The organism is Arthrobacter sp. 10N44_2, assembly GCF_056394385.1.
Map to the genome: position 1 here is coordinate 1 of NZ_JBFTHT010000024.1, position 56,151 is coordinate 56,151.

The 56,151-nt window shown below is 65.7% G+C and carries 54 protein-coding genes, 1 tRNA gene and 1 pseudogene (1 of these 56 only partly in view); 23 read left to right on the forward strand and 33 right to left on the reverse strand.

Going from position 1 to position 56,151, the window contains the following annotated elements; genetic code table 11:
- Nucleotides 1-379: 379 nt before the first annotated feature.
- Genes AC1DBX_RS19050 through AC1DBX_RS19060 form a run of 3 tightly spaced genes read right to left on the reverse strand, consistent with a single transcriptional unit; the run spans nt 380 to nt 7,981 of the window.
- Nucleotides 380-4,105, reverse strand: a complete 3,726-nt coding sequence (locus tag AC1DBX_RS19050) for a 1,4-alpha-glucan branching enzyme (protein ID WP_476932464.1) — start codon at nt 4,103-4,105, stop codon at nt 380-382.
- 1 nt (nt 4,106) lies between these two features.
- The gene (treS, locus tag AC1DBX_RS19055) at nt 4,107-5,903 is read right to left on the reverse strand and encodes a maltose alpha-D-glucosyltransferase (protein ID WP_018774200.1); all 1,797 of its coding nucleotides are present in this window, start codon (nt 5,901-5,903) and stop codon (nt 4,107-4,109) included.
- A 5-nt stretch (nt 5,904-5,908) separates the two neighbouring features.
- On the reverse strand, nt 5,909-7,981 hold the full coding sequence (locus tag AC1DBX_RS19060) for an alpha-1,4-glucan--maltose-1-phosphate maltosyltransferase (RefSeq protein ID WP_476932465.1): 2,073 nt from the start codon (nt 7,979-7,981) through the stop codon (nt 5,909-5,911).
- Nucleotides 7,982-8,132: 151 nt separating this feature from the next.
- On the opposite strand from AC1DBX_RS19060, the gene glgP reads away from it, so the two are divergent.
- A complete protein-coding gene (glgP, locus tag AC1DBX_RS19065; protein WP_476850584.1) occupies nt 8,133-10,751 on the forward strand; it encodes an alpha-glucan family phosphorylase in 2,619 nt (872 codons plus the stop codon).
- A gap of 45 nt (nt 10,752-10,796) precedes the next feature.
- On the opposite strand, the gene AC1DBX_RS19070 is transcribed toward glgP, so the two are convergent.
- Together AC1DBX_RS19070 and glgX are read right to left on the reverse strand one after the other, a co-directional pair.
- On the reverse strand, nt 10,797-11,153 hold the full coding sequence (locus AC1DBX_RS19070; protein WP_476932466.1) for a barstar family protein: 357 nt from the start codon (nt 11,151-11,153) through the stop codon (nt 10,797-10,799).
- 22 nt (nt 11,154-11,175) lie between these two features.
- Nucleotides 11,176-13,290 carry a glycogen debranching protein GlgX gene (gene glgX, locus AC1DBX_RS19075; protein ID WP_476858130.1) on the reverse strand — a complete coding sequence of 705 codons (2,115 nt, stop codon included), beginning with the start codon at nt 13,288-13,290 and terminating at the stop codon, nt 11,176-11,178.
- A gap of 115 nt (nt 13,291-13,405) precedes the next feature.
- On the opposite strand from glgX, the gene AC1DBX_RS19080 reads away from it, so the two are divergent.
- Nucleotides 13,406-14,209: a carbon-nitrogen hydrolase family protein gene (locus AC1DBX_RS19080; RefSeq protein WP_476932467.1), complete on the forward strand. Its 804-nt coding sequence runs from the start codon at nt 13,406-13,408 to the stop codon at nt 14,207-14,209.
- A 589-nt stretch (nt 14,210-14,798) separates the two neighbouring features.
- On the opposite strand, the gene rlmB is transcribed toward AC1DBX_RS19080, so the two are convergent.
- From rlmB to AC1DBX_RS19110, 6 genes are all read right to left on the reverse strand, one after another.
- Nucleotides 14,799-15,800 (reverse strand): 23S rRNA (guanosine(2251)-2'-O)-methyltransferase RlmB, encoded by a 1,002-nt coding sequence (gene rlmB / locus AC1DBX_RS19085; RefSeq protein ID WP_230010241.1) that lies wholly within the window; start codon nt 15,798-15,800, stop codon nt 14,799-14,801.
- A 134-nt stretch (nt 15,801-15,934) separates the two neighbouring features.
- Entirely contained in the window at nt 15,935-17,383 is a 1,449-nt protein-coding gene (cysS, locus tag AC1DBX_RS19090) for a cysteine--tRNA ligase (RefSeq protein WP_476932468.1), read from the reverse strand.
- 92 nt (nt 17,384-17,475) lie between these two features.
- The gene (locus AC1DBX_RS19095) at nt 17,476-17,835 is read right to left on the reverse strand and encodes a hypothetical protein (RefSeq protein WP_476874219.1); all 360 of its coding nucleotides are present in this window, start codon (nt 17,833-17,835) and stop codon (nt 17,476-17,478) included.
- A gap of 106 nt (nt 17,836-17,941) precedes the next feature.
- Nucleotides 17,942-18,460 carry a 2-C-methyl-D-erythritol 2,4-cyclodiphosphate synthase gene (gene ispF, locus AC1DBX_RS19100; protein ID WP_476932469.1) on the reverse strand — a complete coding sequence of 173 codons (519 nt, stop codon included), beginning with the start codon at nt 18,458-18,460 and terminating at the stop codon, nt 17,942-17,944.
- Nucleotides 18,457-19,302, reverse strand: a complete 846-nt coding sequence (ispD, locus tag AC1DBX_RS19105) for a 2-C-methyl-D-erythritol 4-phosphate cytidylyltransferase (protein ID WP_476858135.1) — start codon at nt 19,300-19,302, stop codon at nt 18,457-18,459. The genes ispF and ispD overlap by 4 nt, the downstream gene beginning before the upstream one ends.
- Before the next feature lie 168 nt (nt 19,303-19,470).
- Nucleotides 19,471-19,953: a CarD family transcriptional regulator gene (locus AC1DBX_RS19110; protein WP_026266570.1), complete on the reverse strand. Its 483-nt coding sequence runs from the start codon at nt 19,951-19,953 to the stop codon at nt 19,471-19,473.
- Between the two features lie 326 nt (nt 19,954-20,279).
- On the opposite strand from AC1DBX_RS19110, the gene AC1DBX_RS19115 reads away from it, so the two are divergent.
- Nucleotides 20,280-20,849 carry a hypothetical protein gene (locus tag AC1DBX_RS19115; protein ID WP_223915304.1) on the forward strand — a complete coding sequence of 190 codons (570 nt, stop codon included), beginning with the start codon at nt 20,280-20,282 and terminating at the stop codon, nt 20,847-20,849.
- Between the two features lie 142 nt (nt 20,850-20,991).
- On the opposite strand, the gene AC1DBX_RS19120 is transcribed toward AC1DBX_RS19115, so the two are convergent.
- Nucleotides 20,992-21,672 (reverse strand): response regulator transcription factor, encoded by a 681-nt coding sequence (locus AC1DBX_RS19120; protein WP_018774213.1) that lies wholly within the window; start codon nt 21,670-21,672, stop codon nt 20,992-20,994.
- The gene (locus AC1DBX_RS19125; protein WP_223915308.1) at nt 21,669-22,901 is read right to left on the reverse strand and encodes a sensor histidine kinase; all 1,233 of its coding nucleotides are present in this window, start codon (nt 22,899-22,901) and stop codon (nt 21,669-21,671) included. Before AC1DBX_RS19125 ends, AC1DBX_RS19120 begins: the two co-directional genes overlap by 4 nt.
- Nucleotides 22,902-23,108: 207 nt before the next feature.
- Between AC1DBX_RS19125 and phoU the strand changes: the two genes are divergently transcribed.
- Nucleotides 23,109-23,771, forward strand: coding sequence for a phosphate signaling complex protein PhoU (phoU, locus tag AC1DBX_RS19130; protein WP_079552056.1), 663 nt, complete (start codon nt 23,109-23,111; stop codon nt 23,769-23,771).
- 173 nt (nt 23,772-23,944) lie between these two features.
- Here the strand turns inward: phoU and AC1DBX_RS19135 are convergent, their stop codons facing one another.
- Nucleotides 23,945-24,691, reverse strand: coding sequence for a phosphoglyceromutase (locus tag AC1DBX_RS19135; protein WP_230009468.1), 747 nt, complete (start codon nt 24,689-24,691; stop codon nt 23,945-23,947).
- 178 nt (nt 24,692-24,869) lie between these two features.
- Here AC1DBX_RS19135 and AC1DBX_RS19140 point away from each other — a divergent pair, with 178 nt between their 5' ends.
- Complete coding sequence (locus tag AC1DBX_RS19140) at nt 24,870-25,718, forward strand: class I SAM-dependent methyltransferase (RefSeq protein WP_476887992.1); 849 nt, start codon at nt 24,870-24,872, stop codon at nt 25,716-25,718.
- A gap of 182 nt (nt 25,719-25,900) precedes the next feature.
- On the opposite strand, the gene AC1DBX_RS19145 is transcribed toward AC1DBX_RS19140, so the two are convergent.
- Both AC1DBX_RS19145 and AC1DBX_RS19150 read right to left on the reverse strand, forming a co-directional pair.
- Complete coding sequence (locus AC1DBX_RS19145; protein ID WP_028276353.1) at nt 25,901-26,260, reverse strand: DUF2516 family protein; 360 nt, start codon at nt 26,258-26,260, stop codon at nt 25,901-25,903.
- Between the two features lie 9 nt (nt 26,261-26,269).
- Entirely contained in the window at nt 26,270-27,466 is a 1,197-nt protein-coding gene (locus AC1DBX_RS19150) for a trans-sulfuration enzyme family protein (RefSeq protein ID WP_476932470.1), read from the reverse strand.
- 134 nt (nt 27,467-27,600) lie between these two features.
- Here AC1DBX_RS19150 and tmk point away from each other — a divergent pair, with 134 nt between their 5' ends.
- The 8 genes from tmk to AC1DBX_RS19190 all read left to right on the forward strand — a co-directional run bounded on the left by tmk (nt 27,601) and on the right by AC1DBX_RS19190 (nt 34,022).
- Nucleotides 27,601-28,257 carry a dTMP kinase gene (tmk, locus tag AC1DBX_RS19155; RefSeq protein WP_476932506.1) on the forward strand — a complete coding sequence of 219 codons (657 nt, stop codon included), beginning with the start codon at nt 27,601-27,603 and terminating at the stop codon, nt 28,255-28,257.
- A complete protein-coding gene (locus tag AC1DBX_RS19160; RefSeq protein ID WP_476932471.1) occupies nt 28,254-29,396 on the forward strand; it encodes a DNA polymerase III subunit delta' in 1,143 nt (380 codons plus the stop codon). Before tmk ends, AC1DBX_RS19160 begins: the two co-directional genes overlap by 4 nt.
- A 60-nt stretch (nt 29,397-29,456) precedes the next feature.
- The gene (locus AC1DBX_RS19165; protein WP_476932472.1) at nt 29,457-31,040 is read left to right on the forward strand and encodes an alpha/beta hydrolase; all 1,584 of its coding nucleotides are present in this window, start codon (nt 29,457-29,459) and stop codon (nt 31,038-31,040) included.
- A 114-nt stretch (nt 31,041-31,154) separates the two neighbouring features.
- Nucleotides 31,155-31,227, forward strand: a tRNA-Thr gene (locus tag AC1DBX_RS19170).
- A gap of 813 nt (nt 31,228-32,040) precedes the next feature.
- Nucleotides 32,041-32,181: a hypothetical protein gene (locus tag AC1DBX_RS19175; RefSeq protein ID WP_476932473.1), complete on the forward strand. Its 141-nt coding sequence runs from the start codon at nt 32,041-32,043 to the stop codon at nt 32,179-32,181.
- A gap of 222 nt (nt 32,182-32,403) precedes the next feature.
- A complete protein-coding gene (locus tag AC1DBX_RS19180; protein WP_476932474.1) occupies nt 32,404-32,724 on the forward strand; it encodes a hypothetical protein in 321 nt (106 codons plus the stop codon).
- Nucleotides 32,725-32,916: 192 nt separating this feature from the next.
- A complete protein-coding gene (locus tag AC1DBX_RS19185; RefSeq protein ID WP_476932475.1) occupies nt 32,917-33,375 on the forward strand; it encodes a hypothetical protein in 459 nt (152 codons plus the stop codon).
- A 347-nt stretch (nt 33,376-33,722) separates the two neighbouring features.
- Nucleotides 33,723-34,022, forward strand: coding sequence for a hypothetical protein (locus tag AC1DBX_RS19190; RefSeq protein WP_476932476.1), 300 nt, complete (start codon nt 33,723-33,725; stop codon nt 34,020-34,022).
- Nucleotides 34,023-34,342: 320 nt separating this feature from the next.
- Here AC1DBX_RS19190 and AC1DBX_RS19195 read toward each other — a convergent pair whose 3' ends face one another.
- The 3 genes from AC1DBX_RS19195 to AC1DBX_RS19205 all read right to left on the reverse strand — a co-directional run bounded on the left by AC1DBX_RS19195 (nt 34,343) and on the right by AC1DBX_RS19205 (nt 35,866).
- Nucleotides 34,343-34,888 carry a hypothetical protein gene (locus tag AC1DBX_RS19195; protein ID WP_476932477.1) on the reverse strand — a complete coding sequence of 182 codons (546 nt, stop codon included), beginning with the start codon at nt 34,886-34,888 and terminating at the stop codon, nt 34,343-34,345.
- Nucleotides 34,889-34,911: 23 nt separating this feature from the next.
- A complete protein-coding gene (locus AC1DBX_RS19200) occupies nt 34,912-35,391 on the reverse strand; it encodes a DUF6884 domain-containing protein (protein WP_476932478.1) in 480 nt (159 codons plus the stop codon).
- A 76-nt stretch (nt 35,392-35,467) separates the two neighbouring features.
- The gene (locus tag AC1DBX_RS19205; RefSeq protein WP_476932479.1) at nt 35,468-35,866 is read right to left on the reverse strand and encodes an excalibur calcium-binding domain-containing protein; all 399 of its coding nucleotides are present in this window, start codon (nt 35,864-35,866) and stop codon (nt 35,468-35,470) included.
- An 89-nt stretch (nt 35,867-35,955) separates the two neighbouring features.
- Between AC1DBX_RS19205 and AC1DBX_RS19210 the strand changes: the two genes are divergently transcribed.
- Complete coding sequence (locus AC1DBX_RS19210; protein ID WP_476932480.1) at nt 35,956-36,207, forward strand: hypothetical protein; 252 nt, start codon at nt 35,956-35,958, stop codon at nt 36,205-36,207.
- Nucleotides 36,208-36,300: 93 nt separating this feature from the next.
- Here the strand turns inward: AC1DBX_RS19210 and AC1DBX_RS19215 are convergent, their stop codons facing one another.
- Nucleotides 36,301-36,891: a hypothetical protein gene (locus AC1DBX_RS19215; RefSeq protein WP_476932481.1), complete on the reverse strand. Its 591-nt coding sequence runs from the start codon at nt 36,889-36,891 to the stop codon at nt 36,301-36,303.
- 158 nt (nt 36,892-37,049) lie between these two features.
- Between AC1DBX_RS19215 and AC1DBX_RS19220 the strand changes: the two genes are divergently transcribed.
- Nucleotides 37,050-38,153, forward strand: coding sequence for a hypothetical protein (locus tag AC1DBX_RS19220; RefSeq protein WP_476932482.1), 1,104 nt, complete (start codon nt 37,050-37,052; stop codon nt 38,151-38,153).
- Nucleotides 38,154-38,225: 72 nt separating this feature from the next.
- Here AC1DBX_RS19220 and AC1DBX_RS19225 read toward each other — a convergent pair whose 3' ends face one another.
- Nucleotides 38,226-38,414 carry a hypothetical protein gene (locus tag AC1DBX_RS19225; protein ID WP_476932483.1) on the reverse strand — a complete coding sequence of 63 codons (189 nt, stop codon included), beginning with the start codon at nt 38,412-38,414 and terminating at the stop codon, nt 38,226-38,228.
- 457 nt (nt 38,415-38,871) lie between these two features.
- On the opposite strand from AC1DBX_RS19225, the gene AC1DBX_RS19230 reads away from it, so the two are divergent.
- Together AC1DBX_RS19230 and AC1DBX_RS19235 are read left to right on the forward strand one after the other, a co-directional pair.
- A complete protein-coding gene (locus tag AC1DBX_RS19230; RefSeq protein WP_476932484.1) occupies nt 38,872-39,171 on the forward strand; it encodes a hypothetical protein in 300 nt (99 codons plus the stop codon).
- Between the two features lie 56 nt (nt 39,172-39,227).
- The gene (locus AC1DBX_RS19235) at nt 39,228-40,238 is read left to right on the forward strand and encodes an ATP-dependent DNA ligase (protein WP_476932485.1); all 1,011 of its coding nucleotides are present in this window, start codon (nt 39,228-39,230) and stop codon (nt 40,236-40,238) included.
- On the opposite strand, the gene AC1DBX_RS19240 is transcribed toward AC1DBX_RS19235, so the two are convergent.
- Together AC1DBX_RS19240 and AC1DBX_RS19245 are read right to left on the reverse strand one after the other, a co-directional pair.
- A complete protein-coding gene (locus AC1DBX_RS19240; protein ID WP_476932486.1) occupies nt 40,235-40,606 on the reverse strand; it encodes a hypothetical protein in 372 nt (123 codons plus the stop codon). The two genes, AC1DBX_RS19235 and AC1DBX_RS19240, sit on opposite strands and share 4 nt — an antisense overlap.
- Nucleotides 40,599-41,299: pseudogene (locus AC1DBX_RS19245) on the reverse strand (SOS response-associated peptidase). Before AC1DBX_RS19245 ends, AC1DBX_RS19240 begins: the two are co-directional and overlap by 8 nt.
- Before the next feature lie 282 nt (nt 41,300-41,581).
- Here AC1DBX_RS19245 and AC1DBX_RS19250 point away from each other — a divergent pair.
- Complete coding sequence (locus AC1DBX_RS19250) at nt 41,582-41,785, forward strand: cold-shock protein (RefSeq protein WP_091256599.1); 204 nt, start codon at nt 41,582-41,584, stop codon at nt 41,783-41,785.
- Nucleotides 41,786-41,982: 197 nt separating this feature from the next.
- On the forward strand, nt 41,983-42,363 hold the full coding sequence (locus tag AC1DBX_RS19255) for a hypothetical protein (RefSeq protein WP_476932487.1): 381 nt from the start codon (nt 41,983-41,985) through the stop codon (nt 42,361-42,363).
- Here AC1DBX_RS19255 and AC1DBX_RS19260 read toward each other — a convergent pair.
- The 3 genes from AC1DBX_RS19260 to AC1DBX_RS19270 form a co-directional block, all read right to left on the reverse strand.
- A complete protein-coding gene (locus AC1DBX_RS19260; protein ID WP_476932488.1) occupies nt 42,360-42,782 on the reverse strand; it encodes a hypothetical protein in 423 nt (140 codons plus the stop codon). The two genes, AC1DBX_RS19255 and AC1DBX_RS19260, sit on opposite strands and share 4 nt — an antisense overlap.
- Before the next feature lie 294 nt (nt 42,783-43,076).
- Complete coding sequence (locus AC1DBX_RS19265; protein ID WP_476932489.1) at nt 43,077-43,661, reverse strand: hypothetical protein; 585 nt, start codon at nt 43,659-43,661, stop codon at nt 43,077-43,079.
- A complete protein-coding gene (locus AC1DBX_RS19270; RefSeq protein WP_476932490.1) occupies nt 43,658-44,386 on the reverse strand; it encodes a hypothetical protein in 729 nt (242 codons plus the stop codon). Before AC1DBX_RS19270 ends, AC1DBX_RS19265 begins: the two co-directional genes overlap by 4 nt.
- A gap of 213 nt (nt 44,387-44,599) precedes the next feature.
- Here AC1DBX_RS19270 and AC1DBX_RS19275 point away from each other — a divergent pair, with 213 nt between their 5' ends.
- A complete protein-coding gene (locus AC1DBX_RS19275) occupies nt 44,600-45,886 on the forward strand; it encodes a CAP domain-containing protein (RefSeq protein ID WP_476932491.1) in 1,287 nt (428 codons plus the stop codon).
- Nucleotides 45,887-45,933: 47 nt separating this feature from the next.
- Nucleotides 45,934-46,203: a hypothetical protein gene (locus AC1DBX_RS19280; protein ID WP_476932492.1), complete on the forward strand. Its 270-nt coding sequence runs from the start codon at nt 45,934-45,936 to the stop codon at nt 46,201-46,203.
- Nucleotides 46,204-46,254: 51 nt separating this feature from the next.
- On the opposite strand, the gene AC1DBX_RS19285 is transcribed toward AC1DBX_RS19280, so the two are convergent.
- The 3 genes from AC1DBX_RS19285 to AC1DBX_RS19295 form a co-directional block, all read right to left on the reverse strand.
- Nucleotides 46,255-47,157 carry a hypothetical protein gene (locus AC1DBX_RS19285; RefSeq protein WP_476932493.1) on the reverse strand — a complete coding sequence of 301 codons (903 nt, stop codon included), beginning with the start codon at nt 47,155-47,157 and terminating at the stop codon, nt 46,255-46,257.
- Nucleotides 47,158-47,425: 268 nt separating this feature from the next.
- The gene (locus AC1DBX_RS19290; RefSeq protein ID WP_476932494.1) at nt 47,426-49,657 is read right to left on the reverse strand and encodes a hypothetical protein; all 2,232 of its coding nucleotides are present in this window, start codon (nt 49,655-49,657) and stop codon (nt 47,426-47,428) included.
- A gap of 772 nt (nt 49,658-50,429) precedes the next feature.
- Nucleotides 50,430-50,780, reverse strand: coding sequence for a hypothetical protein (locus AC1DBX_RS19295; protein ID WP_476932495.1), 351 nt, complete (start codon nt 50,778-50,780; stop codon nt 50,430-50,432).
- A gap of 287 nt (nt 50,781-51,067) precedes the next feature.
- Between AC1DBX_RS19295 and AC1DBX_RS19300 the strand changes: the two genes are divergently transcribed.
- Nucleotides 51,068-51,394: a hypothetical protein gene (locus AC1DBX_RS19300; RefSeq protein ID WP_476932496.1), complete on the forward strand. Its 327-nt coding sequence runs from the start codon at nt 51,068-51,070 to the stop codon at nt 51,392-51,394.
- Nucleotides 51,395-51,421: 27 nt separating this feature from the next.
- Here AC1DBX_RS19300 and AC1DBX_RS19305 read toward each other — a convergent pair whose 3' ends face one another.
- Complete coding sequence (locus AC1DBX_RS19305) at nt 51,422-52,306, reverse strand: ABC transporter permease (RefSeq protein WP_476932497.1); 885 nt, start codon at nt 52,304-52,306, stop codon at nt 51,422-51,424.
- Nucleotides 52,303-53,232, reverse strand: a complete 930-nt coding sequence (locus AC1DBX_RS19310; protein ID WP_476932498.1) for an ABC transporter ATP-binding protein — start codon at nt 53,230-53,232, stop codon at nt 52,303-52,305. The genes AC1DBX_RS19305 and AC1DBX_RS19310 overlap by 4 nt, the downstream gene beginning before the upstream one ends.
- Nucleotides 53,233-55,560: 2,328 nt before the next feature.
- On the opposite strand from AC1DBX_RS19310, the gene AC1DBX_RS19315 reads away from it, so the two are divergent.
- Nucleotides 55,561-55,893, forward strand: coding sequence for a hypothetical protein (locus AC1DBX_RS19315; protein ID WP_476932499.1), 333 nt, complete (start codon nt 55,561-55,563; stop codon nt 55,891-55,893).
- Here the strand turns inward: AC1DBX_RS19315 and AC1DBX_RS19320 are convergent.
- Entirely contained in the window at nt 55,858-56,052 is a 195-nt protein-coding gene (locus AC1DBX_RS19320; RefSeq protein WP_476932500.1) for a hypothetical protein, read from the reverse strand. The two genes, AC1DBX_RS19315 and AC1DBX_RS19320, sit on opposite strands and share 36 nt — an antisense overlap.
- Nucleotides 56,049-56,151 carry the 3' end of a DUF6998 domain-containing protein gene (locus AC1DBX_RS19325; protein WP_476932501.1) on the reverse strand. Its footprint extends 176 nt past the window's final position, so only the last 103 of its 279 coding nucleotides appear in the window; the start codon falls outside the window, past its right edge — the gene reads right to left on this strand; it ends in the stop codon at nt 56,049-56,051. The genes AC1DBX_RS19320 and AC1DBX_RS19325 overlap by 4 nt, the downstream gene beginning before the upstream one ends.

Below are 56,151 nucleotides of genomic sequence, written 5' to 3' on the forward strand. Positions count from 1 at the left end.
GCCCGGCAAATTCAACCAATTCAATACAATAAATTGGTATCAACAAACTTGGCACACTATTGAGTTCTCAAACAACAGACACACCCGGCACCACCACAACCAACAAACAGTCAAGGATCGCTCCGGAGCAACTTTTCAAACTTACCCGACCGCTTCACCCTAGTCAAATCGGCGATCCAGACTCATTCTTGCCATAGGCTTCTGGGTCTTGGTGGCCGTTCAACTCCGGGGAGCAGCGCGGAAATAAACTCTACCACCACTTGGGCCGGCTGACAAAGCGGCACCGAAGACGGTGCAGAAAAGCCCGGAATCACGGGGATTCCGGGCCTCTCGCAAACACTTCCCTACGCCCGCCAGGTCTGCTGTCCGGGCGCTGCGCCTAGCCCAGCGGCTTGAAGTACGCGGCCCCTAGCGGAGGCAGGCTGACGGTGAGCATGGCCGGCTGTCCGTCCAGGCCGTCCTTCGTCGCGGTCAGGGTTCCGGTGTTCTCCACCCCGGAACCGCCATAGCTGGCGGCGTCGGTGTTGAGCACTTCCTGCCACTCGCCGGCGGCCGGGACGCCGAGGAGGTAGTCCGTGTGCGGCCCGCCGGAGAAGTTCACGGCGCAGACCAGCGGGTTGCCGTCGGCGTCACGGCGGATGAACGTCAGCACATTGCGGTCCGAGTCTCCCCCATTGATCCACTGGAACCCTTCGGGCTGGTTGTCCCGCTCGTACAGTGCCGGCGTGGAACGGTAGAGCTCGTTGAGGTCCTTGGTCAGGAGCTGCATGCCGTTGTGTGCCGGGATGTCCGCGAGCCACCAGTCCAGGCCGTACTGCTCCGACCACTCCGCTTCCTGGCCGAATTCGGTGCCCATGAAGATCAGCTGCTTGCCCGGGTGGGCCCACTGATATCCCAGGAATGCGCGCAGGTTTGCCAACTGCTGCCACCGGTCACCGGGCATTTTGCGCAGCATGGAGCCCTTGCCGTGCACAACTTCATCGTGGCTGATGGGCAGCAGGAAGTTTTCCGTGAAGGCGTAGACCATCGAGAACGTGATGGTGCCGTGGTGCCACCGGCGGTTGTACGGGTCCTCGGCCATGTATTTGAGCGAGTCGTGCATCCAGCCCATGTTCCATTTGAGGCCGAAGCCCAGGCCGCCGCCGCTCGTGGGCGCCGTGACGCCCGGGAATGCGGTGGATTCTTCGGCAATCATGACCGCGCCGGGGTGGGTTTTGTAGACCGTGGCGTTGACCTCCTGGAGGAAGGAGATCGCTTCCAGGTTTTCGCGGCCGCCAAAACGGTTTGGCTGCCACTGACCCTCTTCGCGGGAGTAGTCGAGGTAGAGCATGGAGGCGACGGCGTCCACGCGGAGCCCGTCGATGTGGAACTCATCGAGCCAGTACAGGGCGTTGGCCACCAGGAAGTTACGCACCTCCCTGCGGCCGAAGTCGAAGATCAGCGTTCCCCAGTCCGGGTGTTCGCCCAGGTTCGGATCGGCGTGCTCGTACAGTGCTTCGCCATCGAACCGGGCCAGGGCCCACTCGTCCTTGGGAAAGTGCGCCGGGACCCAGTCGAGGAGGACGCCGATGCCGGCTTGGTGGAGTTCGTCAACGAGGTGGCGGAATTCGTCCGGGTGCCCGAAGCGCGAGGTCGGCGCGAAGTACGAGGTGACCTGGTAGCCCCACGAGCCGCCGAAAGGGTGCTCGGCCACAGGCATGAACTCCACGTGGGTGAAGCCGAGCCATTTGACGTATTCCACGAGTTCCTTGGCCAGTTCGCGGTAGCCCAGCCCCACCTTCCAGGAACCGAGGTGGACCTCGTAAACACTCATGGCCGAGTTGTGCGGATCGCGGGCGGCGCGGGCCTGCATCCACTCGGCATCCTTGAAGACGTAAGAGGGCTCCACCACCCGGGATGCCGTCAGCGGCGGGACTTCGGTGCCGAAGGCCAGCGGGTCCGCTTTTTCCACCCAGTATCCGTGCCGGGTCCTGAGTTCAAATTTGTAGCACGCCCCTGCTACAACCCCGGGAATGAAGACTTCCCACACACCGGTGGAACCGAGGGAGCGCATGGAGTGTTCGCGGCCGTCCCAGCCGTTGAAGTCGCCCTTGACGCGCACTGCCTGGGCGTTCGGGGCCCAGACGGCGAAGGACACGCCGTCGACGTCGCCAAGCGAGGACTTGTAGTGCTGCACGTGCGCGCCGAGGACATCCCACAGACGCTCGTGCCGGCCCTCACCGATCAGGTGCAGGTCTACTTCGCCGACGGTTGGCAGGTAACGGTAGGGGTCGTCCATGACCTGGGGCTCGTGGTCCTTGTAGGTCACCTCGAGCCGGTAATCCGGCACATGGCCGCGCTCGAGTGGCTCCATCACGGCCACCCATACGCCGCTCGATTCGTGCGTCATGGGCGTCGAACCTGCCGACGTCACGACCGAGACCGCTTCCGCCAGGTGCTTGACCGTCCGGATGGTGACATGGCCATGGTCATCGAGATGGGCGCCGAGGACCGAGTGGGGCGCGTGGTGTTCGCCGCTGGAGACCCTTGCAAGGGTCTCGCCATCCACGGGCAGTGGTGTGCCGGGCCGATCGATACGTGCTGATCCTGTCATTTTTATACCTTCCGCTGCGGCTTCGGCGGCGACGCCGGAACCTGTACTGCCGAGGAGACGACGCGATGCGTTCACCGGGATGGAGAGCCAGTCCGGCCTGTTCCTTAGTTCGTAGATGACTTCGTAGAGGGCTTTGTCGAGCCACAGCGCCACAAAGAGCGGCGAGTCGCGGTCGATGCTGCCGGGAATGACGTCGGCGTAGCCGGCCAGGAAGGCCTCAGCGCAGTCATCCACCCAGGTCCCGGGCACCACGGCTCCGGGGTTTTCGCGGACGGCGGCTCCGGCGGCGTAGTCGAAGGACCGCAGCATGCCGACAACGTCGCGAAGGGCGACGTCCGGGAAGTTGCGCTCGGAGATGGGGCGCAGGGGCTCGCCCTCGAAGTCGAGGATGGCCCAGCGCGGGGGGCCCCCCGGCTCGCCCGGGACCATGCTGCCGGGCACCTGCAGGATCTGCCCGAGGTGGAGGTCGCCATGGATCCGCTGGAGCGGGCCTGCGCTGGTGCCCTCGAGCCGGCCGAGGAGACCGTTCAGCGCTTCTTCGTAAGGCCCGACGGCCTGGCCGGCCTGGGCCCAGGACTGACGGACGCGCTCGGCTACTCCCGGCGCGATGTCCTGCCCCGGCGCAGATTCGGCGGCTGTGCCCAGAGCCTCGGCGAGCCGGCGGTGCACGGTGGCCGTGGCCGCGCCCAGCGCGTGGGCTTCTGCAGCGAACCCGATCCCCCGGCTGGCCGCGTCCACGGCGAGCCGCCACGCATCGAGTCCGCCGGCGAGGAATTCGTGCGCCACAGCCAGCTCACCGGAGGCGGGACGGACAGTGGCAGGACGGCGGGCATCTGATGGCTCCGGCCCTGCTGCGGCCGCCGGCACCTCCCACTCGCCAGCCACCCAGCCAAGGGTTGCCGGGACCTCCGCGGTGTGTCCCGCAGTCAGCGCCGCACCGATTTCAACCTCGGGATTCTGGCCTTCGGACAGCACCCGGAAGAACTTCACGATGGCGACTGTGCCGCCGTCCTCGTCGTCGACGATCACCGAGCTGTTCGATTGCTCGCCCGAGAGGACCTTGACCTTGCCTGTTGCGAACGGCAGGCGGTAGCCGGACTCCACCAGGTGGCCGGTGGCGTTGCCCGACGGCGTCGTTGCGCCGTGCCGCATGAGCTCCAGCCAGGCGGCGACGAAGGAGGCGTCGTGGACGCCGTCGTACACCCACTGGTGGGCGGCATCAGCGCGGGTGCCGGGAAGTTCGCCGATCAGCGCGCGTTCTGCCCCCGGCAGGGGTTCTGGCCGGAAACTGAGCGGCACCTGGACGACGTCGGTGCGGCTGCCGCCGGGCGTGGGGTAGGACACCGCGACCAGCAACACCTCGAACGTGGCCCCGCCGGCGGCGGTCTCAAGGCGCAGGCCGCCCGCCGGTTCGAAGGTGAACTCGGCGGTCTTGACAGGGAACCATCGCTGGCGCGGGAGCCAGGCGCCAAGCAGTCCGCTCAAGGCCGGGGCAAGGGCTGGTCGCGTCATCTCAACCCTCGATGGACAGGACGGGCATCGCCTGTGTGAACGGGGATGCCGGGTTGGAGGCGGCGGAACGGATCCGCAACCAGAAGAAATCGTGGCTGCCCAGGGTCAGCGTCAGCGTTCCGTCATCGCCGATGGCCGGGAAGGCCTGGCCGCCGAAGACGTCCCGGAGGCCGCGGCCGGCGAAGTTCGGCACCCGCAACGTGGCAGCCACGGGGTGCTGTGAGAGGTTGAAGGCGCACAGGATGGTCTCGGCGTCCTCGCCGGCGGCGTTGCCTTCCGGGAGCTCACGCAGGTAAGCGAGGACGACGTCGTGGTCAGCCTCCACATGCTTGAATCCGCCGAGCCCGAAGGCGGGGTGGTTCTTGCGGACGCTCAGGATCTGGCGGGTCCAGCGCAGCAGGGACCCCGAATGTGCGGCCTCGGCCTCCACGTTCGCCATGCTGTAGTTGTAGACCAGCGACTGGATCACCGGCAGGTACAGCTTGCCCGGGTCGGCGCTGGAGAACCCGGCGTTCCGGTCCGGGTTCCACTGCATCGGGGTGCGGACCGCGTCGCGGTCCTCGAGCCAGATGTTGTCCCCCATGCCGATCTCGTCCCCGTAGTACAGGAACGGGCTGCCCGGCAGGGACAGCAGCAGGGCGTTGATCAGCTCGATCTCGGAGCGGGAGTTATCCAGCAGCGGGGCCAGCCGGCGCCGGATGCCGATGTTGGCGCGCATGCGCGGATCCGGCGCGTACCAGCCGAGCATCGCGGCGCGTTCGTCGGAGGTGACCATTTCCAGCGTCAGTTCGTCGTGGTTGCGCAGGAACGTGCCCCACTGGGCGCCTTCGGGAATGTCCGGCGTGTCCTTCATCGTCTCGATGATGGGGGACGCCTTCTGGTCCCGCAGCGCGTAGTACAGCCGCGGCATGATCGGGAAGTGGAACGCCATGTGGCATTCCGGTTCCTCTTCGGTGCCGAAATACTCCACCACTTCGGCGGGCGGCTGGTTGGCCTCGGCAATGATCACGCGGCCCGGGTAGCTTTCATCGACCATCCGGCGCAGCTGGCGGAGGAATTCGTGGGTCTGCGGCAGGTTCTCGCAGTTGGTGCCCTCCTCCTCGAACAGGTACGGGATGGCGTCCGCCCGGAAGCCGTCGATGCCCTGGTCCAGCCAGAACCGCACGACGTCGAAGAGCGCGTCAATGACCTTGGGGTTCTCGAAGTTCAGGTCGGGCTGGTGGCTGAAGAACCGGTGCCAGAAGAACTGCCTGCGGATGGGGTCGAAGGTCCAGTTGGATTCCTCCGTGTCCACGAAGATGATGCGGGCGTCTTCGTACTTCTCGTCCGTGTCGCTCCACACGTAGAAGTCGCCGAAGGGACCATCCGGGTCCTTGCGTGACTCCTGGAACCACGGATGCTGGTCGGAGGTGTGGTTCAGCGGAAGGTCGATGATCACCCGGACGCCGCGGGCATGGGCCTCGGCCACGAGCCGTTTGAAGTCGCTGATGGTGCCGAACTCGTCCAGCACGGAGTTGTAGTCCGAGATGTCGTAGCCGCCGTCGCGCAGCGGTGACTGGAAGAAGGGCGGGAGCCACAGGCAGTCCACCCCCAGCCACTGCAGGTAGTCCAGTTTCTCGATCAGGCCGTGGAAGTCACCCGAGCCGTCTCCGTTGCCGTCGGCGAAGCCCCGGACGAGCACCTCGTAGAAGACCGCCTTGCGGTACCAGAGGGGATCGTGCTGGAGGCCCGGGGCATTCAATTCAAAGCTCCCCCTCGGGCTGAAGTGCTGGCTCGGGTTCTGCGGGCTAAAACTCACTGGCACTACCTCCGGATGCTAAGAATGTGAACGGGCTCGACGTGCGGGTCCAGGCGGACGTAGTTGTACTCCCCCCATTCCCAACTCTCGCCGGTCAGCAGGTCATCAACCATGAAACGGCCGTTGTGTGTGAAGTTCTCCGGGTCCAGTTCCAGCGCCGGCAGGTCCAGGGACACCGTGCCCTCCCGGGTGCCGTGCGGGTCCACGTTGACGACGATGATCAAGGTGTCCTTGGTCCCGTCCGCGAGGGTCTTGTGCTTGGAGAACACCACGGTGGAGCTGTCCGAGCTCTGGTGCACCGTCAGGTTCTGCAGATCCCCCAGGGCCGGGTGCGCGCGCCGGATCCCGTTGAGCCGGGTCAGGTACGGGGCCAGGGTGCGCCCCGATTCTGCCGCCGCGTCCCAGTCGCGGGCCTTGTACTCAAACTTCTCGTTGTCGATGTACTCCTCGGCGCCCGGGCGCGCCACGTGTTCGTAGAGCTCAAAGCCGGCGTACACGCCCCAGATGGGGCTTGCCGTCGCGGCCAGGGCGGCACGGATCTTGAAGGCCGCCGGGCCGCCGAACTGCAGGTATTCGGTGAGGATGTCCGGGGTGTTGACGAAGAAGTTCGGCCGGAAGTAGGCCGCCGACTCGTGGCTGACCTCCTGGAAGTACGTCTCCAGTTCTTCCTTGGTGTTCCGCCAGGTGAAGTAGGTGTAGGACTGCTGGAAGCCTGCCCGGCCAAGAGCGTGCATCATGGCCGGGCGGGTGAACGCCTCGGCGAGGAAGACGACGTCGGGGTGCTTCTTATTGACCTTGCCGATCAGCCATTCCCAGAACCAGACGGGTTTGGTGTGCGGATTGTCCACCCGGAACACTTTGACGCCGTGGCTGACCCAGAGCATCACAATCCTTAGAATTTCGTTGGACAGCCCCGCGGGGTCGTTGTCGAAATTCAGCGGGAAAATGTCCTGGTATTTCTTTGGCGGATTCTCCGCGTAGGCAATAGTGCCGTCGACGCGCGTGGTGAACCATTCCGGGTGGCTTTGCACCCACGGGTGGTCGGGCGCGGCCTGCAGGGCCAGGTCCAGGGCCACCTCGAGTCCCAGCTCACCGGCCCGTGCCACGAAGGCGTCGAAGTCCTCGAAGGTGCCCAGATCCGGGTGGATGGCGTCGTGGCCGCCCTCGTGGGATCCGATGGCCCACGGCGAACCGGGATCGTGCGGTCCGGCGATCAGGGTGTTGTTCGGCCCCTTGCGGTGCTGGCCGCCGATCGGGTGGATCGGCGGCATGTAGATGATGTCAAAGCCCATGGCGGCGACGGCGTCGAGGCGCTGCGCGGCGGTGCGGAAGTTGCCGGAGGTCCATTCCCCCGTGTCGTGGTTGCGCACGGCACCTTCGGAGCGGGGGAAGAATTCGTACCAGGCGCCGGCTCCGGCAAGCGTTCGCTCCACCAGCAGCGGGTAGGGCTCGGAAACCGTCACAAGTTCGCGGATGGGCTGGCGTTCGACGACGGCGGCGACGTCGGCACCGAAGCCGGCGGCGAGGCGTTCCTCGGGTGTCCGGGACGTATCTGAGAGGACGACGACGGCCATCCGCAGCGTTCTGCGGTCACCAGAGGGGCGGGAGGCGTCTTCGGAGGCTTCAGCCAGCAGGGCGGCACCTTCGGACAGCATGAGCTCGACGTCGATGCCGGCCTCCACCTTGACCTCGGCGTTGTGGTGCCAGGTGCCGTAGCGGTCGTGCCAGGCCTCGATGACGAAGGACCAGTTGCCAGTGGCGGGCGGGGTCAGGAGGCCTTCCCAGCGGTCCGTGCCCATTCCCCGGGGTCCGCTCGGCGGGGCGAGGCGGACCCGCTGCCGCTCTTTGCCGCGTGGGTCGAGCAGGACGGCGCTGACCCCGAGCTGGTCGTGTCCCTCCCGGAACGCGGTGGCTCCCACGACAATGGTTTGGCCCTCGACCGCTTTGGCGGGAAACTTTCCGCCCTCCACCGAAGGCTGCACGGCGGTGATCGGAAAGCGGCCAAATCGAAGGCCATCCGTGATCAGGGCCTTGGGCTTTTGCTTGGACACGGCGCTGGTTCGCGAGTTATTCGTCACAGCCTCGACGTTATCTACAAAACGGCCAGAATGCTAAGGCCTCGAACGTTTTCCGGAGGTTTCTGGTTCTGGTCGGAGTGATATCCGTCATTTACGGGAAAGAATCTTAAAGCAGTTCCGGGGCAACGACTTGTCCGTTAGTGTTTCGCTGGTGAAGGCAATCCGCAGATTTACCGTCCGAACCGTACTCCCGGAGTCGATCCGGCCGCTGGCCCGGCTCGCCACCAATCTCCGGTGGTCCTGGCATCCGCCCACCCGGGAGCTTTTCGAGGGGCTCAACCCCGGGGTCTGGGCGGAGAGCGCCCACGACCCCGTGACTTTCCTGGGCCTGGTCAGCCGGGAAGAGCTGCAGCGCCTCGCCGCGGACCAGGACGTGGTGCGGCGCGTCCACGCCGCGGCCGATGACCTCGACCAGTACCTGGAACAGCCGCGCTGGTACCAGAGCCTGGGCGACGGCGCGCCGGCATGCATCGCCTATTTCTCGCCGGAGTTCGGCATCACCGAGGTCCTGCCCCAGTACTCGGGCGGCCTTGGCATCCTGGCCGGGGACCACCTGAAGGCGGCCTCGGACCTTGGCGTGCCGCTGATCGGCGTCGGACTCCTGTACCAGGCCGGCTACTTTAAGCAGTCGCTCTCCCGGGACGCCTGGCAGCAGGAAACGTACCCGGTCCTCGACCCCGACGGGCTGCCCCTGACGCTCCTGCGCGAGGCCTCCCCGGACGGCAACGGCAAACCGGTCCAGATCTCCCTGCCGCTTCCCCAGGGCCGGCGCCTGCTGGCGCACGTGTGGCGGGCCGACGTCGGACGTGTGCCGCTGCTGCTGCTGGATTCCAACGTTCCGGGCAACGACGAGGCTGCCCGCGGCATCACCGACCGCCTGTACGGCGGCGGCGGAGACCACCGGCTGCAGCAGGAGCTCCTGCTGGGCATGGGCGGGGTCAAGGCGCTGCGGGAGTTCCAGCGGCTCACGGGTGTCCCCGCGCCGGAAGTCTTCCACACCAACGAGGGCCACGCCGGATTCCTCGGCGTCGAGCGGATCCAGGAATTGATGTCCGGCACGGCGCCGCTGAGCTGGGAGGAGGCCCTGGCCGCCGGGCGGGCGTCCACGGTGTTCACCACCCACACGCCGGTGCCGGCGGGGATCGACCGCTTCGAAATCTCCCAGATTCAGCACTTCTTCGAAGCCGGCCTCGCCCCGGACGTCCCGGTGGCCAAGATCCTGGACCTGGGCCGCGAGGACTTCGCCGACGGCAACCCGTTCGTGTTCAACATGGCCGTGATGGGGCTGCGGCTGGCCCAGCGGGCCAACGGTGTGGCCAAACTGCACGGCGTGGTCTCGCGCGGGATGTTCTCCGCCCTCTGGCCGGGCTTCGACCACTCCGAAATCCCCATCACCTCCGTCACCAACGGCGTGCACGTCCCCACTTGGGTGGACCCCCGCATCGCCGCGCTGGCGCGGGACCACTTCGGTGCCGAGGCGGAGGCGCAGGGCCGGTGGGACCTGGCCTACAACGTCACCGACGAGGACCTCTGGGCGTTGCGGCGCGAGATGCGGGTGTCCCTGGTCGAGGATGTCCGGCGCCGGCTCCGGGCCGCGTGGAAGAAGCGCGGCGCGGCCGACGCCGAGCTGGCGTGGACGGACTCCGTCCTGGACCCGGACGTCCTGACCATCGGCTTTGCCCGCCGCGTGCCGACCTACAAGCGGCTGACCCTGATGCTGCGCGACCCGGAACGGCTCAAGGCGCTGCTGCTGCACAAGACGCACCCCATTCAGCTGGTCATCGCAGGGAAGTCCCACCCGGCGGACGATGCCGGCAAGAAGATGATCCAGGACCTCGTCCGGTTCACCGACGACCCCGCCGTGCGGCACCGGATCGCGTTCCTGCCCAACTACGACATCGCCATGGCCCGGACCCTGTTCCCCGGCTGTGATGTGTGGCTGAACAACCCGCTGCGCCCCCTGGAGGCCTGCGGTACCTCCGGCATGAAGGCTGCCCTGAACGGTTCGCTGAACCTCTCGGTCATGGACGGCTGGTGGGATGAGATGTACGACGGCGAGAACGGCTGGGCGATCCCGACCGCCAACAACGACGCCTCCCCGGAGGAACGCGACGACATCGAGGCGGCGGCTCTGTACGAGCTGCTCGAAACGCAGGTGGCGCCGCGGTTCTACGGGCTGACCGTATCCGACGCCGCGGGCGCTGCCGGACCGTCCCAGCCCGGCCCGCAGGCCGTGCCTACGCACTGGGTTTCGATGATCAAGCACACCATGTCCCACCTGGGCCCGGCGGTTTCCGCGGAACGGATGCTCCGGGACTACGTCAACGTCCTGTACCGGCCCGCCGCGATCGCAGGACGCCACGCTGTGGCGGACAACTACGCCCAAGCCAAGGCCCTGGCGGCATGGAGCTCACGGGTCCGGGCCGCATGGCCGCACATCCAGGTCGAACACGTCGACTCGGTGGGGGTCTCCGAGGACCCGCAGATCGGCGATCTGCTGCAGGTAAATGCGTACGTGGCGCTGCGTGAGCTCTCACCGGACGACGTCTATGTTGAGGTGGCCTACGGCCGGGCCGAGGACACCGACGAGCTGACGGACATCACGGTCGCGGAGCTCAAGGCCGCCGAAGACCTCGGCAAGGGCCGGCACCTCTTCAGCGGCACGCTGGTGATCGACCGTTCGGGGTCCTTCGGCTACACCGTGCGTGTGCTCCCCAAGAACGATGCCCTGGCCTCAAAAGCGGAGCTGGGCCTGATCGTCAACGCCTGACCGTCACCGCGGCCTGACCGTCACCGCGTGGCGTGCTAGCTCTCTTTAGAGGCAGACGGCGATGACGTCCAGGCTCTTGCCGGCGTAGCCTTCGGCGTCCTGCAGCGTTTCGCAGATGACGCCGAAGGAGCGGTCCGCGCGGAGCGCGGCGGGCACCTGCCAGATGAACGTGACAGGGGCCTCGCCGTCGTCTGTCACGGCATCCGCGACGTCGTGCAGCGAATCGTGCAGGGCATCCAGGTCCGTGCCGTAGTCCTCGGGGACGTCCAGGAGCTCGCCGAACGTGTCCAGGACCGCCTGCTTGGTGTCGGCGGCGGGGACCACCATGGCGCGCCGGCCGGCGTCGCCGATTTGCGCCGTGAGTTCTTCGATGGTCCAGGTCTCTGCCGAGTAAATCTTCATGGGGTCCTTAATCTCGAATTGTTTAGGTGCGGTAGATATTGATCGTGTTGGCCTGGACGAGGTCGCGCTCACCGGAGGCGACGCGGGCGCCCTGACGCCGGTCATGGAGTTCGGACGTCGTCACGCGGAGTTCGAAGAGCCGGTGCCCGGTGCCGTCCTCGTTGCTCAGCCGCGGCAGGGTGACCTTGACGTCGTCGGCGCCGCCGTTGACCACCACGAGGCCGTCGACGTGCCCGTCGTCGGACCCGAGCAGGAGCTGGATCACCCGGTGGCCGGGGTCATGCCACGTGTCGGCGGACATGGGCTGGCCGTCCACATCGAACCAGTGGAAGTAGGACTGGTTGTCACGCGCCGGGTAATCATGCGGCTGGCTGGCCAGAAACTCCTTGCGCAGCCGGATGACGCGCTTGGTGGTGCGCAGCATCGCATGGGATTCCGTGGTGCTGGTCCAGTCGATCCAGGTCAGTGCATTGTCCTGGCAGTAGGCGTTGTTGTTCCCCTGCTGGGTCCGGCAGATCTCGTCCCCGGCGGTGATCATGGGTACGCCCTGGGAAATCATCAGGCAGGCCATCAGGTTCCGCCTGCTTTGGGCGCGCCGGGCGAGGATCTCGCCGTCTTCAGTGGGGCCCTCGAAACCGTGGTTGTAGCTGCGGTTATCGCCGTGGCCGTCCCGGTTCTGCTCGCCGTTGGCCTCGTTGTGCTTGCGGTCGTAGGCCGTCAGGTCGGCCAGGGTGAAGCCATCGTGGGCCGTGATCAGGTTCAGCGAGGCGAGCCGGGACCGGCCCGAGGACTCGAACAGCCGGGCGGAACCAGAGAGGGCGTCCGCGAGGCGGGCCACCGGGCCGCCGCTGCCGCCGCCGTCGATCGCTGCGCGGTCGGCGAGCCAGAAGCTGCGGACGGCGTCGCGGAAATGATCGTTCCAGTCCACCCACCCGGCGGGAAACCGGCCGGTCTGCCAGCCGCCGTAGCCCACGTCCCAGGGTTCGGAAATCAGCTTGACGCCGGACAGGACCGGATCGGCTCCGACGGCGACGAGGAAGGGGTGCCGCGGATCGAATTCGTTGGCGCTGTTACGGCACAGCGTGACGGCGAGGTCGAAGCGGAACCCGTCGATGTGGAACTCGCTCACCCAGTAGCGCAGGGAATCCAGCACCAGCTGTACGACGCGGGGTTCGCCGAAGTTCAGGCTGTTGCCGCAGCCCGTGGTGTCCACGTACCTGCCGTGGCCGTCGTTGCGGTAGTACTGCATCTCGCCCAGGCCGCGGAAGCTCAGGGTGGGACCGTCCGTGCCGCCCTCGGCGGTGTGGTTGTACACGACGTCGAGGATGACCTCGAGCCCGGCGGCATGCAGCAGCTTGACCATGCCCTTAAACTCGTCCTGGACCGCGTGGGCGCCGGCGGCCTGGGCGGCCTCGGTGGCGTAGCCCGGATGCGGGGCGAAGAATGCGGCCGTGTTGTAGCCCCAGTAGTTCGTTAGCCCGAGCTGCTGCAGGTGCGGCTCGTCCACGTGGAAATGCACGGGCAGGAGCTGGACCGCCGTGACGCCCAGCGAGATCAGGTGCTCGATCATGGCCGGGTGGGCCATCCCGGCGTACGTCCCCTGCAGGTCCTCCGGAATGTCCGGGTGCAGCTTCGTCTGGCCCCGGACGTGGGCCTCGTAGACGATCGTGTTGCGCCACGGGACCCGCGGGCTGCGGTCCAGACCCCAGTCAAAATCGTTGCCGACCCGGACGCTGGTGATCAGCCCCTCGCGTTCGTCGACGGCCCGGCCATAGGGGTCCATCAGCAACGGCTGCTCGCCGACGGCATCGAAATTCGTGGCGGGCATGGACAGCGGGAGGGCCTCGTGTTCCGGGGAGGACCGGAAGCCATAGCGCGAGCCGGCGGGAATGCCCTCAACAATTCCGTGGTGGACGCCGTCGGTGACGTTGGGCAGGGTCTTCACCTGCCAGGTTCCCCCGGGCGCCTGATATTCGATCTCCAGCGTGGTTACGCCGGGCGCGTAGACGGCCACGTTGGCGAACGCGCCCCGGGGATCGTCCACTGCCGGCGACCCGGTATGTGGAACGCTGATCCCCAGCGGAAACGCCCGCGAAGCGTCTACGGTGGAAGCGGTATCTATGTAAGACATAACCATTGCTTAAAGCTTAGCCGGGCCAGACAAATGGCCCCCGTTTTCGTTTTCATGACGTTTTGCAGTGTACGGACCGCCGCACTGCATACTGTAATGGAGCGCCGAGTTGGAGGTAATTGTGCGCGTTGCACTAGCCCAAATCATTACCGGCCGTGACGTGGCCGCAAACCTGGACCTCGTGGACGCCTATGCGCGCCAGGCCAAGGCCGGCGGCGCGGACCTGGTGGTGTTCCCGGAAGCCACCATGCGGGCCTTCGGCAATTCGCTCCTCGATATCGCCGAGCCGCTGGACGGCCCGTGGGCATCCCGCGTCCGCGCCCTCGCCGCGGAGCTCGGCATCGTGGTCGTCGCCGGCATGTTCACTCCCGGCACCGCCCGCAACGGCGCCAAGGTGCGCAACACCCTGCTGGTCACCGGCCGCGGCCTCGAGGCCAGCTACGACAAGATCCACCTGTTCGATGCTTTCGGTTTCGCCGAGTCGGACACGGTCGACGCCGGCACCTCCCCCGTCACCTTCGAGCTCGACGGCGTGACGTTTGGCCTCGCCACGTGCTACGACGTCCGCTTCCCGGACCTGTTCACGGAAAACGCGGACCGCGGCGCCGACGTCAACATTGTGTGCGCCTCCTGGGGCTCCGGCCCCGGCAAGGCCGAGCAGTGGAAGCTACTGGCCCGAGCCCGCGCCCTGGACTCCACCACCCTGGTCCTCGCCTGCGGCCAGGGCGACCCCGCCAGCGTGGGTCACCCGGTCAAGGGCTCCGCCCCCACCGGCGTCGGGCACTCCGTGGTGGTCTCCCCCATGGGCGACGTCCTCGAAGAACTCGACGGCGCCCCCGGCCTGCTATTCGCGGACTTGGACACCGCCGCAGTTAAGGACGCCCGAGCTAAACTCCCGGTCCTAGCCAACCGGCACAGGTTCTAAGACACCGCAGCCGTTCGCCCTAGTCACCTCCGTGGATACTGACGGTTTGTTGCTTCCGTTTGTGGTCACCACCCGCGGACACCGGCGCCCTGCCGTCGCTTAGACACCTCCCGCCGCCTACTTCGGCCGCTGGGCGGCCTCATCCGGCTCTGGTCGGCGATGCGCTCCTTTGCAGGACCCCGGCGCCCGCTCGAATTAAGCCCCGCCGTGGGACTACTTCAGCAAAAGAACGCTCCCTCACGTTTCGCACGCTAAAGGCACACGCTCCCTCACGTCTCACGTGCTAAAGGCAAACGCTCCCTGCGGAATCGCGCGTAGGTGACAGAGGCCTCTTCTGTTCGCGCCTTAAATGCAAAGGCTCCCCCACAAGATGTGAGGGAGCGTTTGCCATCCACCCGACAAAGGTGAGGGAGCGTCACAGACGGAAGCGGAGTTTTGCTAAGGAGCGCATCGCCGACCAGAGCGTAGTGAGGCCGCTCGCGGCCGAGCGGAGCGTCGGGAGGTGTCTAAGCGACGGCAAAACTGCGGTTCCGGCGGAACCCAACCCCGACTCAGGTGACTGGGAACTGAACCGCCACCGGAGCACGGACTACTTAGCGGCGCGCTGGCGGGAGATTTCGTAGAGGGAGATGCCGACGGCCATGGAGGCGTTGAGGGATTCCATGGCGGAGTCGATCGGGATGGAGACGATCTGGTCGCAGTTTTCGCGGACCAGGCGGCTCAGGCCCTTGCCCTCGGAACCGACGACGATGCACACCGGTTCGGTGGCCAGGGTGAGCTCGGGCAGCGAGACGTCGCCGTCGCCGTCGAGCCCCAGGACGTAGATCCCCATGTTCTTGAACGCCTTGAGCGTGTTGTTCAGGTTGGCCGCGCGGGCGACCGGGACGCGGACGGCTGCACCGGCGCTGGTCTTCCAGGCCGAGGCGGTGACGCCCACGGAGCGGCGCTCCGGGACGACGACGCCGTGGCCGCTGAAAGCCGAGACGGAGCGGATGATCGCGCCGAGGTTTCGGGGATCGGTGATGCCGTCGAGCGCGACGAAGAGCGGGGCGTTGGCTACGTGGCCCTTCTTCCAGGCCGCGAGGGTTTCTTCGGCGAGCTCGTACGCGTCCTGGTATTCGTACGGCGGGATCTGCAGCACGAGGCCCTGGTGGATGGCGTCGTCGGTCATCCGGTCGAGCTCGGGCTTGCCGGTTTCCATCAGCGGGATGCCGCGTTCGGCGGCCAGCTTCAGGGATTCCTTGACGCGGTCGTCCATTTCGATGCGGACGGCGACGTGCAGGGCCTTGGCCGGGATGCCGGCGCGCAGGGCTTCGACCACCGAGTTGCGACCGGTGACGACCTCTTCGGTGGCGCGCCCCTTGGGACCGGAGCGGCCGGTGCGGGCGGCGGCGCTGGTAGTGCGGCTTCCGCTGGCGCGCTTGGCCTCGGAGCGTTCGGCGAGCTGCTTGTTTTTGAACGCCTTGTGGTAGGGGCGGTCCTCCGCCTTCGGCGTGGGGCCCTTGCCCTCCAGAGCCTTGCGGCCGTGACCGCCGGTTCCGACGGAGGGGCCCTTCTTCAATTTGACCGAGCGGCGACCGTTGTTGGCCATGAGTTTCACCCTTTAAATACGCGATTCGTTGACAAGTCTGACCTCCAGTCTACTGACTCGAGTAAAATCCACGATTTCGGGGTGGCCCGGAACGGACGACGGCGGCCCACTTCACCGGCCGCCGGCAACGGGCTTCAGCCGCGCTTGATGCTCCAGCTCGCCCCGTCCGGGCCGTCCTCGACGACGACGCCGGCTGCGGCCAGTGTGTCCCGGATGGCGTCGGACGCTGCCCAGTCCTTGGCGGCCCGGGCGTGGGCGCGCGCCTCCAGCTGAGCCTCGACCAGGACGCCAAGGGCGGTGTTGGCTTGTTCGTCGGCCGCCGGCGTTGCGGTGGCGTTGAGGCCGAGGACGTCCAGCATGGCGGTGACGCTGGCCAGCGCCTGGCCCGCGGCGTCAAGGTCGCCGTCGGTGAGAGCCGTGTTGCCGGCGCGGACGGTGTCGTGCAGGACAGCGAGGGCCTGCGGGACGTTGAGGTCATCGTCCATGGCCACCCCAAAAGCTTCCGGGACAGAACCAGCGGATGCCTCCGGTCCCGGGTCGGGCAGGACCCGGCTCGCGCGGCTGAGGAAGCCGTCGATCCGCTCGACGGCGGCGGCCGCTTCCTGCAGGGACGTCGGCTGGTAGTCCAGAACCGAGCGGTACTGCGCCTGCCCGAGGTAGTACCGGACAACGCGCGGCGGGGCGATCTCAAGCATTTCCGTCGGGCTCACGGTGTTGCCGATGGACTTGGACATTTTCTCGCCGGCGTAGGTGACCATCCCGTTGTGCATCCAGAAGTTGGCGAAGCCGTGGCCTGCCGCCTGTGACTGCGCCATTTCGTTTTCGTGGTGCGGGAAGCGCAGGTCCAGGCCGCCGCCGTGGATGTCGAACTCGGTGCCGAGGTACTTGGTGACCATCGCGGAGCATTCGAGGTGCCAGCCCGGGCGGCCGGCGCCCCACGGCGAAGACCAGCTCGCCGTCGTCGGCTCCCCGTCCTTGTAGCCCTTCCACAGCGCGAAGTCGCGGGGGTCCTTCTTGCCGCGGGGGTCCGCGTCAGGGGCGCCCTGCATGTCGTCGAGCTTCTGCCGCGTCAGCGAGCCGTACTTGGACCACGAACGTACATCGAAGTAGACGTCGCCGGAGTCGTCCAGGGCCGGGTAGGCGTGGCCGCGGTCGATCAGCTGCTGGATGAGGGTGTGCATTTCCGGGATGTGGCCGGTGGCGCGGGGCTCATAGGTGGGGCGGGAGACACCCAGGGTGTCATAGGCCTTGAGGAATTCCTGCTCGTAGCGGTAGGCCAAGGCCCACCATTCCTCGTTGCGGAGGGCTCCGGGCTCGTCTTCAAAGTCTGCGCCGAACGAGGCGGCTGACTTGGCAAGGATCTTGTCGTCGATGTCGGTGACGTTGCGGACTGCCGTCACGCGGAAGCCGCGGTACTGCAACCAGCGGGTCAGCTGGTCGAACGCGATGGCCGAGCGGATGTGGCCGACGTGTGGCATGCCCTGGACGGTGGCTCCGCAGTAGTACAGGCTCACCTTGCCAGGTACCAGGGGGACGAAGTCGCGGACTTCGGCGGATGCAGTGTCGTAAAAGCGCAGGGTCACCGCTCCAGATTAGCCGATGGCGCTCCGGGGCCTGACCCGCGGCTTTGCCGGCACGGCGCAGGCCGGCAGGCAGGGACGGCCGGTGCGGCGACCTACTTGCAGTATTGGCCGATCTTGTTGATCTGCTCCGTGAGCTGGGCCGTCTGTTGGTCGGTCTTGGTTCCCGTAGGGCTCGCCGCAACCTGCTTCATGATCTCGGCCATCTGCTGGATCGGGGCGCCCACCTGCGGCGCTACCTTGTCCGCAACCTCCTGGTAGTGCTGGCCAATCTGCCCTGCCTGCTCCTTAGCGCTCCCGGAGGGCACGAAGGTGTCGGTGTTGAGGAACTTACAGCTTTCCTCGACGCTGAGCTTCGGAGTGGCGCTAGGCGTTTGGGGCGCTGTCGTGGAGGCGGCACAGCCGCTCAGCATGGTCCCTGCCACGAGTACGACGGCGGTCAGCAGCTTCTTCACGGCAGGTCTCCTGGCAGTTCGGAACGGGTGTCTCACTTGGGTCTTCCCTCAAGCGTAGGGGACCGGGGCCGGCGGTGCTTAACCGGCGGCGCCCAACCTGCGGTGCTTAGCCTGCCGGATACACGAGCGCTGTTGCCACGGCCGAGATCCCCTCGCCGCGGCCGGTGAACCCGAGCCCGTCGCTCGTGGTGGCTGTGACGCTCACCGGCGCCGCGGCAGCGGCGCTGAGGACCTGCTGGGATTCCTCCCGCCGCGGGCCGAACTTTGGCCGGTTCGCCACGAACTGGACGGCGATGTTGCCGATTTCGAATCCGTGGGCGCGAACAATCCGGGCGGCCTCGGCCAGCAGGGTCACGCCGGATGCTCCGGCATATTCGGGCCGGTCCGTACCGAAGTGCGTGCCCAGATCCCCGATCCCGCAGGCCGAGAAGAGCGCGTCGGCGGCGGCGTGGGCCACGGGGTCGCCGTCTGAGTGGCCGGACAGACCCCGCTCCCCCTCCCAGAAGAGGCCGCCGAGCCACAGCGGCTGCGACTCGTCCTCGGCGGCGAAGGCATGGACATCGACGCCGATCCCGGTCCGGGGAATGACCGGGGAAACGACTGGCGGGTTGGTGGACATGCTCATCCCTCCACCCAGCGCAAGCCCAGGGGCCCTTCGAGAAGGCCTTCGGCCAGGATCAGGTCCAGGGGCGTGGTGATCTTCAGGGACTGGCTGGCGCCGCGTACCGCGTGGACCGGGACCCCGATGAGCTCCACGAGCATCGCGTCGTCCGTGACGAGGGCGGCCTGGCCGGCGTCGAACCCGGAGGCAGCTTCGTGGGCGCGCTTGAGGGTACTCAGGGCGAATCCCTGCGGTGTCTGCACGGCGCGGAGCGATTCCCGGGGCGCTGTCCCGGTGACCAGTTCGGGGGCCACCGCGGCGCCGTCGCCGGTGGTCGGTTCGACGGTCTTGACGGTGTCGACGACCGGTATCACCGGAATGACGGCCGAGGCACCGGCGCCGAGCGCCGCTGCCACGCGGTGAAAGACGGCTTCCGGCGTCAGCGCCCGGGCGGCGTCGTGGACCAGCACCGATTCGATATTGGGCAGGAGGGCCGCCATCGCTGCGCGGACTGAATCGGCGCGGTCCGCACCGCCGTCGACGACCGTCACCACGGGAGCCCGGACGCCGGAGCCCGACGCCGCGCCGGAGTGTCCGGCCGCAAGCTCCTGTGTGAAGGCCTGGCACAGCGCCCGCAACTCGGTGTCGCCCGGGGGGAGCGCAATGCAGATCTGCTGTGCGATCCCGGCAGCCGCCACACCGCGGAGGGCGTGGGTGAGGATGGTGTCCCCGCCGAGAGGGACTTTTGCTTTCGGCATGCCGTAGCCCAGGCGTTGGCCGGAGCCGGCGGCTACAACTATGACCGCTGTGGCGGGACCGGGCTGTGACGTATTCGCCTGTGACGTATTCGTCGGTGCAGTATCCATGGGCACAAGACTACGTCCCCGCGCCTCGGACCGGGGCGCTCAAAGGGACCACAACCGATAGCCCAACGGAGGGGGCGGCCGCTGAAAAAGGGCAAAAAGAAGCCCCGGCGGCTGACGCCACCGGGGTTCGATTCTTATCTGCGCCGGCCCTGCTGGGCCGGCCCTGTGCTAGGAAGCCAGGACCTCGTCGAGAACGCTTGCAGCCTTCTCTTCATCAGTCTTCTCAGCCAGTGCCAGTTCCGAAATCAGGATCTGACGGGCCTTGGCCAGCATGCGCTTCTCTCCCGCGGAGAGACCCCGGTCGTGATCACGGCGCCAGAGGTCGCGGACGACCTCGGCTACCTTGATGACGTCACCGGAAGCAAGCTTTTCCAGGTTTGCCTTGTAGCGACGCGACCAGTTGGTGGGTTCTTCAGTGAACTCGGCCCGCAGCACGTCGAACACGTGCTCCAAGCCTTCCTTGCCCACTACGTCCCGAACCCCTACCAGGTCAACGTTTTCTGCTGGAACTTCAATGGTCAGATCACCCTGAGCCACCTTGAGCTTGAGATACATCTTCTCTTCGCCCTTGACAGTGCGCATCTTGATTTCTTCAATTTTGGCTGCACCGTGGTGAGGGTAAACTACTGTCTCGCCGACCTCAAAAACCATGTGGACATTCCCCTTTCCCGCAGACCAGTTTATCACGATTAAGGCATACAACTGGCATCAAAAGGTGCCGGGAACCGCATGAATCCGGGGAAAATGGCCGTAATCCGCCCCCTCAAACCCCTTGACGAATGCGGATAATAGTGCCTGCGGCCCTAACTGCCAAGAGGTTTCCGTCCCCCGCCGAGCCGGGTCCCGCCGCCGGTGACGCACGCTTGGCCGCGCTTGTGTGTAGTCGCCGAATCCTTGTTTGCGGCCGTTTGCGGCTAGGCTATGGCTGAATAATGTTTCAAGACTCTCAAGGAGTGCGTGACGTGCGTTTCACTGCGATGAACCGGGGCCAGCGCGGCAAGCTGGCAATGGCAACGGCTGCACTTGGCATCGGCCTGTTGTCCCTGACCGGCTGCGGCTACATCAACGCCCAGCAGACCACGGAGCAGTACGCGGCCTCGGACGGAACCCGGACTGATCTCGGTGCGCTGCAGCTGCGCAACTTCATCATCGTCTCCGATGGCGAGGACAAGCCGGGCCGCGTGATCGGCGCCGTGTACAACACCTCCTCCAATGACGTGGTGCTGACCATCAAGGGTGCGGAGGGATCGCAGACCCAGGTTCCGGTCAAGAAGAACTCCTACACCATGCTCAACGACTCCACCGACGCCGCGATCCTGAACCCGGCCGGCGCCAAGCCGGGCGCCGTCCTCGATGTCACCATCTCCGAGAACGGCACCAACAAGGAAGCCAAGTTCACGGTTCCGGTTATGGACGGCACAATCGTCGACTACAAGTCGTACCTGCCGACGCCGGCGCCCACCGAGTCCGGCACGGCCACCTCGACGGAGACGGCTACGCCGACCGAGACGGCCACGCCGACGCCGAGCAGCACGGCCGGCCACTAGCTTCAACGGCTGGACCTATTGCAAAAGGAGGGGCACCTGCAGGTGCCCCTCCTTTTGTGTGTCCCCTGATGTTCAACTGCGCCGGACGTCCAGCAGTCCGGCGGCCCGGCAGCAGCGGCCGCCGGGCTGCCTCTTCCGATCTTTAGGGCTCGAACTTGTAACCCAGCCCCCGGACGGTGATCAGGTACCGCGGCGCGGACGCATCCGGCTCGATCTTGCTGCGCAGCCGCTTGACGTGGACGTCGAGGGTCTTGGTGTCCCCCACGTAGTCGGAGCCCCAGACCCTGTCGATCAGCTGCCCGCGGGTCAGGACCCGGCCGGAGTTCCGCAGCAGCATTTCCAGCAGCTCGAACTCCTTGAGCGGCAAGGCGATCTGCTCGCCCCCGACGCTGACCACGTGGCGTTCAATGTCCATCCGGACAGGACCGGCCTGCACTGTGGTGGAGACAAGTTCCTCCGGCTCGCTCTGGCGCCGCAGGACGGCCCGGACCCGGGCCACGAGTTCCCGCGAGGAGTAGGGCTTGGTGACATAGTCGTCGGCGCCCAGTTCGAGCCCCACCACCTTGTCGATTTCAGAGTCCTTGGCCGTCAGCATGATCACGGGCACCCCGGAGCGTTGCCGGAGTTGGCGGCAGACCTCCGTGCCGGACTGGCCAGGCAGTTGCAGGTCCAGGAGCACGAGGTCGGCGCCGTTGCGGTCGAATTCGGTGATGGCGTCCAGTCCGTTGTCCACCACCTCCACTTCGAAGCCTTCTTTACCCAACAGGTAGGACAGGGGGTCGCTGAAGGACTCCTCGTCCTCGACAATCAGAATCCTGCTCAAGCGGTAGCTCCTTGCTCATGGACGCCTGCGGCGTCACGTCGTTGCGGTCTGGGGTCCCGACTGGAAGTTTGGGCTGCCGGCTTGCCCGCCTCGGGGGCGTCGCCGTCGTCCTGCCCTTCTATCTCGGGAAGTCGAATGGTGAATGTGGAACCCTGGCCGAGCCGGGACCACAGGGTCACCTCGCCGCCGTGGTTGGAAATGACGTGCTTGACGATGCTCAAGCCAAGCCCGGTGCCGCCGGTCTGCCGCGAGCGGGCAGCATCCACGCGGTAGAAGCGCTCAAAGACGCGCTCCTGGTCCTCGGCGCTGAGCCCATCGCCCTGGTCCGTCACCGAGACCGCCACGAGACCATCCTTGGCCCGGATGCCCACGCCCACCTTGGTGTTCTCCGGCGAGTAGCGGATGGCGTTATCGATCAGGTTGCGCAGGGCGGTCACGAGAAGGTCCTGGTCGCCGTAGACCAGGGCATCGGCGTGCCCGCCGACGACCAGCTGGATGTTCTTGCTCTCGGCCGGCAGCACGGAGCGGTCCACGGCCTCGCTGACCACAAGGTTGATGTCCACCGGGCGGCCCTGCTGCGCGACGTTGGCGCCCTGGAGCCGGGAGAGTTCAATGATGTCCTGGACAAGCGCCGCAAGCCGTGTCGATTCCTTGTGCATGCGCTTGGCGAACCGCTTCACCGCCTCGGGGTCGTCAGCGGACGACTCGAGTGCCTCGGCCAGGAGGGAGATCGCCCCGACCGGTGTCTTCAGTTCGTGGGAGACGTTCGCGACGAAGTCGTTGCGGACTTCCTCGGTGCGGGTGAACTCTGTCCGGTCATCGGCCAGCAGGAGGACATATTCCTCCGTGATGACGGCGGCCCGGACCTGGACAACGATCGTGCCCTGGCCGAGCGGGCCGCGCGGCAGTTCCAGCTGCTGTTCGAGGATGACCCCGTCCCGCCGCACCTTGGCCGTCAGTTCCAGCAGCTGCTGGTGCACCACCGTGTGCCCGCGGACCAGGCCGTAGGCGTAGGCGGCGGGGCTGGCGCGGACCACGCCGTCGATCGCATCCACCACCACGAACGCGCGGCCGAGGACGGCGAGCACTTCCGCGGCCCCCTCGGGCAACGAGGGGTCATCGACGTCGACGTCGACAATATGCCGCTGCTGCTCACTGACCCGGAACGCGAGTACGCCGAACATGCCAAACGAGAGGCCGATCAGGCCGGCGATCACGCCGATGAGCATTGGATCCACGGCTCCAGCTTATGCTCTGCCACGTGACCGAAGCCGAAATCTCCTGCGATTCGGGCAGCGGTTCAGCTAACGTTCACCTATTGGGGCGTAACAGTTCACCGGACACTGAAAGAGTTGACAGTTGGAGCGCCGGTAGGTGAACCGAAATAGGCCCGCCACTTCGATTGCAGGCAATATTTCCGAGGAAAGGACGCACACGTGCGTAAGGTTTTTCAGGAGGAGCTCGCCCAGGTAAGGGAACAGCTCGTCGAGATCTCAGCGCTGGTCACAGAGGCCATCGACAAGGCCACGACAGCTTTCCAGGGCGCCGATATCGACCTCGCCGAGGACGTGATTGCCGCCGATGCCCGCATCGACTTCCTGCAGAACAGCCTCGACGAGCGGGCCATCGACATCCTCGCCCTCCAGGGCCCGGTGGCGAGCGATCTGCGCATGCTGGTTGGTTCGCTCCGGATGAGCGCCTCGCTCGAACGCATGGGCGACCTCGCCCGGCACCTGGCCCAGCTGGCGCGTCTGCGCTATCCGGCGTCAGTGGTCCCGGACCAGCTGCGGGAGACCTTCAAGGCTTTCGCGGAACAGGACCTGCTGATCGCCCAGAAGCTCACGGAGCTGCTGGCAACCCGCGACCTCGGCGTGGCCCGGGAGATCATGAAGGCCAACGGCGCCGTCAATGACCTTCACCTGAGCGTTTTCCAGGCGATCGCCCGCAGCGACTGGCAGGAGTCGCCGGCCACCACGGTGGACGTTGCCCTGGCCAGCCGCTACTTCGAGCGCTTCGCGGATCACGGCGTCTCCGTGGCCCAGAAGGTCACGTACCTGGTGACGGGCGCGTGGCAGCCGAGCACGATCGAGCACAACTGACTCCGGCCAACTGCGGCTGACTCAGCCGCAGTTACGGCTGAATCAGCAGCAGTTACAACGGCGCTGATAGCACCGCGCTGATACGAACGACGGCGTCCGGTCACCTTGGGGGTGGCCGGACGCCGTCGTTTGTGCGCTGTGCCTTACTTAGTGCCTGCCCGGGCGGGGGCCGGTTACTTCTTGCCCTGGTTGGCGACTGCCTTGATGGCCTCGGCGGCGGCCTCGGGATCGAGGTAGGTGCCGCCCGGGTTCAGCGGCTTGAAGTTCTCATCCAGTTCGTAGACCAGCGGGATGCCGGTGGGGATGTTCAGGCTGGCGATGTCCTCGTCGCTGATCCCGTCAAGGTGCTTGACGAGGGCGCGGAGCGAGTTGCCGTGGGCGGTGACCAGGACGGTCTTACCGGCCCTGAGGTCTTCCTTGATGTCTGATTCCCAGTACGGCATGAGCCGGATCAGGACATCCTTGAGGCATTCGGTGCGCGGGACGGCGTCGCCGAGGTCCGCGTAGCGCGGGTCCCCCACCTGGGAGAACTCGGAATCGTCAGCCAGGGGCGGCGGCGGGGTGTCGTAGGACCGGCGCCACAGCATGAACTGCTCCTCGCCGAATTCGGCGAGGGTCTGGGCCTTGTCCTTGCCCTGCAGCGCGCCGTAGTGGCGCTCGTTGAGCCGCCAGTCGCGCTTGACGTCGATCCAGCCGCGGTCGGCCTTTTCCAGTGCCATGTTCGCCGTGTTGATGGCCCGCTTCAACCGCGAGGTGTAGAGGATGTCGGGGAGGATGTTGTTCTCCACGAGCAGCTCGCCGCCGCGGACCGCCTCGGCACGGCCCTGGTCATTGAGGTCAACGTCCACCCAGCCGGTGAACAGGTTCTTGGCATTCCAGTCGCTGTGGCCGTGGCGCAGCAGAATCAGCTTGTAAGTCATGGTTTTCATCCTAGCCGAGCGGTTGGCGGCGGTGCCGAGCGTTACACCGCGCGCGTTTCAGAGCGTGCCTCACCTTCTGCTTCACCGCGTGCTTCAGGGCAACGCGGGGTCGCTCCCGGCCCATCCAGCGCCCATCACGGAAATGGGGTGACCCCGCGTTGGAGGATAGGCTTGGGCGGTGGTACAGAAGGCTGAACGGGTGCTGGCCCCCCGAAACAAAGGCGGAACGAGAGGCGGCGCGCGCGGCGGCAGGCCCGTGGGTAACGTGACCCGCGGAACCACGAACCCCAACCGGATGCGCCGCGTGGACCGCTGGCTGACCGGGCCGCAGGCATGGCGGCTGCGGGCCGCGGCCCATCCTCTCGCCGTCGACCTCGGGTACGGCGCCTCACCGGCCACCGCCGTCGAACTTTTCGAACGCCTCGCCGCGGTCCGCGGGGACGTACAAATGGTGGGGATCGAAATCGAACCGGAGCGCGTCCGGCAGGCCCAAGCCCTTGAACGGCCCGGCCTAAGGTTCCAGCTGGGCGGCTTCGAACTGCCCATGACCGGAAAGCCTGTGCTGGTCCGCGCCTTCAACGTGCTGCGGCAGTACGAGGAAACCGACGTGGCGGGCATCTGGCGGCTGGTGCAGGACCGGCTGGCCCCGGGCGGGCTGTTCATCGACGGCACGTGCGATGAGATCGGGCGGCGCGCCGCCTGGGTGGCGCTCGACGTCGAGCGGCCGCTGAGCCTGAGCCTGTCCATGCGGTTCGGTGCCTTCGTGCTGCCCTCCGACGTTGCCGAAAGGCTGCCGAAGGCCCTGATCCACCGCAACGTGCCCGGCGAGAAGATCCACGCCTACCTGCAGGCGATGGACCAAGCTTGGCTGGAAGCGGCGCCGCTGGCGGCCTTCGGAAACCGGCAGCGCTTCGGGGCTATGTGCCGCGCACTGCTCGACGCCGGTTGGCCGATCCAGGACGGCCCGTCCCGCTGGCGGCTGGGCGAAGTGACGGTCGGCTGGGAAGCCGTGGCCCCGGGAGCTTAGGCGCCGGTGGGTGGGCCCACGCCGGCAGGGTTCCCTGGGCGAGCTTGCGAGCTTAGGGTGCCGGTGTTGGGCCCACGCCGGCAGGGTTCCCTGGGCGAGCTTGCGAGCTTAGGGTGCCGGTGTTGGGCCCACGCCGGCAGGGTTCCCTGGGCGAGCTTGCGAGCTTAGGGTGCCGGTGGGGATCACCACGGGCCGTAGGGGCCCATGTTGCTGCCGCGGCCGCGGCCGGCGTCCTTGACGGCGGGGCGGACGTCGGCGAGGTATACGGACGCGGCCGTCACGGCTGCAAGGCCGAAAATCCCGAGCGAACTGGCGCCGCCACCGCTGCCCAGCTGCGAGAGCAGGGAGAACAGTCCTACGGCGAACGCGCCGCCGGTCAGGGCCAGCCAGAAGGTCTTGGTCCGCTTCGATACGGCCTCGAACGCGTTGGCCTTGTGCCGGAGGCAATCGAAAAACGCCCATGCCTCAAGGACAAAGGCCACGACAGCCAGGACCAGGTAAACCCCGGATTCGACAAAGTAAATGAGTATGCGTCCGTCCACTCCCCCAGCCTAGCCGTCCAGAGTGCCCAATGCCTGCTCCAAATCGGCCCAAAGGTCTTCTACGTTCTCAATGCCCACGCTCATCCGGACCAGGTTGTCCGGCACGCTCTCCGGCTCGGCGGCGTGCCGGCGCCGGCGTTCGATCAGGGATTCCACCCCACCCAGGGAGGTCGCGGGGAGCCAAAGCTGCAGGGCGCGGATCATGCGGTCCGCGGCGTCCGCGCCGCTGAGGCCCCTGCCCTGCCCACCCACCGGTGCCACCTCGATGCACAGGACGGAACCGAAACCCTTCATCTGCTCCTTGGCCCGCGCGTGGCCGGGGTCCGAGGCCAGCCCGGGGAAGCGGACGCCGGCCACCTTCGGATGACCGTCGAGCCGCTCGGCCAGAATTTGGGCCGACGCCTGCGAACGCTCGATCCGCAGCGCGAGGGTGCGGAGCCCGCGCAGCGCCAGCCACGCCTCGAATGGTCCGGCGATTCCGCCGTGGATGGTGCGGTGGTGCAGCAGGGCGGCGCGGAGACCGGCGTCGGACGTCACCAGGGCACCGAGTACGACGTCGGAGTGGCCGGAGAGGTACTTGGTCACCGAATGCAGCACGACGTCGGAGCCCAGGCTCAGGGGCTGCTGCACCAGGGGCGTGGAAAAGGTGTTGTCCGTGACGACGATGGCGCCGGCCTCATGTGCCGCGGCGGTCAGGGCCCGCATGTCCGCGACGCCGAGCATGGGGTTCGTGGGGCTCTCCAGCCAGAGCATGCTGGCGGCGCGCCCGCCGGCCGGGGCAAGCGCCGCAAGTACAGCGTCCGTGTCCGCGATGTCTACCGTCCGCAGCTCGAGGAACCCTTTGGCCGCCAGTTCGGTGGCCATGGTGACCGATCCCGCGTAGCTGTGCGACGGCATGACGAGCACGCCCTGGGCGGGCACCAGGGACAGGGCCGAACTCACGGCGGCGAGTCCCGAGGCGTAGAGCAGGCCTGGCAGTTCCGCGCCCTCCAACTGGCCCAGCGCCTCTTCAAAGGGGTCCCACGTGGGGTTGGAATACCGGCCGTAGCCGCGGTCGCCGTCGCCCAGCGGTCCCGTACCGAAGTAGGTCGAGGACAGCACCAGCGGCGGGTTGACCGGTTCGTCGCGGGTGCGCGGCGGGCGCCCTGCCGCGACGACCAGGGAATCCGGCGAAAGCGAGGCGGCCTGTTCTTCAGTAAGACTCATGAGGACAGGGTACGTGGGCGCCCGGCAGGGTACCCAAGCCGTTACGCCGCAGACTTTGCGCAGACGAGAGCGTCGGTGATTGTCGGTACTCTTGAACGGTGACTACCCAGAGCCCCGGAGCGTCCCGCCGAAAGTTGACCGGCCCGTTGCCCGGACTGTTTATTGCCTTCGAAGGCGGAGACGGCGCCGGCAAGTCCACGCAGGCGGCTGAACTCGCCAAGGCCCTGGAATCAGGTGGTTTTACCGTTCTGCGCACCCGGGAACCGGGCGGCACGGCGATCGGTGAGAAGCTGCGGTCCCTCGTGCTGGATCACGGCCACGGCCACATCGATGCCCATACCGAGGCCCTGATTTTCGCGGCATCCCGGGCGGCGCACGCGAGCCAGGTCATCCGCCCCGCCCTGGAACGCGGCGAGATCGTCCTCACCGACCGGTACATCGATTCCTCGGTCGCGTACCAAGGCGCCGGCCGAGGCCTCGGAACGCAGGCGGTCCGTGACATCAATGCCTGGGCCACATCGGACCTGCAGCCGGACCTGACCGTACTTCTCGACGTCGAACCCGCCGTTGGCCGGCAGCGGCGCACCGCCGGCGAGGCCGCCGAAGACCGCCTCGAGTCCGAGGCCGACGAATTCCACGCCAAGATCCGGGCGGCCTTCCTGGACCTCGCCTCGGCCCGGCCGGAGGCGTATCTGGTGCTGCCCGCCCGGCTGCCCGTCGCCGAACTCGCCGCCCGCATCCTCGAGCGCGTCGAGTCCCTGCTGGCCGTCACCCAAAGCAGCACAGCATGACGGTCTGGGACGACCTCCAGGGCCAGGACGCCGTCGTGGCCCAGCTGCGCCAGGCGGCCCAGAACGAAGGACTCACCCACGCGTGGCTTTTCACCGGCCCGCCCGGCTCCGGCCGTTCCAACGCCGCGAAGGCGTTCGCCGCGGCCCTGAACTGCGACCAGGAGGACGTCAGCCTGCGCGGCTGCGGCGAATGCCCGGCGTGCCTGACCATCCTCGGCGAAACCCATTCCGACGTCGCGTTCGTGCGCACGGAGAAGGTCACCATCACCATCGACGAGGCGCGCGAGCTCGTGTCCACCGCCGGGAACCGGCCCTCGTCGGGCCGGTGGCGGATCATCGTGGTGGAGGACGCGGACCGGATGGCCGAGCGGACCACCAACGTGCTGCTCAAGGCCATCGAGGAACCCACGCCCCGCACCATCTGGATGCTCTGCGCCCCCTCCCCCGCCGATGTCCTGGTGACCATCCGCTCCCGCTGCCGGCCGGTGGCGCTGCGGCTCCCGCCGGCCGCCGCCGTCGCTGCCCTGCTGGTCAAGCGCGACGGCGTGGACCCGGCGGTCGCCGAGCGCGCCGCCCGCGCGGCGCAGAGCCACGTCGGGATCGCCCGCCGCCTGGCCCGGGACCCGGAGGCCAGGGAGCGCCGGCTCGAGACGGTCCGGTTTCCGTTGTCCCTTCGCGGCGTCACGGCGGCGGTCATGATGGCCGAGAAACTGGTCAAGATCGCCACCGAGGAAGCCAACAGCTCCAACGACGAGCGCGACGCCGCCGAGAAAACCGCGCTTCTGACCACCCTCGGGGCACCCGAAAGCGGCACGCTGCCGCCAGCCATGCGGAGCCAGGTCAAGCAACTCGAGGACGACCAGAAGCGCCGCGCCAAGCGTTCCGTCACCGATTCCCTTGACCGCACCCTGACGGACCTGTTGTCCTTTTACCGGGATGTCCTGATCATCCAGATGGGGAACGCAGTAGAACTCGTCAACGTTGAACTCAGAAGCGAACTCGAAGACTTCGCCTCCCGTTCCACCGCCGAAGTGACTCTTGCCCGAATGGACGCCATCAACAAGGCCCGCACGCGGATCACCACAACCAACGTGGCCCCGCTGCTGACGATCGAGTCCATGGCTTCCAGCCTTATTTGACGGTTCCGGCCGCTCCAACGATCATCTTCGCTTTCGTTCCTAGCCTCCAAGGAGAACCGCATGAAGCCTGCTCGACCCCAGTCCGCAAGATCCCGATCCCTGGCGATCGGCATGCGGGCCGTCGGCGCCGTGGCCCTGGCCCTCACGCTGGCCTCGTGCACCCTTTTCGGCGGCGGGGGCGGCAACGGGTCCAGTGCGCCGGCATCGGGGGCAGCGGGGGAGGCGGACCCGTCAATCGTGGCGGCCGCGCCGGCCGAACTGCGCAGCTACTACTCCCAGCAGGTCGACTGGAAACCGTGTGAAGGCAACTTCCAGTGCGCCAAGATCAAGGTTCCGCTGGACTACAGCAAGCCCGACGGCGAACGCATCGAGCTTGCCGCCATCAAGCTCGCCACGACAGGCGACAAGAAGGGCACCCTGATGGTCAATCCGGGCGGCCCGGGCGGCTCGGGGTACGACTTCGTCAGGGATGCGGCTAACACCCACATTTCGGACAAAGTCCGGTCCGCCTACGACATCGTGGGCTTCGACCCCCGCGGCGTGGAGCGCTCCGCCCCGGTCACGTGCCTCACGGACAAGGAACGCGACGCGTCCCGCGCCAAGACCTACGCCCTGGACACCGACGCCGGACTGGACGAGGCCTTGGCCGACAACAAGGCCATCGCTGCCAAGTGCGTGGAGAAAACCGGGCCGGTGCTGGCCCACATCGACACCTTCAGCGCCGCCAAAGACATCGACATCCTGCGCGGCGTGGCCAACGACTCAAAGCTGAACTACCTCGGCTACTCCTACGGGACCCTGCTGGGCTCCACCTATGCGTCGCTGTTTCCGGACAACGTGGGCCGGTTGGTCCTCGACGGCGCCATGGACCCGTCGCTGAGCAACGAGGAACTGACCCGCGACCAGGCCGTGGCCTTCGAAAAGGCCCTCCACGCCTATGTCGCCAAGTGCCAGCAGACGTCCGGATGCCCCCTCGCGGGAAGCACCGAGGAAGGTGTCCAGCAGATCCGCAACGCCATCAGCGCGGCCGAGGCGAACCCGCTGCCGGCGAAGGACGGACGGAAGGTCTCGGGCTCCACGTTTGTCAGCGGCCTCATCATCCCGCTCTACAACAATGACAACTGGCCGATCCTCACCCGGGCGCTCGCCACCGCCCTGGCCGGCGACGGCACGGGCATGTTGCAGCTGGCCGACTTCGGCGCCGACCGCGATCCCAGCGGCACCTACACGTCAAACAGCACCTTCGCCTTCAACGCCATCAACTGCCTGGACTACCCGATGGTGTCCGACACCGCGTCCATGCGGGCCGAGGACCAGAAGCTGCGCCAGCTGTCGCCCACGTTTGGCTACTACTTCGCCTATGGCGGCAGCAACTGCAAGGACTGGCCGTACAAGAACGTCCGGACCCCTGCCCCGGTCGATTACAAGGGCTCGGCCCCGATTGTCGTAGTTGGAACCACCGGCGACCCGGCTACGCCCGTGCAATGGGCCAGTTCCCTGCGCAAGCAGCTTGGGAACGCCTCGCTGCTGACCTGGAAGGGTGAGGGCCACACGGCGTACGGCCGTTCCAACAGCTGCATCGGCAACGCTGTCGATGACTACCTGGTGGACGGAAAGGCCCCGGCGGACAACACCGTCTGCTAGGTCCGCGACAGGGCCGCATGCTGGCTTCGGTCGCTCATTTTGACCCGGACGCCGGGACTCTATTACAGTTGTCTCTTGCATGATCCGCCCGGTTCGCCGGGCATTCATGTGGTTGCTTCCTTAGCTCAGTTGGTAGAGCGTCTCACTCGTAATGAGAAGGTCGCCAGTTCGATTCTGGCAGGAAGCTCTAGATTCAAGGTTTTTCTCCTAGTTCTGATTCGGTCCGGCACGTTTACGGCACACTTTCGTCCGCGGGTAGCGTGGACCCCTTTGTAGCTCGATGATCGCGAAGTTGGTACAGCGGCGATTGTACGAGGAGTTCATGCCGCCGTAGAAGTCTTGAGCCCGTATCAATGGGTCCGGGTTCGAGTCCCGGGGGTGCACCACAAAAACCCCGTCTTTACTGGCAAATAGCCACGAAGGCGGGGTTTTGTCTTGCCCCAAAAACGCCCGAAGGGATACTTACGGGCTATTAACTCTGGCCCTCCTCCCCCATCTGGGCCGAGTGATGACGCAGATGCGAAACCAGCGGACCGGTTTGCGGAGTGCTGGACCGTACGACCTGCGGTCTGCTTGATGAATGCTGCCGTGCCCCTGCGATGGTCGTCTGGGATAACGGCCTCCGGCTTACATACAGCCCGGCCCAGGCGCGGTGGGGACGGCTGGAATGAACAGAACTCGAGGGCTGCCCCAACCCCACGGGCAGCAAAGCGACTGGGGCGGCCGTGATGTCCTGAGCCGGCCCTTCGAGTTCTCGGGTCCGGATGTGCGCCGCGCTCGTCTGGAGAAGACGGATGACCTGATGAGCCAATTGGCAGGGCTGGGCTCCGGCATCGGCTTTGACCATGCTCCGCATTCATGCAACCCGACACCTTTAGGGGTCATCGGGCTTCCTGGGGTGCAAAGGTTGCCGCCGTATTCGCCGCCGACCGCAGTGCAGGGGTAAGTGCGTACGCATCCATCGCGGGCTCCTTGGCCCACGGGCGAGGACGGCGGACCCGTGACGTGGGCTGAGGTGGCGCGGGTGTTCGGCAAGACCATGCACCCCTTGGCGCAGTACCACCGGCTAATCGGGCCCGAGGTCGGGGAACGTCAGAAGGTCTTGGATTCCAGCGGTTGGCGGTACTCGGAACCGGACTAGGGAAACCTCGCAGCCCACATTCTCGGCCCGGTGGCAACGGTCCTGTGCCGGCACACCACAACGCCGGACAGCGGTGTGGCTGCAGTCTGGGAAGGCTGGGGCGGCCTCACAGGGTCAGCGGGATACCGGCCGCTGACCGCGGTTCGGGGACCGCTTCCGGGGATCATTGGGAAACTCACAGCGGCTCACCGCTCCGGGGCCGGTCTCCTGCCAGCAAAGACGATGAAGAATTCCCGGCTGTCGCTCCCGGGGCGCGACTACTTCCTGTTCGCCGCCGCCCCGCGGGCCTTCACGGACGCCTCGTGGATTCATGACGCCCCCTGGAACCGCGACCCGTACTGGCCGCAATCCCCCAACCTGCTCTGGCCCGAGGACAAGGCCTGGGTCATGGTCACGGAGATCGACTTCGACTCCACCATCGTCGCCGGCAGCCCCGGCCTCGTCGCAGAGCTCGTCGCCGATCCACAGATCGAAGCGGTCCAGATTCCCGAAGGTGCCGACCTGACCAGCAACGCTGACGAGGTAAATCGGCCGGACGCCTAGAGTCGGCGGCAGAAGTGAAACCGGTGCTCAGGTCAGCAGGAATTCGCCGGGATGGCAACGGCCAGTGCCGCCCGCAGCCGGTCCAGGTCTTCCGTTGCCGCCGCCGGCGGCTGCTCAGTCACGCCTCCATGCAAGCAGACCGACGGCGGGACGCAAGCAGGCGCTTCGGGACGTTTCGCGTAGTCTGTCGCCATGACCTCGGGAAGTGGTGATGGCGACGCAAGGTACGAGTGGCAATCGTGGCCGTCCGACTCCCTGGAGGGAATGCCGCCGAAGCGGCGCCGACTCGTTGTTTGGGGACTGCTGTGGCTCTTTCTCTTGAGCAGTGTCCTGCAGAGCGTCCTTAGTGCAGCGGGCATGCCCGAGCCGTGGCGGTCCGTGGTGCTCGCTGCCGCCCTGGCGGCAGTCTTCGTTCCTCTGATCCGGGGAGCCATCACTGAAACGCGTGCCCTCCGAGCGGAGGGCGTCGACATGCCCGGCTTCGTGATTACCCGCAAAGCGCTGATCGTCCTCTCTGTCATCACCGGTTTGCTCTGGGTCGTTTTTGTTGTCCTTGCATTCTTAGGCGAGGTCGCCTCCCTGCTGGTGCCGATCGCCTGGACCGTTTTGCTGGCCTTCCAAGTCCGGCAGTGGAGATCCTTGCCGCACTAGCTGCCGGCGTTCGGCTCACCGCTGAGTGACAGAGGAGTAGCTGGAGGAGAATGTCCGCATGGCCATGGATCATGAGATGTCCTCGTGGAGTCTCCGCCCGTCAGCACCGGCCTATGCCAGGGTGACTTGTGGGCCGTCGGGCTGTTCAGAGCACGCGGAACCGCCACCATTGGCAGCTTCACGTCGGAGGACGTGTTCCGGCTAAATCCCCTGGAGCGAGCGGTGAAAAGACGGGGACACGCCCGCGGCTGGTGCGGCCCGCTGCCTGGACCGGAGGGTGAGCCAATTGCGCCGACCTGGACCAGCGACATGTAGGAGCCGTCCCGCTTCCCTTCTAGACTGGCGGCATGACCACGAATGCTCCTGAGCTTTCCGCCCTGAAGGCCGCCATTACCGAGCGGCTCAACGCCCACGACCTGCTCGGCGTCATGGACCACGGGGCACCCGAGGACGAGTACGACCCGGAGATGGAAGACTTCGCCGTGCTCATTGCCGCCGGCACTCCCATCACGACGGAGGCCGTGGCCTCTGTCTGGCACAAGTGGTTCGGTGACAGCGCCGGGGAGGCAGCGGGCGAGCCTGAGCCGCCGACGTCGGCCATGACCGCCCTGGCGGCAGACCTGCAGGCCATCCAAGAGAACCGATGAGGCATGGGGGATGGCACTTACAGCCGCCTCCCCCGCCGTTCCCAGTCCGCTCGGAGGGCCTCCTCCGCGTCCCAAAATGGTGCATCATTCCTCCGCACTCGGAGCAGATACAGGAATTGCGCCACGCTAACCGCGAACCAGGCCGTGTAGATCCAGAAAGACAGGACGTCCAATCCGTCGTCCGGCCACAGCTTGTTGAGCGCCAGCAGTGAGCTGCACACGGCCTGTCCGCCGGCTGACCAGGCTCCGAACTTCCAGGAGCCGCGAGCCATCCGCGGCTCCATTCGCTTGCGCTCTTCACTGGTCGGCACAGCACGCCCCTAGAACCGCTCATCGATGAGCTTCAGGCCAAGCTCGCCGGTGGCGAAGTGGAGCTGACCTCTATCGGTTGCGAGGGCCACGATCCCCCAGTTCTTCTTCAGCTCGCGAGGCCGCTTCGGGGGCGGCTCGATCTGGCCCTGGCGCGCGACGTCCGAGAACACCGTGATCTTGCCTTCGGGTTCGCCCTTGTCGATGTAGTCAGGCTGGAACTTGAAGGTGCCGGTGCCGATTTCGGCGAAACCCGGCAACCACCGGCCGCGGAGGGAATCGGGGTGCGAGTCCGCGTACCGGAGTGCGCATTCGATCACGCCGCGCTCGGCGTCGCGTGCCAGCCGCGCTTTCCGTTCCGGCGCAGACTTGCGGACGAGCAGGAACGACCCGAGGCCCATGATGACAACAGTTAATGCAGTGGACCCCCACCAGCCCAGGGCATCGCGAAGGACGTCTGAAACAAACAGCGCGACGAAGAGCAGCCAGACCTGAGAGGTGACAGCGGCCTTTTCCCACCTACCGCGGGGTGAGGGCTTCAGCATCTCGAGAGCCATCTCCGCATCCTATTACTGACCGGTCACATTACGCGCGAGTTAAACGGGAAATCAGCCTGCCCTGAACTTTCGAGGGCGGTGAGCCGGCCGGTCAGCCAGCCTAGCTGCTGACCGATACCAAGGCCTTTCATGGGGATTTCGACGGGCCACCGGCTGTTGTGCACCGCGATGCGGTACTGCTCCCCCGCCAGGGCAATAAGCGTGACGTTCTCCAGGCCGGCCAGCTCGGCGTCGAGCTGGTCCTTGACCCGGGCGCCCCACTGGTGGATCGGTGGGGTGGTCCGGTGGTTGGTGCCCAGACGGATGTCGTACGGCTCCAGAACAGTGTCCGGATGGACCAGCCCATGCTTCGCGGAGAGGACATACCAGCGGTCGCAGGTGGCCTCGGCATAGGCGGAGGCCTTCTTGAACAGCTGGGAGACGTAGAGTTCGCGGGCCGGTGCCGGGCGCTTCAGCTTTTGCGAGGCGCAGCCGACCAGGCCGACCGTGATTCCCTTGCTCATTGCCGCTCCAGTTCATCGTCCGGAATGCTCCTGTCCGGCAGGCCATGCGTAGAGGGCGGGCCCCGGCTGGCTGGTCCTACGGGTGGGACGGGCAGGCGATTCCGTCCCCATCCGGATCCAGCTGCTTGGTGTAACCCGGTTCGCCCTTCTTGAAGGGACCCTGGCCGCCAAGCCAGACCTGGTCACAGCTCGTATATCCGTAAGTCGGAGGTGGTGTGGGGTCGGCCGGCTTCTTCGTCCGCGCGGGCTTCGGCTTGTGGTGCGTCGCCTTGGTTGTCGGAGTTGCTGTTGGCGCGGGTTCGGGTTCAGAGATCGAGGGGTCGTTCTGAGCATCCGCGGAGTCAGCATGTGCGGCCAGGCCGCCGACGGTTCCGGCGATCAACGCCACGAGGATTAGTGCCGCGGCAATACAGACGACCGGCTTGGGCCGCCGGCGGCCGGGTGCGGGCGGGATGGTCTGGTCGAGCGGACTCACGGTAATGCATTCCTTTGGTTGGGCTTACGCCAATTCCCATGCGCAGAGAAGCGTGGGCAGCCCGTAGCCGGAGGGAGCCTTCCGCCCTTATGTACCAGAACCAGGCCGTGGAGCTACAGTTGCCTCAGCACGAGGGGGCCATTGTGGAGTTGATAGTTATTGGAATCGGGGCAGGTTTTCTGATCGTCGCGAACATCGTGCGCGATCTGCTCACCAAGAGGAGCCATGCCCGGCTTGGCTCCGACCCGGAATCGGAACGGGCACGCCGGGACATTCAACGGGCGAAGACCCTGGGCAATTCACATTTCGTCGGACTCGACAATACCGGGCACCGCCGTTAGCAGAAGGCACTGTTGAACGCCGGCCCACCGGCATAGTCGCCCGGAGTAAGGCGCAGACAACAGCCGCAGGACCGCCACCGAGGGACCCCACGGTCAGCGCTTGCGGCTCACCGTGGGACGGGTGAACGCGTTGACGTTCCGCTCGGCCAGCACTTGGGCATTGAAGGGTGCCGCACCGTAGAACTGGTCGCTGAACGGGGTGCTGGCGAAGAGCAGCATGGCGTCGTCCGAGTGCAGGGCGGTCATCCGGAACATGGTCATGGCCGCTCCCCCGACGCCGCCGAACGGGCCGGCAGTGGAGCCGTACCAGGTCTCCCAGGAGACCACGGACCGGAAGACGGCCAGGCCCGTAGCGTACTTGGGGATCAGCCCGGAGGTCTCGAGCGCGATGAGCGACTGGTGGGCGGCGTCGGCATGGGCGGTGAGGAGTTCGTCGATGAGCCGGTCGGTGATGGTTTTGATCAAGGCCCCGGCGCAGTGCTTCGAGTCCCCGGTGATTTCTCCGGCGCCGTCCTCGGATTCATAGGAGACGGTCTGGTGGCAATGGAATGAGGCGTCCGCGTGCAGGGAGTCGGCAATGTCCTGGGCGCGCTCACGGTCCAGGAACGGCGTCCGGTCGGACCGGAACGGGCAGTCGCCGCAGGGGCGCTTCAAGGCGAAGGGTCGGAAGGTCGCGTTGCTCATGGTCCCCATGTGTACGGACCAGTGCGTCAGCGTCATCATCCCGGAAACGGAGACAAAGCTCCCGGTTCGCCGCTAGAGTCTGCTGTGGGGGAACAATCATCCGTCTGCCGGGCCCCGGCAGCGCTATTCCCCGTGACCGTCCGATCAAGGTGGGGGAATTGAAGAAAAGAGCTTACCGGGCCGTGCTGACGACAGCGCTGGCAGCCTCAACCGCAGTCTTCGGACTCGTCATTCCGGCGACACCGGCCCTGGCAACAGCATCATCCATCTCGTCGAAAGTCGCGACGGAGCAGGGCTCCGCCGCCCCGGACTTCACGGTGGTCCGGAGCGACGACAACCAGGTCGTGCTGACCATGACGGGCGGCAAGGGAGCCACCGCCCGCCTAAAGATGACGGCCAACGGCAAAGAGCATGTCTGGACCGCTCCGGCAGCAGCGGCAACGGACACCTACAAGGTCACCGTGCCGTTCCCGCTGGCCGCCGACGGGAACGTCATCGTGGTCCCGGCCTCGGTGCGCAACGGCGTCGAGACCGGCTTCATGGGGTGGTGGAAGTTCTGGTGCACCCCGAAGGAGGCGCCCACCCCGGCCCCGGAACCGCAGCCGGTTCCGGCGCCGAAGGTCGAACTGGAGGAATACTTCCCCGTGCTGGACTGGTCCAGCACCCAGTCGCACAAAACCCGGTACTTCAGCTTCACCGGCAACGGGTTTGCCGGCGCAAGAATCTCCCTGCAACGGAAGAACGCCGGCACCTGGACGACCGTGTGGACCTCCAAAGCCCTGACCAATGAGGATCCCGACCTGGTCAACGGTGGGAAACTCACCTTCGCTACCGAAGGCTCCGCAACCGTCCGGGCCGTCCTGGTCAAGGCCGGCAAAACCGTGGCGACCACCGCGTCGAAGACGATCAAGTACGCCCGCGACGCCACGCAGGTCTTCTCCACGGGGAACGTCTACTACGGCGAGGGGCTGTTCGCCGCCGCCCGCGGCCGGGTCGCGGCAGGCACCCAGCAGTCCCAGACGTACTCGATGTACTACGCCACGAAGTACCGGTCCGGCTACCTCCAGCAGTACAAGGCCGGGAAGTGGGTGACGGTCCAGACCGTCACTTTCAAGAAGTCCGCCGGCTACCGGGTCACGGTGAAGACGCCGCTGACCAGCGCGGCCGTCACCCGCAAGTACCGGTTCTATGTCCCGGCCACCTCCGCCGAGAAGTCCTGGACGTCCAAGTCGGTGACCATCGTGCACGGCGGCAAACGCTGACCCAGGCTGCACGAAGAAGCCCGGCCATCCCTAGGGGCGGCCGGGCTTCGTCGTGGCGTGCCTAAGCCGAAGCTAGGCGGCGTCGGCCTGGTCGAAGGTCACGTCCGGGACGATCTCCCAGTCACCCGGTTCGTGAATGAGGCGGCGCACGATGCCGTAGTCGCCGGAGGCCAGCAGGATCGGCGCGTCGATGAGGGCGGCCTTGGCGCGTTCGAGGGAGCCGTGGGTGATGATGTCGTTGCGGCGGGGCAGGAATTTCACGCCGTACTCGAAGTAGGGCTCCGCGGCGAGGTTGCCTGTGGTCAGATGCAGGTTAACGGAAGGCCGGTTATCAGCGTTTAGTGTTCCTCCTCGCCCTCCCCTGGGCATCCCATCGGATCCCCAGGTTTCCCATGCTCGGGAAGAAGGATTGGCACACGGTCATCATCGCTTCCAACCTCAACATTAGGGACAATTCGCTCTCGGTAAAGTGGGCATCCACTGGCCTGGTCGTGGTGAGACTTGATCCGGCTCTGGGCCACACATGGGATGTCGAATATGGACGAGTTGATGGACAGGTGCGCCCGGGGTTCATATCAGCGGAGCAGTTGGGGCGGGTTCGGACGTCGGCAGAAGGCGTCGATCTCTTGAGGCTTCGGGACCTTCAAGAGCGTTAGAACGCCCGATAGCCCCCAGTAGAGACGGAACAACGCACTGGTTCTGTCGTTAGAATCCAGTCATGAACGAGCCTCTCGATCCCGCATCCGCATCCGGCACACCCGATGCGGACCGGCCTGGTCCCATGGATCTCTTCGACGGGCCGCCCCGATCGGTGGACCGCATCGACAAGGTGCTTTCCCTTTTGCGGCAGGAGTGGTTGCAATTTCCGGATGAGCGATTCTTTCAGATGATCAACAACCTGACCACCCGGATTGGCGTCGCCTCCTACGCAACCATTCTGGAAGATGAAACGCTCATCGCGATGCTTGAGCAGCGCCTCGATTCGGCAGCCAAAATCACTGACCCTCCCGACGACTAGGTCGCTGCGTCCCGGCCGCCTTCTGGCGCACAACGTACCGCGGGTATCGTGACACCGTGTCCGAAATCCCGCCGGCGGTCCTCCGCGCGCCGCCCCTGGCGATGGCCAAGCCAGTCCCCCGAGTCCCCGGCCCGGACGTGCTGCCGGGCGGTTCCTGGTACGAGCCCAAATGGGATGGCTTTTGGGTTTCAGCCACAGTCGCCGACAGCGGCGTGACGCTGTGGTCCCGGCAAGGCAAAGACCTGACCCGATGGTTCCCTGACTTGGTCACCGCCCTGGCAGAGCAGGTTCCGCCCGGCTGCGTCATCGACGGCGAGGCGCTCATCTGGACGGGCGACCGCCTCGACTTCAACTCGCTTCAGCAGCGGATGGTCACCGGCAGGAAATTGCTGCCCGCTTTCGTGCGGGAGCGGCCCGCCTCGTTCGCGGCTTTCGATGTTCTCGCGGTCGCCGGTCATGACACCCGGGACCTGGCCTTGAAGGACCGCCGGATCCTGCTTGAGGAACTGGCAGCCGGCTGGGCCCCGCCGCTGAACCTCACCCCCGTCACGACCGACTACGGCACGGCCCTGGAATGGTTCGAGGAGTTCCCGCCAACCGGCATCGAGGGTCTCGTCGTCAAAGGCGCCGGCCAGCGGTACGAGGGCGGCGTGAAGCAGTGGCTGAAGGTCAAACACCGGGACAACATCGACGTCGTGTGTGCCGCGGTCCTGGGCCGTCGGGACGCGCCATCCGCCGTCGTCGCCGGGCTGCCCATGTTCGGCCGGCTCTGGATTGTCGGCTCCACGTCTCCGTTGGGAAAATCCGCAGCCAAGGCCCTCGGGATCCACCTGCACGCCCCACGCAAAGACCATCCCTGGCCGGAGGAGATCACACCGACGGTCATCGACCGGTTCACGACCCGCAAGGAACCAATCCGGTTGACCCGGGTGGAGCCGATCGTCGTGGAAGTCTCGGCCGACGTCGCCTGGTCCGGGCGGGCGTTCCGGCACTCGCTGCGGTATCTGCGCGTCCGCCCCGGGCTGGACCCCGCCGCGGTCCAGCTGGTCTGTGCGTGCCGCGGCTAATCCTCGTCAGACGGCTCAACCTCATCGAACCACCGGACGACGGCGTTGCCGCCGTAGGCCCGGCTGAGGGTTTCCTGCAGTCCGTCCGCCTGCTTGACGGCCAGGTCCAGCTCAGCGACGGTTGTCATGATGCCGATGGTGCTGTCGTCGCCCTTATGGAAGTGCCGGCCGGCCTCCGTGCCGCGGTGCCATTCCGCGAGCTGGCCGAGGGCGACTTCGAGGGAACGCACGGCGTCCAGGTCATTGCCCAGCACGGGATAGCTGTCGGCCGGGCGCTCCAGCTCGTCGGCAGACTGCATCAGGTCTCGGGCAGCGCGGGAAAGCCGGGTCGCTGCGTGGAACGCAACCCTGGTCTTCGGCTCAGTCATAAGTTCCCTCCGGCGCCGGCTCGAGGAGTTCAGGTCCGTTGTTGCGGACAGAGTTGACCCGGTCGCTGACGATCCGCGGCGTCAGGACGGGTTCCGGGACGCTGTCGAGCAGGCTTTGCACGTCAGCCTTGTCGGTCGTGCCCGGGTCGAGCCAATCGCCGAACATCTCCGGTGGATGATGACCGGCGCCCGGTCATGGACGTGGCCGAGGGTGTCGTGCGCTGACGTCGTCAGCACGGTGCAGCTGAGCAGCCACTTGCTCGGGTCATCGTCGGGCAATGAGGGGTCCGGCCAGAACTCGTAGAGCCCGGCGAACGCCAGGAGCTCGTTATTCTCCGAGTAGAGATAATGCGGGATTTTCTTCCCGTCCTCGGTCTTCTGCCACTCGTAATAGCCTTCGGCGGGAATCAACGCCCGCCGGGTGATGGCCGCTTTTCGGAAGGAGTGCTTTTCCAGGATCGTCTCGCTGCGCGCGTTGATGAGCTTCGAGCCGATCTTGATGTCCTTCGCCCAGGACGGCACCAGCCCCCAGCGGGCAATCAGCAGCCGGCGGTCCAGCTCGTCATCATGGAGCTTCTCAGCGATGATCGGGACGTCCTGGGTGGGCGCCACATTCCAGCTCGGCGGCGGCGGACTGCCCTCGACCTCCTTGGCGTCGAAGAAACTGAGGAGATCCCCGGTGGCCCTGCTCATCACGTATCTGCCGCACATGGGCCTATTCTGCCCCATGGGTATCAGGCCTGAGGCAGCCACGTGTCCCGTCCTAACGCAAGCCAAGCGACCCGACTGCACCGAAGTAGGACGCCGCGGCGTCGGCTGCAGTCGTCGTGCCATGTGTGCGGAGGTCCGCTAAGACCTGCCCGACGACACTTCTTGCCCCAGCCGGAGCGGACACATAGGCTCGAGGTTGTGAGTGGCTGGGATGGAACTCCGAATAGCGGAACCGACCAGCGACCCGTGAAGGAAATCAGCAACATGGCTACAGGTACTGTCAAGTGGTTCAACGCCGAAAAGGGCTTTGGTTTCATTGCCCCCGACGACGGAAGCGCTGACGTGTTCGCACACTATTCGGCAATCGCCTCCAGCGGTTACAAGTCCCTGGACGAGAACCAGAAGGTCCAGTTCGACATCACCCAGGGCCCCAAGGGTCCCCAGGCGGAGAACATCCAGCCGCTGTAGCACCACCAAGAGACTGGCCGGTCGATGAACGCCTGGCCAGTCTCTTGCTATGTCCCGGACCGGCTAATACAGGTTGTGCCACCCGCTCCGGTCGAACGCCCGCGGGGCCGGGCTGTGGCACATGTGCTCCCGGATCAGGGGCAAGATCTTCTCGTGGTACCGAACGGGCCGCAGGGTGCACGGCGTACTGTTCGAGGGTGAAACCTGCACCGCGCACCTGGCCAGCCGTCGGCGGCGAGGTCTGGGACCGGATCCGTTCCGAGTTCGGTCTGATGACACAAGCCGAGCTCGAGGCGCATTTCGAGGCCCTCTTCAACGACCCGGAACCGTTCCTCCAGCGGGGCGTCCGGGTGTTCATTGGGGACGACACACTCTTCCCAGGCTTCCAGATCATCGACGGCATCCTGAGCCCGACAGTTCTAGCCCTCTTCGAGAAGGCTCTCAAGCTGCAGGTCCCCCACAACGTCTTCTCCGCCTGGATGGTCATTCCCCTACCCGATGCCGGCGGCCGGCGACCCGCGGACCTGTTGGCGTGGCAAGATCGGCTCCTTCAGAGACTCGAGGTGTACGCCCGCTAGCTCAGGTGCAGAACTTCAGCGCGATTTAGAAGCCCGAGAGAAGTCTCACGCCTCAAAGCCTTGATGCCGACCGGGGATCCGACGACGAGTAACCCCACGAGCAGGCCGCTTTGAAGTAGGTTCTGGAATGCTCCAAGCAGGACGGATACTTCGACCCGGTGCGATACAACATCGTGAAGTATGACGAAACCGGAATCTGAAGGTAAGAGATCCGGGTCAGCGGCCACCGTTCGAGCGTCGAGTTCGATGATGGGGAGCCCCCTCGCAGTGACCACCCTCCGAGCGACCGCGACGACTTCAGAGCTGGCTATCGGTGAGCTGCAATTCGCTACCGTAACAAGGGGCCATGCGCCCGGCCCCGCCGCAAGAGCGTATCTGAGGTCAGCTTCCCACTCTGGCAGGCTCAACTCCGGTTCCATGGCCCCACCGTAGTACAGCGGGCTGACGCTTCTCGTGGCCAACTGGGGACCGGGCCGAAGCCGGGCGCGAGGGCACCGGCGACGTGCCAGCTCTATGTCCTGCGTGAGGCGAAGCTGAGGGCGAAGGCCTTCGTCTGGCTCGGCGACCGACGGCCAGAATGAGAGCCCCCAGCCGACCACCATCGCCCCGCGGTCAGGGTGACGAGGAATATCCACAGGGCTGAGCGAACGAGAGCTCCGCCGTCATCGAGTGCAGGCGTGCTTTCGGTGGTCGTCTCTGCCATCGGATCGGCCCTAGGCATGCCCGGTGAACTGTTGCACCGTGGACTTGATGGCCTCCAACGCCGCCAGGTCTTCGTCGGTGGGTTCCGTGCGGTCCACGACGAGTGTCTGGACCATGTGCCCCAGGTCGGCCCTGGTGATGACGTACAGCTCGGCGTCGACCGTGAGGGTCCCGGTGAATTGCGTCTTCACCATGTGGGTCAGCGATGCCTGCCAGGAGCCGCCGTCCTCCACTACCGGGACGGCGGCGTTCAGCTGCCAGTCATCGTCGGATCGGCCCAGGAAGGCAGACCATCGGGGAAGCACGAGGGACCACGGCGGCCGCATGGGGAGATCCTCCATCGCCGGGCCATCCTCCGGAGGCCGGCCGGCATGTGTCACCCGGGAGCCGCCCGGCGCCAGCTGGAACCGCGCAGCACCGTCGATCGTAATGTCCCAGTAGCCGCCTTCGAAGTAGAGGAAGGTGCCCCGTTCGCCATCCGCATCAGGGCTGGTCCTGAAGTCCGTGGCAAACCTCCCTGCGAGAAAGGTCGGCTCCATGCGCAGCAGGAGACTGATGAGCTGCTGGTGGTTCGGGATCATGATCGCTCCGGTCATTTGAACTTGCACGAGACGGTCTTGTAGCAGGTGGCGCGGTCGGACTGGACGCTTCCCAGTATGCCAAGCTGCCCGGTCGGCGTCTTCAGGGTGATGTCGTAGAGGTCGAAGAAGTATCGCTGGCCGTCGTAAGGCAGTCTGTCGTAGCCCGAGCCGTAATACTGTTCGATCTTGGGCCCATACGCTCGGGTGAAGAGCGACGAGCCGTACACGGGCGAGTACCGGTAGATGGTGTCGTCAAACCAGAGTGGGACGTCACGCTGGATTCGCATCCGCCACGTGACGCTGACAGCCTTGCTCGAGGTGTAGGACATGGTCACGGTCGGCGAGTGGTAGTACAGACCGACCTTGAGGTTGACCGGGACCACGTACTGGACACCCCTGATGACCGCCACCAGAGCCTCGGTGGTGTTCGAGAAATAGTCATTGACGCGGGCCTCCGTGGTGATGACCCTGGCCGTGGAGACAGGCCGTGTGAATTGCTTCGTCGACTCCGGCTTTCCGCTGGTGTTGGCCCCGTAGTTGCTGAGCGTGCCGGCGAAGCACGCCCAGTTCTGCTTGGCCAGAGCCTTCTGCGCATACTTGATGCAGTCCGCGTTCGACGGCACAGTGGCCGCAGCCGGCAGCGGCGCCGTGGCTGTTGTGGCAGCGCCGGCAGGAACCGCGCTCAGAAGGGTGGTTGCGGCGACGATGAATCCGACGACGGCGGTTTTCGGCTTGAACATTTCTCCCCCAAGAGTTCAGCCGCTGCCCCCGTTGACTGTGGCTTGGACGTCAACCTACCGGCAAAAGCCCAGCTCAGGGAAGGTTTTGGCAGAAAATTCGCCCGGGGAGCTGCCGGGCCGGTGCCGCACACATGGTCATGCGTGCGGAGACCACTGGATTCGTGCACGGGTTTGCCCCGGCCCGCGTATGACACGACACGACACGGCACGGGCATGTTTCCTGCCCTGACCTGCGGCAACGTAGGATCCATCCTGGACGCGGGTATCGCCGTGGGCAGCAACTTCTTTGGGGGACAATTGAAAATCAGAGTAACGCTGGGCGTAACCCTGCTCGCGGCTGCACTGGTGGCCGGCCCGGTCTGCGCAGCTTCTGCGGCACCCGCGCCGGCGGCCACACAATCCACTTCGGCAGAATCCCTTGACCTCTTCCCGGCGAGCAAACGCCAAATGATCATCGAGACCTTCGACGCGATCAACAAGTTTCGGGCAACCAAACACCTGAAGCCCCTGAAGTTCAACGTCAGAATCTCCACCATCTCGCAAAAGTGGAGCAACAAGATGGCGGCGACAGGACGCTTTGAGCACAACAGCGACTACGTTACGGGTGCACCAGCCGGATACTTCTCGGCATCCGAAAACATCGCCCTCGGCTATACGACCGGCCAGGACCTCGTCAACGGATGGATCAGTTCGCCCGGACACAACGCGAACATGTCACAGCCAGACGCCACCTTCATGGGCATCGGCATCAGCACTGGCTCCAGGGGCACCTACGCAACCGCGAACCACTTCGGCTATCCGGCGGGGACTGTCCCGCCGGGGTCGTACAACAGCCCCCGCGACTACTTCAACGGCCGCCCTGCGCTCCGGGCTACCTCGGGCACCCCGGCTGCCCTCGACCCGACGGTCGACTGGGAAAAGTTGACCTACACGATCCCGGCCAAGACCGGGGTCATCTACCTGGTTAATGGCGCGGTGAAGGCCCCCGGCACCTACCCGTTCCGCAGCATCATGGTTACCATCGACGTCAAAACAGCGGCCGGCGGCCATACCCTGACGACGTGGATCTATGACCTCTCGTCCCTGGCCGTGACCGCCGCCGCCCCGAAATTCAACCAGGCCAAGGGCATTTACACGATCCCAGCCAACGGCGACGTCACCTACCTCGTTAACGGTGCCGTGAAGCCGCCCGGCACCTACCCCCGCAGCACCAGGATCACCATCACGGCCCAGGCAGCCCCCGGCCACATCCTGACCGGCACCTCGAGCTGGAGCATCGACTTCCGCAAGGCCGTGACCGCGGCAAAGCCGGCCATGAACAGCACCACCAACCGGTACACCATCCCGAAACAGACCGGAGTCGCCTACTTCGTGGACGGGAAGCCGGTGCCGGCCGGGACCTACAAGGCCGCCAACGGCAAGACGGTGAACTTCACCGCGAAGGCCGCCTCGTCCGCGTACCGGCTCACAGGGACGTCCACCTGGTCTTACCGCTTCTGAGTTGCGCGGCGGGGACTGTTGGCGCCCGTTCCGCACACATATAGTCCATGAGCAAAGACACTGTACTGACCCCCGAAGACTTCGTAATCACCACCGGTGAGGAACCGGCAGACTGGCCAGAACGACTCCTTCCGGGCTCCTTCGTGAAGGTCGTGACCAACGGCGAAGGAATCTGGACGAAGGTCGTCTCGGATGACGGCGAGATCATCCAGGCCATCCTGGCCAACAACCCGTTCGGCAACTTCGCTGTCTTCGGCGACCCAGTCGCCTACAGGCGCGAAAACGTCCGCGACATCCAAGCCCCCACCTACGGCTAGAGCCACGAGAAGGCCCGCACAGCGATCTGCGCGGGCCTTCTTTTTGCACTGTTAGGGAGTCGCAGGTGGGGTTGGCTCAGCCGACCGGAATTCGGGCTTGACGATTGACTCCGGCAAGCGGTTTTTGAACTGAGTTTCGACGCCGTTCACCCAGGCGCCGTCCATGTGCGACGACCCCGAATACAGGTACCAATCAGCCGTTCCGTAGGTTCTGATGATGTTTTCCCCCTTGCCGTCCTGGGCTTCGGCAGTGAGCTGACTTTTCACCTCATCGTCGGAAAGCTTGTTGATGGCCTTGACCCTGGCCATCACGGTCTCGTCGGTCACGCGGTAGTCAACCCACCAGTCCGATGAAATCTTGACCACGTAGCCCCCGCCATTGTTTTCATGCCAGGTGGTCTTCCCGAACGTGATGTCCGCGTCTTTCATGCGCGGCTTGCCGTCATGGATGAACTTCATACTGCCGGCCGAAGACATGTTGTCCGCCGTCAGCACGGGAAGGACTCCCTTGGGGTTGTCCAGCCACTCTTTTGTGGTCGCTACGGGCGCGAGGGTGCCGTCCGTGAGCTTCTTCGTCTTCCACGCTGCGAGGGTCGGTGCTCCTCCCTCGAGGGCCGTCGAGTCGATGAACTCATTGAAGAAGTAGCCGGCCGCCGTCAGCCGAAGCATGGTGGGATCAACCGACAATTTTTCGCCGGTGTCGGAGTTCGCGATGTCGACGGACATCTTCCCGTCTGGCAACGATTCTTTGCGGATCTTGTCCAGGAACTCGTTGCTGGGAGCGATGGTCGAGTACGAGCCGTCAGCGCCGTCGACTTTTCCGTCCACAGTCAGGTTTTTTGAGTTGGAGTGGTTGCCGGTAGCGTTCCCGATCGACTCCTCGATCTGGGCGCAGCCGGACAGGATTACGGCCAGCGGCAATGTGCCCGCGAGCAGGGCAAATGACTTCTTCATGGTTCCCCCAGTGATGTTGCCGCTTACGTGCAGCGGCAGTGAATTTTGAGCATAGCTTTTGTGATGGGTGGCGGCTGAATTTCGACACGGGCCCCATGATCCCCTCCCCCATCTGGCTGCTGCTCTTCGGGGCCATCATCGGGTTCTCGTGGGTCTCCGCCTACGGCTCCTTCGGACACCCGATCACCCGCGCGTTCGGCTGACCGGACCCCGCACACCAGAAGGCCCCCCCGCGGGGTGCCCTTCGTCCTCGCCGGCAAGGTGCCGGTTAGCGTGCCCGCACGGGCATCTCGGCGCCTTCGAAGACTACCTTCGCTCGGTCTGGCGCCTGGCCGGTGACGTTGGGGCGAACGAGCTTTCCCACGTCGGACGAACGCAGCTTGTAGCTGGAACCGGTCGCGCCCTTGATCGGGACACCGTTGCGGGTCCACTGGAAGGTCAGCTTCGCGCCGGCCGTCCAGGTGCCGCGGCTGGTCATGCGGATCGTCTGGCCGACCACCGGGGGGAACCCGTTCGTCGGCCAGGAGAAAGTGGGCATCTTCATGTACTGTGTGGCTTCGTAGCGCACCGGACCTGTCGGATCTGAAGTGGATGACATGGTCCGGTGTCCAGTCAGGGACCCGGTGACAGTCAGCGTGATCGTTTTTCCGGTGTCGTGGACAGTCATCTTGTAGGTTGTCCCGGTCGCGCCAGGGATGGCCGCGCCTGCACGCTTCCACTGGTACTTCAGGGTAGCGCCGCTCTTCCACACCTTCGACGTGAGGGTGTTTCCGACCGCGAAGTTACCGTAGACCGCCGGTGGCATCACGAGATCCTTGTGGACCTTGACGACGCCCTGCTCAGCCGTCCCCACAAAGCCCAGTCTCAGCCGGTCGTAGCCGTTCTTCAACCCGATCATCCTGAGGCTTATCTCTCCGCCGTCGTCCGAGGCGGTGGGCACGTAAGTCGAGGAAGTGGCACCCTCGATTGGTAGGACCGTCCCGCTGCGGCCATGGTACTTGGTGATGAACCACTGGTAGGCGAACCGGGTCCCGGGCGTCCAGGTACCAGGCTTCACCGTCAGCGGTTCGCCCACGAGGCCCGTCCCAGTGATGATCGGCTTGGCGCTGTTGACGACCGCCGGGCGTCGCGCCAGGATCGGCTCGCTGGGGTTCTTAGCTGCAACGGTCCTCGGTACGCTGCCGGCACGGGTGCCGGTGACCGTGAGGGTAATTCTGGCACCTATGTCAGCGCCCGTCAGGGTGTAGCTGGTCCCGGTGGCGCCGGGGATCGGCTTGCCGTCGCGGGTCCAGCGCCGGGTGAGGGCCGTTCCGCTCTTCCAGTCACCTTCGAATTGGGCGAATAGCATCTCGCCGACTTCGGCCCCGCCGTCGCGTTCCTCGGTCGGGTTGCCCAGGACCTGCCAGGGCTTGGAAAAGTTGAGGTCCTCGATCGTCTTGATTTCGGTGGCGACCGTCGTGCTTCGTTTTCCTGGCTTGGATCCTGTCACCAGAACGAAAATCTGTCCGTCGCCGTTCATCACTTGCGTCCGTGCGCTGGCCGTATCCGGGAGCGGTTTGCCTTCACGACCCCACTGGAAAGTCAACGTGGTCCCGGGTTCCCAGATGCCAGGGTTCACGGTGATCTTCTGCCCGATTTCGAAGATGCCTGACAATGAGGGTGCCTTCGTGTTGACGACGGCTGCCGCCCGCTTGACCTCAGCAGTTAGATCCGAGAACAGCACGGCGGCACGGCGCCCGGACAGCGTAGCGGTCACCCGGACCGAGAGCTTCTTGTCATTGTCATTGTCGCCAATGGCGTAGGTCTTGCCGGCGGAGGTCCCCGCGCCGTAATCGTCCACAGGGTACGTGTAGCCCCAGCTGTTGGTGTGGAACCACCGGTAAGCCAGCTTGGTCCCCGCCGGCCAGGTGCCCGGATCGACGGTGAGAGTGCTGCCCCACGTCTGGGCGCCGAGGACCTTCGGCACGGGGCCCTGAAGCTGCGGAAGGTCCAGGTACGCGAAGTAGGCCGCGGCGGTGTCGAACGTTTGGGACGGCACGGCGGGGTACGCATACGCGGTCGTAAACATAGCGTATTCGGAGGGATAAATTCCCACGATGTTCGTCGCCGGGTCGGTGAGGAGGCGGTTGTTGGCCCACTGGCCGCGATCGTCCAGTCCACTGATTTCCGAGGACATGTTCGTGTGGCCGCGGATCCGCTTGTTGTACTGAATTGAATCCTGGTCCTTGTATTCGGGGGCGGTGACGGCCTCTTGAAGGACCGCAGAGGCGTCCACTCCGATCCTCACCGGTTTCAGGCCCTTGGCGGCCCGCAGCGCGTTCATTGCATTGAACACGTCGGTGATCCTCTGTCGGGCCTGCTTCTCGGATGAGGTCAAGGCGGCCTGGGAGACAGCCGCGGAGGCCGGGACCGCCACGATAAGGGTGCCCGCCGAGATCGCCGCGGCAAGGGCGACGGCAACTGCTGCGGTCGTTGAGCGGGCCAGAGCCGGGTGCTTCATTGCTGGCACGGTTTCCCGCACCTCCTGTCGGTGGTTATGGCAGAGAGAGATGGACTGCTGAACGCTTCCGACTTACACCGTCAATGGCGCCCCCAAGCGCGAGTATATCCAGTGGAAGCGCCGGATCGTCCAGCCACCACGGCCCCCTGACCTGCAGCGTTACAGTTCCGCGTTGCCGAAGTTGACCTGTCGCATCGCGTCCAGGGCCCCCTTCACTCCTGCCTCGAACGTGTTCTGGTCGGCGGGCGCCCGCAGCAGTCGCTGCATGGCGGCGACATTGGCGGCGGGGGCGTGCTGCCCGGCCGTGGCCAGGTTCTTCTCGGCAAGGGTCCGCAGCTCCTGCGGGGTCTGGGTTTGGGACTTGGCGAAAATCAGGACGTACCGCGAGCCGTCATCCGGGTCCCGGATCGTCGTTTCGAGGTAATTGGCCGCCTCCGGATTGTCCGCGAAGGCGGCCTTTATGTTCTCTCAGTATCTCGATCCTTTGTGCGAGCCGGCCCGCCCCGGGTTGTCAGACCTCTCACCGACTCTCAAAAAGCTCGCACAATCTATCTCTCAACTTGGGTCGTGTTTTGCCAGTAGCCTCCATCCACGGCGTCGAACAGGGAGAGACCGATGGCACTCGTAGGATATTCGCGAGTCTCGATCGTCAGTCAGACCGCAGAGACCCAAGAATCACACTTGCGGGATGCCGGGGAGGCTTTATCACCGTTTAGTAAGTATTGCGGGCGGCGGAGTGCTCGATGCCCGACTCGTGCCCACCGGCATCCGATCAGATTCTCTCGGTTCCTGACTCGACCGCGTCGAGTGGAACGATCCGGACCACAAGGCTTGTGGTTCTGCTGGTTGGAATATGATCATCGCGAATCTGCAGGAAGAAGCTGCCGGGGTAGCCGACTTTCAGTCGCTCAAGGAGCAGCAGAGGTAGCGTTTCACCGTCGCGTCGCAGGACGCTGAACCCCGCGACGAGGAAATCCACAAGGGGCGCCGCCGCGCCAATTGTCCGTCTGAGCGTCCGCTTGTCCAGGTCGAGGAGATATTCGGAGCCCGTGGCCGTGTGGACGGCGAACCGCCCGACGTCATCATTCCGCAGCTCCAGGATCATGTCCTCGAGCATATCCACGGGCCCTGACTTATTGGACGATTATAGGAACGCCGGGCCTGACACCGCGGGCGAGCAGCTCCCTTCGTAGCTCGATGTCGAACGCATCGGCCTGAAGCGCAGGCCACGGTATGCTGCGCATGACCGAATAGCAGGCGTCCTGTCTCAGAGGACCCACGGGAGGACTGGCAATGCCCACAGGCAAACAGTGGCTCTTGATTGGAACCGGCGTGACCGTCCTGTCGGTCGGCGTGGTCAGTCAGGCAGTGTCGGCAAACATCCGGGCGAGTGAGCCTAAGGAGCCCGAGATGGTCCTCGTGTACTTCCTCGCCCCCGGCAATGCGGCGCGCGCCACGGTGAACTGGACGACTCCCGAAGGCTCCCAGACATGGCGCAGCGAGCTCCCGCTAATGAACACCAAGGGCACGGAGGGCGTCGCTTACCGCCTGCCGCCCGGGTCGGCCGTATCCATGACTGTGACTAATGAGGGAAGCACGGGCAGCACCAATCTCGGGTTCGCAGGAATCGTGGCGTGCCGCATCGAGGTAGATGGCTACCCGGTCGCCTACAAGGACGAGCACGGGTACAACTCCTCGGTGACCTGCTCGACAATAGCCAAGCCACCGCTCGGCTAGGAAGCCAGCGGCTGACGCCTTGTAGGGTTAGGCGTCCCGGCGCTTCACGGTCACGAGCGCGCCGGCCAGGAACACTGCCGCCCAGGCGAGGACGACGAGGCCCCCCTGTGCCTGTGTCAGGTGGTCTTGTGCGGTGCGGATTGCGACCATGTCGTTGCCGGCGGACGTGGGCAGGTAGAGCCCGAGATCCCTGAAGGACTCGTTCACGCTGGAAAGTATCGCCACGATGATCGGAAGGACGATGAGCACTCCCAAGGTGGCCACGATCCCGCCGGCGCTGTTGCGCAGCAGAGTCCCGATACCCAGGCCGAGGACGGCGATCAGGGCGAGGTAAGCGCCGGTGCTGACGATGCCCCGGATCACCCCGTCAGCAATGAGCGGGTAGCTGAGCCCGTGGGGCTCCAGGATCGGCTGGGCGATGGCGTAGGCGACGAGTGCCGCGGCGACGCCAACGACAAAGGACGTTCCGGCGACCACGAGGGTCTTGGCCAGCACGGCTGTGATCCTGCGGGGCACCGCGGTGAGGGTCGTTGTGATCATGCGGGTGCCGTATTCGGATCCGATCTGCATGACGGCCAGGGAGGCGATCAGGAACTGGCCGATGACGATGCCGTTGAACGCCACGCCGCGGGCCATGACGCCGAACTCCTCCACCGTGCCCAGTTGGGCTTCGCTGCCCGCAGGGTCGGTGCCGTAGGCGACGTAGCCATTGGCCATGTCGACCACGGACAGGGTGCTGAGCAGGCTGATTCCGGCCATGCCCAGGAACGCGATGGTGAGGATGATGTAGCTGGAGCGCAGGGAGGTCAGTTTGATCCATTCGGCGTGCACGGCCCGAAGGAAGGTCAACCCGGAGCCCATGTCCTTGCGCGCGGCTGCCGCGGCGCGGCGGCTGGTGAATGCGGTGGTCATCGGGTTCCCTCTCCTGCCCCGGCCAGTGCGGCGGAGCGGTATTCAACGTCGTCTCGGGTCAATTCCATGTAGGCCTCTTCGAGTGAGGCGCGGACCGGGGTCAGCTCGTGGATCAGGGCGTCGTGCTCGCGGGCGATCCAGGCGATCTGGCGGGGCTCGGCGCCGGAGACTTCCAGCAGGCCAGGTTCCAGTTCACGGAAGGCGATCCCGGCGGCGGTCAGTCCGGCCTGGAGCTGATGCGCCTGGTCGCTGCGGACCAATGTGCGGTCCTGCCCGTGGGCGAGGATCTCTGCGACAGGAGCATCGGCCATAATCCGGCCCCGGCCGATGACGATCAGGTGGTCGGCGGTCTGGGACATCTCACTCATCAGGTGCGAGGACAGGAACACAGCCCGGCCTTCGGAGGCGAGGTGACGGGACAGGGTGCGCACCCACTGGACACCTTCGGGGTCGAGCCCGTTCACCGGCTCGTCGAAGATCACGGTTCTGGGGTCGCCCAGCAGGGCAGCGGCGATACCGAGCCGCTGGCCCATGCCGAGGGAGAAGCCCTTGACGCGCTTCCGGGCGGTCTCGGTGATTCCGGTCATCGCCATGACCTCATCAACCCGGCTGCGGCGGATGCCGTGCGTGGCGGCCAGGACGGACAGGTGCTTGACGGCACTGCGCGCCGGGTGGAGGGCCTTGGCGTCCAACAAGGCGCCGACTTCTTTCAGCGGTGCCGCGTGCTCTGCGTACGGGCGGCCGTTGACGAGGACGCTGCCGGAGGTTGGCCGGTCCAGTCCCAGGATGAGCCGCATGGTCGTGGACTTGCCGGCGCCGTTCGGGCCCAGGAAGCCGGTGACCTGCCCGGGTTGGACGGTGAACGTCACGCCGTCCACGGCGGTGCGCTTTCCGTATTTCTTGGTCAGGCCGTGTGCCTCGATCATGGTCCATCTTTCTTCTCGGTGAGTGTGGCTTGTCCGTCAATGCATGAGGAACCAGTCCAATACCCACCGCCCCCCACCTCAGTATTCATGCGTAGGTGCAGGTCAGGAGGGAATCCGCCCCCGCAGCGTGTCGGTTCGTAGGCTGCCGTCGGAGACAGCACAATCCACGGATAGCCGGGGAGAGATGCGTCCACGCCGGCAGTGGGGTCTCGTGCGTGTTGCGGCCGCCGGCGGTGGCGACGGCGCCGAGGATGAAGTCGCGGAATTCCCGGGCCGGGTCGGATCGTCCGATGCCAATGAGTCCGCCGTTCGTGCCCGTAAAGAGCGACTCCATGCCCATCGTGACGATCTCCCCGACCGCGGCCTGGATCCGCTGCCGGTCGGCGGGGCGCGCCCCCGAGCCGCGTAGCGTCGTTGACCGGTGCGGCGATAGCCGAAGCCGTGGGGCTTTGTGACGGTCGAAGTGGGCTGGCGGTTGATGTTGGCTGTCGAAAAAGTTTGAGCCGGGTCGAGGGAAGGCATTTAAAAGAAGGGTCGGTGCTGGCGCGCCCCCCCCAGCTAACTATTCGTTCCTCTCTGCGTCAGCTTCCTGTTTCCCGGATGTCCGCTGCGCGGCCATCGTTGACCTGATCGCTGCGCTCTCTTCCCTGATCGATTCCTCTCCGAATCCCTTCTCGTTGACCACCTCTTCTCGCTATTCGAAACCCCTCTGCTTCTCTCTGTGATTCCCTGCCGCCTGGCGGCGGCCTCCCACAACCTTCGGCTCCATCACTGAAACCTTCACCCTCTTCCCTGGCGCTGCGCGCCCGGCCAACCTCACGCTCTCTTCTTGAAAACCCACACGACACCTGCCGCCGCTGGCGGCGTCCTCGCCTTGGTTCCCGTTCCCGGTCTTCGCCCACTCCGCTTCGCTGCGTTCACTCAACCGCTCACTGCACCACACCCGGCACTCTCCGAATGAAAACCCTCCGCTCCCTGAACGGCCAACGACACGGCTGCGGGCTGCGGACTGCCTCCTGGCTGCCTGCGCTGCGCTCCGGATTGGGGTGCTTTTCGTGCCGCGTCATGATCTAACGTCGCGTTCACCGGAGTGATGGCCTGCGGCCGGCGGGCGGGTGCCACTCATCAGCCGTTGGCTGGTCTCGTTGACCTGGGTGTCTGCCTTCCGGATGTGCGGTGCGTTTGTCGGGTGACTGCGTCACCTTGGTTCCCGGTCCGGTTCCCTTGACGTCTGGCTCTGCGTGTGGCTGGCTTCCCCTGCGGGGAGCGGGTTGCGTCGCGGGCGGCTTCTCGTTGTCTGCTTGCTGATTGTCTGGGGTTGGGCCTGCGGCCGACGAGAACGCTGCGCTCATTGAAGGCAGGATGGCTCAGTGGTGCGACCCGCAGTAAACCTCCCGGCACCCAAGGCGTGCGTAACGATGACCTGGAAGGTTCACGGCTTGGAACTCGATTCGAGGACCCGGCGCATCGTTACGCACACCCACATCGTTGAACTCATTCGGCCACCTGCTACGCGGCTGCTGCTACTCCTGGTCTTCGAGGGCAGGTCCTTCCCTTGTGGCTGGCGGCGTCCGACGAAAAGCTGCCCGACGTCTTTGGACTGGCCCGCGGCGTACGGCCTGATGATCCCCTCAAGCAGCTCAGCACTCATGACGCGCCAGCGGCATCACCCAACCAGACACAGACTGGACCCGACAGCATCAGCCAGCCACGCACTCCTCGCCGGCCGCAGGCCAAAACCCAGCCACACAACCACGGCGACATGCCGTCCTTGGACCCCGCCAGCTCAACAAGTCTTGATCTCCCACCAACTGCCCCGGCACCACATGACGCGCCAGCGGCCTACCCCAGCCAGACAACCACAGAACCCGGACCCATCCGGACCAGGCTGCGCCGCGCAGACATTCGCCCTCGAACCCCCATTTTCCACTGACAGAAGTCGCCCCGGGGGCAGCGAACCCGGCTTCCCGCGATACGGGCGATCTGGCTGCGGATTGCCGACGAATCTATCGGCCTTTATCCGGGGCCTCGGGTTGCACAGGCTGACATCCGAAAACTACGAATGGCATCCAGCATGGAACAGCGCATTTACCGGCTTGCGCGCGCCGGCGGCACCGACACGAACCCATTCTTTTCATGCAAAGGGCCGGTATCTTCGCCTCGGCCGCCAACGAATATGGCACCGCCGCCCGCCCACCCGGCGCCTCCCCCAAGCGCCATGGCATCTTCAGCGGGAGTTGCCCGCATCCACCCTAAGGACCATCCGTGCGGATTGTCTGAGGGAGATCCGGCCACCGCACTTCTACTTCAGGGGGAGCCGAGCGGACCGTGATCGGAAGCCACGCGGCGTTCCGGGCCCTGCTGCCGAACATGAACGATGACCGGGCCGCCCACCACCCCGAGCTCGTCGGATTCGCCGTCCGCAACCAGATGAAGCACCTTGCCAACCCCGAATTCGTCGTCGACAACGACTACCCGTGGGAAGTCCAGGTCGACAAGGCCAACTACGCCACCGAAGACGAGCTCATCGAAGAGGGCAACGCCGACTCCGCGGACGCCTGGGAGGCGCTGGCGGACACCGCCATGGCTGTGGACCTGAACGAGAACGAAGCTGCCGCGTACTGGTCAGGCGTGATACGCAGAGAGAGCCTGGTCCAGTAGGTCAACGCCTTCGGCTTCGATGTGCGGGTAGCGGATTCCCCGGTAGGCCGCCAGCAGCTCTTCCACGCGGGCGGCCTTGACCTCACGGGCCAGGGTCAGTTCGAACGTGGTCGGGTCCATGACCAGGAACAGCACGACGTCGAAGCCGCTGGCGCTCATCCCGTTGAACCTCCTGGTGGAGGAGTCGCTGTCGAAGGACGGGCCTTCACCTGGATGCGGCGCCCGGCCGGGTCGACCAGGTCATAACCGGCGGTGACC

Coding starts and splice junctions, on each gene's coding strand:
- AC1DBX_RS19270 (WP_476932490.1), bottom strand. CDS start 44,386: ATGTTCAAGCCGAAAACCGCCGTCGTCGGATTCATCGTCGCCGCAACC.
- AC1DBX_RS19160 (WP_476932471.1), top strand. CDS start 28,254: ATGACGGTCTGGGACGACCTCCAGGGCCAGGACGCCGTCGTGGCCCAG.
- AC1DBX_RS19310 (WP_476932498.1), bottom strand. CDS start 53,232: ATGATCGAGGCACACGGCCTGACCAAGAAATACGGAAAGCGCACCGCC.
- AC1DBX_RS19180 (WP_476932474.1), top strand. CDS start 32,404: ATGAAGAATTCCCGGCTGTCGCTCCCGGGGCGCGACTACTTCCTGTTC.
- AC1DBX_RS19165 (WP_476932472.1), top strand. CDS start 29,457: ATGAAGCCTGCTCGACCCCAGTCCGCAAGATCCCGATCCCTGGCGATC.
- AC1DBX_RS19280 (WP_476932492.1), top strand. CDS start 45,934: ATGAGCAAAGACACTGTACTGACCCCCGAAGACTTCGTAATCACCACC.
- AC1DBX_RS19240 (WP_476932486.1), bottom strand. CDS start 40,606: ATGACTGAGCCGAAGACCAGGGTTGCGTTCCACGCAGCGACCCGGCTT.
- AC1DBX_RS19230 (WP_476932484.1), top strand. CDS start 38,872: ATGAACGAGCCTCTCGATCCCGCATCCGCATCCGGCACACCCGATGCG.
- AC1DBX_RS19305 (WP_476932497.1), bottom strand. CDS start 52,306: ATGACCACCGCATTCACCAGCCGCCGCGCCGCGGCAGCCGCGCGCAAG.
- AC1DBX_RS19110 (WP_026266570.1), bottom strand. CDS start 19,953: ATGGTTTTTGAGGTCGGCGAGACAGTAGTTTACCCTCACCACGGTGCA.
- AC1DBX_RS19320 (WP_476932500.1), bottom strand. CDS start 56,052: ATGAGCGCCAGCGGCTTCGACGTCGTGCTGTTCCTGGTCATGGACCCG.
- AC1DBX_RS19115 (WP_223915304.1), top strand. CDS start 20,280: ATGAACCGGGGCCAGCGCGGCAAGCTGGCAATGGCAACGGCTGCACTT.
- AC1DBX_RS19125 (WP_223915308.1), bottom strand. CDS start 22,901: ATGCTCATCGGCGTGATCGCCGGCCTGATCGGCCTCTCGTTTGGCATG.
- ispD (WP_476858135.1), bottom strand. CDS start 19,302: ATGGATACTGCACCGACGAATACGTCACAGGCGAATACGTCACAGCCC.
- AC1DBX_RS19265 (WP_476932489.1), bottom strand. CDS start 43,661: ATGACCGGAGCGATCATGATCCCGAACCACCAGCAGCTCATCAGTCTC.
- AC1DBX_RS19210 (WP_476932480.1), top strand. CDS start 35,956: ATGTACCAGAACCAGGCCGTGGAGCTACAGTTGCCTCAGCACGAGGGG.
- AC1DBX_RS19290 (WP_476932494.1), bottom strand. CDS start 49,657: ATGAAGCACCCGGCTCTGGCCCGCTCAACGACCGCAGCAGTTGCCGTC.
- AC1DBX_RS19275 (WP_476932491.1), top strand. CDS start 44,600: ATGTTTCCTGCCCTGACCTGCGGCAACGTAGGATCCATCCTGGACGCG.
- AC1DBX_RS19215 (WP_476932481.1), bottom strand. CDS start 36,891: ATGAGCAACGCGACCTTCCGACCCTTCGCCTTGAAGCGCCCCTGCGGC.
- AC1DBX_RS19070 (WP_476932466.1), bottom strand. CDS start 11,153: ATGAAGATTTACTCGGCAGAGACCTGGACCATCGAAGAACTCACGGCG.
- AC1DBX_RS19285 (WP_476932493.1), bottom strand. CDS start 47,157: ATGAAGAAGTCATTTGCCCTGCTCGCGGGCACATTGCCGCTGGCCGTA.
- AC1DBX_RS19260 (WP_476932488.1), bottom strand. CDS start 42,782: ATGGAACCGGAGTTGAGCCTGCCAGAGTGGGAAGCTGACCTCAGATAC.
- AC1DBX_RS19185 (WP_476932475.1), top strand. CDS start 32,917: ATGACCTCGGGAAGTGGTGATGGCGACGCAAGGTACGAGTGGCAATCG.
- AC1DBX_RS19190 (WP_476932476.1), top strand. CDS start 33,723: ATGACCACGAATGCTCCTGAGCTTTCCGCCCTGAAGGCCGCCATTACC.
- rlmB (WP_230010241.1), bottom strand. CDS start 15,800: ATGGCCAACAACGGTCGCCGCTCGGTCAAATTGAAGAAGGGCCCCTCC.
- ispF (WP_476932469.1), bottom strand. CDS start 18,460: ATGAGCATGTCCACCAACCCGCCAGTCGTTTCCCCGGTCATTCCCCGG.
- AC1DBX_RS19135 (WP_230009468.1), bottom strand. CDS start 24,691: ATGACTTACAAGCTGATTCTGCTGCGCCACGGCCACAGCGACTGGAAT.
- AC1DBX_RS19050 (WP_476932464.1), bottom strand. CDS start 4,105: ATGACGCGACCAGCCCTTGCCCCGGCCTTGAGCGGACTGCTTGGCGCC.
- AC1DBX_RS19200 (WP_476932478.1), bottom strand. CDS start 35,391: ATGAGCAAGGGAATCACGGTCGGCCTGGTCGGCTGCGCCTCGCAAAAG.
- glgX (WP_476858130.1), bottom strand. CDS start 13,290: ATGGTTATGTCTTACATAGATACCGCTTCCACCGTAGACGCTTCGCGG.
- AC1DBX_RS19150 (WP_476932470.1), bottom strand. CDS start 27,466: ATGAGTCTTACTGAAGAACAGGCCGCCTCGCTTTCGCCGGATTCCCTG.
- AC1DBX_RS19300 (WP_476932496.1), top strand. CDS start 51,068: ATGGTCCTCGTGTACTTCCTCGCCCCCGGCAATGCGGCGCGCGCCACG.
- AC1DBX_RS19250 (WP_091256599.1), top strand. CDS start 41,582: ATGGCTACAGGTACTGTCAAGTGGTTCAACGCCGAAAAGGGCTTTGGT.
- AC1DBX_RS19195 (WP_476932477.1), bottom strand. CDS start 34,888: ATGGCTCTCGAGATGCTGAAGCCCTCACCCCGCGGTAGGTGGGAAAAG.